We start from the raw sequence: 54,644 nt of genomic DNA, 5'->3' as shown, positions 1-54,644 counted from the left end.
GTCGGCGAGGACGGGATGCGCGGCGGTTGCCAGCTCGGCCGCACGGGAGCGTTCCAGCAGCACTGGGTGAGCAAACCTCTCGACCCGGGACACGTCGACCCCGGCGGCCTCGGCAATCTGCTCGACGGACGCGCCCGCACGAATCCTTGATTGAATCTCCTTGGGACGCAGCACGCTTGGAACCTCGGCATCAATTTGGGATTGGCTGAAGCCGGACTTGTCGCCGCCCACGGCGGCGCGCAACCGGTCGTCGGTGCGCAAGATGAACTTCTCGCTGGAGTCGTCGCTTTCGCAGATGATGCGTTTGCCATCGACGTCGAGTCCGACGACCTTGAGTTCTCGCATGGCGACCTCCTCCGGGCCCCGGCGCCGAGCCCGATTAGCAGGTCACCCTACTGCGTTATCGGCCCGTTATAACGGCGACACGCCTGGCGATGAGCCGCTTGCGCGAAGAGCATGTGCACTTCAGAGGCGTTCTACCACCCAGTCGACACATCGGGTGAGCGCGGTGACGTCGTCGGGGTCGACGGCGGTGAACATCGCCACCCGCAATTGGTTGCGGCCGAGTTTGCGGTACGGCTCGGTGTCGACGATGCCGTTGGCCCGTAGCACCATGGCGACCGCGGCGGCATCGACGTCGTCGGAGAAGTCGATCGTGCCGACGACCTGCGAGCGCAGTTCCGCGTCGGCGACGAACGGCGTGGCGAACTTCGACGCCTCCGCCCAGGAGTACAGCCGCTGCGAAGAGTCGGCGGTGCGTTTGACGGCCCAGTCCAGCCCACCGTTGCCCAGCAGCCAGTCCAGCTGCTCGGCGAGCAGGATCAGCGTCCCGATCGCGGGGGTGTTGTAGGTCTGGTTCTTCAGGCTGTTCTCGACGGCGATCGGCAGCGACAGGAAGTCGGGCATCCAGCGCCCGGATGCGGCGATCGACTCGATGCGGGACAGCGCGGCGGGGGACAGGATCGCCAACCACAGCCCACCATCTCCCGCGAAATTCTTCTGCGGCGCAAAGTAATACGCATCGGCGTCGGTGATGTCCACAGGCAGGCCGCCGGCGGCCGAGGTGGCGTCGATGATGACGAGCGCGTCGCCCGAGCCCTCGGGTCGCTGCACGGGCACGGCGACACCGGTCGAGGTCTCGTTGTGCGCCCAGGCGATAACGTCGACCGACGGATCCGACTGCGGCTTGGGGGCGCTGCCCGGATCGGCCTTGATGACGAGCGGGTCCCCGACGAACGGGTTCTTGGTCACCGCGGAGGCGAACTTCGAGCTGAACTCCCCGTAGGTCAGGTGTAGAGAGCGCTTGTCGATGAGCCCGAAGGCCGCCGCGTCCCAGAACGCGGTCGAGCCGCCGTTGCCGAGGATGACCTGGTAGCCGTCGGGCACCGAGAACAGCTGCCGCACTCCGTCGCGCACCCGGCCGACCAGGTTCTTGACCGGCGCCTGCCGGTGCGACGTGCCGAACAGATCACCCGCGGCGGCCAGCGCCTTCAGCTGCTCGGGCCGCACCTTCGACGGGCCGGAGCCGAAGCGTCCATCGCTGGGCTTGATGTCGGCGGGAATCGTCATGTCGGCCATGCCGTCAAGGTTAATGACCAAGCCTGGCCATCAGAATGCGGGCACCGTCGCGGGTGACCGCGGCTCCGGATGTGACCTCCGTCACAGAATCCTTCGAACGACGGGCTTGCGCACATCGGGCCGAACGGTCTGTTCAATACGCGATACCTACGGTACCGTCGGTGGACACCAAGCCGCTGTATGTAAACCTAATGGGAGGCTGCTAATGGCTCGGACCCGCATGGTCAGGCGCTGGCGTCGCAACATGGAAGTGAATGACGACGTCGAGTACGTCGACATGCTCACCACACTGTCTGAGGGGTCGGTGCGGCGCAACTTCAATCCGTACACCGACATCGACTGGGACTCGCCGGAATTCGCGGTGATCGACAACGACGAGCGCTGGATCCTGCCGGCCACCGATCCGCTGGGCCGCCACCCGTGGTACCGGGCGCAGCCCGTCGAGCGCCAGATCGAGATCGGCATGTGGCGCCAGGCCAACGTCGCCAAGGTCGGCCTGCACTTCGAGTCGATCCTGATCCGTGGCTTGATGGAGTACTCCTTCTGGACGCCAAACGGCTCGCCGGAATACCGGTACTGCCTGCACGAGGCCGTCGAAGAGTGCAACCACACCATGATGTTTCAGGAGATGGTGAACCGCATCGGCGCCGACGTGCCGGGTATGCCGCGGCTGCTGAAGTGGGTCCAGCCGCTGATCCCGCTGGTCGCCGGTCCGCTGCCGATCCCGTTCTGGTTCGGCATCCTCGCCGGCGAGGAACCCATCGACCACACCCAGAAGAACGTTCTGCGCGAGGGCAAGTCGTTGCACCCGATCATGGAGCGGGTTATGGCCATCCACGTGGCCGAGGAGGCCCGGCACATCTCGTTTGCCCACGAGTATCTGCGCAAGCGGCTGCCGCACCTGCCGCGGCGTAAGCGGTTCTGGTTGTCGCTGTACGTCCCGCTGACGATGCGGATCCTGTGTTCGGCCATCATCGTTCCGCCGCGCGCGTTCTGGAAGGAATTCGACATCCCCCGCTCGGTGCGCAAGGAAGTGTTCTTCCGCTCGCCGGAGTCCCGGCAGATGCTGCGCGACATGTTCGGTGACGTCCGGATGCTGTGCCATGACACCGGACTGATGAACCCGATCGCCAAGATCATCTGGCGGATCTGCAGGATCGACGGACGCCCGAGCCGCTACCGCAGCGAACCGCAGCGCCAGCACGTGGTGGCGGCCGCGTAAGGAGCTTCATCCCTCATGCCGCACGTCATCACCCAGTCGTGCTGTAGCGACGGGTCCTGCGTCTACGCCTGCCCGGTGAACTGTATCCATCCGTCGCCGGACGAGCCCGGCTTTGCCACCGCGGAGATGCTCTACATCGACCCGGCGGCCTGTGTGGACTGCGGGGCTTGCGTCAGCGCCTGTCCGGTCGGCGCGATCGCACCCGATAACCGGCTGGAGCCCGAACAGCTGCCGTTCATCGCGCTCAATGCGGCGTTCTACCCGGAGCTGGCACCCGATGAGAAGTTGCCGCCCACCGCCAAACTGGCGCCCGTCATCGACGCTCCGATGGTCCACCCGCGCGGCGCGGGCCCGCTGACGGTGGCGATCGTCGGCTCCGGACCGGCCGCGATGTATGCCGCCGACGAACTGCTGACCCAGCGCGGCGTCCAGGTGAACGTGTTCGAACGGCTGCCGACGCCGTACGGGTTGGTGCGGGCGGGGGTGGCGCCCGACCACCAGAGCACCAAGCTGGTCACCCGGCTGTTCGACAAGATCGCCCGGCGGCGAAGCTTCCGGTTCTACCTGAACGTCGAGGTGGGATCGGACCTCAGTCACGCCGAACTGCTGGCCCATCATCACGCCGTGCTCTACGCGGTCGGTGCGCCGAACGATCGCAGATTGGACATCGACGGCATGGGCCTGCCCGGCACCGGCACCGCGACCGAGATAGTTGCCTGGATCAATGGGCACCCCGAATTCACCGATCTGCCAGTCGATCTGGGACATGAGCGGGTGGTGATCGTTGGCAACGGCAACGTGGCCCTCGACGTGGCCCGCATTCTGACCGCCGATCCCGACGCGCTGGCCCGCACCGACATCTCAAACCACGCGCTGTCCGCGCTGCGGGAGTCGCGGGTGTCCGAAGTCGTGATCGCTGCGCGCCGTGGGCCTGCTGCCTCCGCGTTCACCCTGCCCGAACTGATCGGCCTGACGTCGACGTGCGACGTGGTGCTGGACGCCGCCGACATGGAGTTGGTGCAGGCCGATCTGGCCGCCGCCGCCGACGCGCTCACCCGCAACAAGCTCGAGATCTTGAGCAAACTCGGTGACGCGTCGGTGCCCGCGACGCGTCCGCGCATTCGGCTCGCCTACCGGCTTACGCCGCATCGCATCCTCGGCGACCCCCGCGCCGCGGGTATCGAGTTCACCGTCACCGGGACGAACGAAGCCCGTCAGCTCGACACCGGCCTAGTGCTGACGTCAATCGGCTACCGCGGCAGGCCGATTCGCGATCTGCCGTTCGACGAGGCCGCCGCGGTGGTGCCCAACGACGGTGGCCGGGTCATCGATCCGGAATCCGGGCGGCCGGTTCGCGGTAGCTATGTCGCGGGCTGGGTCAAGCGAGGACCGACCGGCTTCATCGGCACGAACAAATCGTGCGCCGCGCAGACGGTGCAGAACCTTGTCGACGACTACAACGCCGGCCTGCTGGCCGACCCGATCGCCAACCGGGCCGCCCTGGACAAGCTGGTGCACGGCCGGCAGCCGCACCTGGTCGACGGGGCCGGATGGAACGCCATCGACCGCGCCGAGATCGCCAGAGGCGAGACCGATGACCGGCCGCGCGACAAGTTCACCACCGTCGCCGACATGCTTGCCGCGGCGGCAACCGCGCAGGCGCCGCCCATCGGACGGCGCCTGCTGGCGGGGCTGCGGCGCTGAGGGGGTGACCCTCGAACGCTTGGCTACTGGTGCTGCTTTACCGCTTCCTCGATTTCCTCCGCGCTGACCTCGCGCATCGGCTGGCCCATTGACCACAGGAAACCGAACGGGTCGCGCAGCACGCCGTAACGGTCGCCCCAGAAAGCGTCCTCGAGCGGATGGACCACCGTGGCGCCCGCGTCCAGCGCTTGCTGGAACTTCTTGTCGACGTCGGCGACCGTGAGGTGGATGGTCACCGGTGTGCCGCCAAGCGCCTTCGGGGTCATCGACTTGCCCTCGGTCATCTCCGGGAAGTCGTCGTTGAGCATCACCATGGAGCCGTTGATCTGTAGGGCGGCGTGGATCAGCTTGCCGTCCGGCCCGGGAATACGGCCGTACTCGACGGCATCGAACGCCTGTACATAGAAATCGATCGCCGCGGCAGCGTTGTCGACCGTCAGGTGTGGGGACACTGCGGGCTGTACTTCGATTGCCATGCTGATCTCCTCGGTTGTAGTTACGTCACCCGGCAGGGCGCTGCGATATAGACCGCCCACCGGATCCGAATTCATCGCCACGTCATCGCGACACCGCCATACAACACCCGGGCACCGACAACCTGACGAACTCGCGGCCGATCAGCGGCGACACCCTAACCCTTGGCGACCTCGTCCCAACCGTCGACGGACTCCGGGCTACGCGGCCCGGGGCCGACATAGATCGCCGACGGCCGGACCAGCTTGCCGAGCCGTTTCTGTTCCAGGACGTGCGCACACCACCCGGCGGTGCGCCCGCAGGTGAACATCGCCGGCATCATGTTGGCCGGTACCTCGGCGTAGTCCAGGATCACCGCGGCCCAGAACTCGACGTTGGTTTCGATCGCGCGGTCCGGACGGCGCTCGCGCAGCTCGGCCAGCGCGGCCTGCTCCAGCGCGGCGGCGACCTCGTAGCGCGGCGCCTCGAGGCGCTTGGCCGTCGCCCGCAGCACTCGCGCCCGCGGGTCCTCGGCCCGGTAGACGCGGTGGCCGAAGCCCATCAGTTTTTCCTTCTGGTCCAAGATGCGCCTGACCACCGCCCGCGCGTCACCGGTCTGCTCGGTCTCTTCGATCATCGGGATCACCCTCGCAGGCGCACCGCCGTGCAGCGGGCCGCTCATGGCCCCGATGGCGCCGGACAGCGCCGCCGCGACGTCGGCGCCGGTGGACGCGATCACCCGCGCGGTGAAGGTGGAGGCATTCATGCCGTGCTCGGCGGTCGACACCCAGTAGGCGTCGATGGCCTCGACGTGCTTCGGATCGGGCTCACCCTGCCAGCGAGTCATGAAACGCGCTGTCACAGTGGGACATTCGTCGATCATGCGCTGCGGAACGGCGGGCTGATAGATGCCGCGCGCCGACTGTGCCACGTAGGACAGCGCCATCACCGACGCACGGGCCAGCTGGTCGCGGGCGGTCGCGTCGTCGATATCCAGGATCGGGGGGTATCCCCAGATGGGGGCGAGCATGGCCAGGCCGGCCTGCACGTCGACCCGCACATCGCCGCTGTGAATCGGCAGCGGGAACGGCTCGGCCGGCGGCAACCCGTGACCGAATCTGCCGTCCACCAGCAGGGCCCACACGTCACCGAAGGTGACCTGCCGGTTGACTAGATCTTCGATGTCGACGCCGCGGTACCGCAGCGCGCCGCCGTCTTTGTCGGGCTCGGCGATTTCGGTGGTGAAGGCGACGACGCCTTCCAGGCCCGCTACGAAGTCTTCGGGTACCACAGTCATGCGCAAATTCTCGCACCCGCGGTGAGGCGTAGCGTTGGCGCGGTGGCTACCCCGGAGAACGAGCGCCTGGCCGCGATGCGGGTGGAGTACGGATCGGCCGAGAAGGACGGCAGCCCGGACCTGGACACCGACTGGCTTGCCGACGGCTGGGTTGCCCTGCTGCGCAAGTGGTTAACGGATGCCGAACGCGCGGGCGTGGCCGAGCCGAACGCGATGGTGGTCGGGACCGTCGATGCGAGCGGAAGGCCGGTGACCCGCGCGGTGCTGTGCAAGAGCATCGACGAGACCGGTATCAGTTTCTTCACGAACTACGACTCCGCCAAGGGCGAGGAACTCGCCGCGGCGCCCTACGCGTCGGCGACCTTTCCGTGGTTCCTGCTGGGGCGTCAGGTCCATGTGCGTGGCCCGGTGACCAAGGTGTCCGCCGAGGTGACCGCCGACTACTGGACGAAGCGGCCGCGCGGTTCACAGCTGGGCGCCTGGGCGTCGCACCAGTCGAGGCCGATCGCCTCGCGGGCGGCGCTGATCGAACAGCTGACCGACGTCACCGAACGGTTCGCGAACCTCGACGAGGTGCCGGTGCCACCGAACTGGGGCGGATACTTGATCGCGCCCGAGGTCGTCGAGTTCTGGCAGGGCCGGGAGAACCGGGTGCACAACAGGATCCGGGTACAGGGCAATCGTATTGAACGTCTGCAACCGTAGTGGGGCGGTTCTAGGTGTTTCATGAAGAGTCGCGTTAGCATCCTCGGGTGCCTGGTGTCACGGGGGAGGCAGGGTCCGGTCTGCGCGAACGGAAGAAGCAGCGCACGCGTGCCACACTGATCGACGCGGCCATCGAGTTGTACGAGCGACAAGGTTTCGAGCGCACGACCGTCGACCAGATCGCCGCGATCGCCGACGTCTCGCCCCGCACGTTCAGCCGGTACTTCGCGACCAAGGAAGCCGTGTGCCTGGCGTTGGTCGACGACGCGGTCGAACTGGCCGCCGTCGAGCTGTCCCGCCAGCCGGCCGGTTTGCACCACCTGGTAGCGCTGTGCCGGAGCTACGTGGCGATGTATCGCAACACCCAGACCGCCCGCTTCGGGGAACTGACGGCCCCACGGCTGATCTGCATCATCCGGATCATCATGTCCTCGCCGACGTTGCGACAGGCCGCCACCGAATTTCGCCCTCATGCGGTCAACGTCGAGTTGGCTAAGCGGATGGGCGTCGGTCTGGGCGATCGTGAGCTGCGGCTGGTGGCCACGGTGTGGGTGTCGATCGTCAAGGCCGCCCTCGCCGATCTGGGTCCGGCCACCGACTGGCAGAGCATCGGCATCGATGATCTCGTCTCCCGCCTGGAAGCGACGTTCGCCCAGTTCACTAACCTGATTGCGGACGTCGCTGCGCCTGTGTGATGGTGTGTGCTGCCCCGGGCGGGCACGGCCGCTCCGATGGGACTACCTTTTGAGGGGCAGAGGTCGGTTCTGGTGCAGCGACGAAGGGATTCCCGTGGCCGATAAAGACGAGCACGCCACCCTGAAATACCCCGGTGGCGAGCTTGACCTGGAGATCGCGGGCGCCACCGATGGGGCCGACGGGATCGCCTTGGGATCGCTGCTGGCCAAGACGGGCTACACCACCTTCGATCCGGGGTTCGTCAACACCGCATCCACGACGAGCGCCATCACCTACATCGACGGCGACGCGGGCATCTTGCGTTACCGCGGCTACCCCATCGAACAGCTCGCCGAGAAGTCCACGTTCATCGAGGTCAGCTATCTGCTGATCTACGGCGAACTGCCGACAAAGGATCAGCTGGACAAGTTCACCACCCAGATTCAGCGGCACACCCTTCTGCACGAGGACCTGAAGCGGTTCTTCGACGGGTTCCCGCGCAACGCGCACCCGATGCCGGTGCTGTCCAGCGCCGCGAACGCGTTGAGCGCCTACTACCAGGATTCCTTGGACCCATTCGACGACGCGCAGGTGGAACTGTCGACGATCCGGCTGCTGGCCAAGATGCCCACCATCGCGGCCTACGCCTACAAGAAGTCGGTCGGTCAGCCGTTCCTCTATCCCGACAACTCGCTGACCCTGGTGGAGAACTTCCTGCGGATGACGTTCGGATTCCCGGCCGAGCCCTACGAGGTCGACCCCGAGGTGGTGCGGGCGCTGGACATGCTGCTGATCCTGCACGCCGACCACGAGCAGAATTGCTCGACGTCGACGGTGCGGCTGGTCGGCTCGTCGCAGGCCAACCTCTTCACGTCGATCTCCGGCGGCATCAACGCGCTGTGGGGCCCGCTGCACGGCGGCGCCAACCAGGCGGTGCTGGAGATGTTGGAGAAGATCCGGCAGGAGGGCGGCGACGTACAGGCCTTCGTCAAGAAGGTCAAGGACCGCGAAGACGGCGTCAAGCTGATGGGCTTCGGACACCGGGTTTACAAGAACTACGACCCGCGGGCGCGGATCGTGAAGGAGCAGGCCGACAAGATCCTCGGCAAGCTGGGCGGCGACGACGACCTGCTGGACATCGCCAAGGCGCTGGAGGAGGTCGCTCTGACCGACGACTTCTTCATCGAACGCAAGCTCTATCCGAACGTCGACTTCTACACCGGCGTGATCTACCGGGCCATGGGATTCCCGACGCGCATGTTCACCGTGCTGTTCGCGCTCGGCCGGCTTCCCGGCTGGATCGCGCACTGGCGCGAGATGCACGACGAGGAGGGCGGCAAGATCGGCCGGCCACGACAGATCTACACCGGCCACACCGAACGGGACTACGCCGAAGTCGACAAGCGCTAAGGCCGGCCTTTCCGCGAGCGTGCGCGTCTTGCGGCCGACACGCCGCTGAATGTTGGCAGTTTGCGCACGCTCGCTGTGGGACCGCGGCGATGCCCTAGCTCTCCAACACCGCCATCGCGGCGTTGTGCCCACCGATGCCCGATACTGCGCCGCCGCGGCGAGAACCGGACCCGCACAACATGATCCGCTCGTGGGCGGTAGCGACACCCCACCGCTGGGCCGGCGTGTTCAGCGGGTCGTCGTTCTCGGCGAACGGCCAGCTCAGCGCGCCGTGGAAGATGTTGCCCGCCGTCATGCCCAGCGTTCGTTCCAAATCCGCGGTGGTCTTGGTTTCGATGCAGTACCGCCCGACGGCATCCTGCATCACAACATCCTGAACCGGTTCGGCCAGAACGGAGTTCAGAGAGTCCAGCACGGCGGCGGTGAGCTCGTCGCGCGTTGCGGGCAGCTGGTGCGGGGTGTGCAGGCCGAACACCGTCAGCGTCTGCGCGCCGGATTCCCGCAACTCATCGGACAGGATGCCGGGGTCGGTCAGCGAGTGGCAGTAGATCTCGCAGGGCAGTGGGTCGGGGATGGCGCCGTCGGCCGCTTGCAGGTACGCGGCGTCGAGCTGACTGAAGGTCTCGTTGATGTGGAAGGTCCCGCCGAACGCCTGCGCGGGGGTCACGGTCTCGTCGCGCAGCCGCGGCAATCGCCGCAGCAGCAGGTTGACCTTCACCTGCGCACCCGGTGCCAGCGACGGCTCCGGGTCGCCGACCAGCTTCGCCAGCACGGCGGGAGTCACTCCGGCGAGCACGTGGTCGGCCCGTACTCGGCGCTCCTCGCCGTCGTGGCGGTAGCCCACTTCACCATCCGGGTCGATCTCGTAAACCTCTGCGCCGGTGACGATCTCGACGCCGTGGCCGGCCGCCGCGGCGGCCAGCGCTCCACTCACCGCGCCCATGCCGCCGATCGGCACGTCCCAATCGCCGGTGCCGCCGCCCAGCAGGTGATACAGGAAGCAGACGTTCTGCGGCAGCGACGGGTCGTCGGTGCGGGCGAATGTGCCGATCAGTGCGTCGGTGGCCATCACACCCCGGACCAGGTCGCTGTCGACGGCCTGGGTGATGGCGTGCCCGATCGGCCGACAGATCATCGACTGCCATGCGGACTCGGCGCCGGGATCACCGCCGGCGAGCACGTGCTTGAGCGCGTCGTCGCGGCTGTGAAGCGGCTCGGTCAGCGTCGGCCACAGCCGGGAAGTGACGATCCGGCACCGGCGGTAGAACTCGGCGAACGGTTCGGCGTCGCCGGCGGCACCGATGGCGGCGAACGTCGATTCCGGCCCGACCAGCAGGCCGGTCCGGCCGCCGGTCGACGGGTCGGGCGTGTAGGACGAGTATCGCCTCCGCGCCAGCCGAACGCGCACGCCGAGGTCGTCGACGATGCGCCGGGGCAGCAGGCTGACCAGATACGAATATCGGGACAGCCGTGCCTCGATGCCGTCGAAGGCGAACGCGGATACCGCCGCGCCGCCAACGTGGTCGAGCCGCTCCAGCACCCGCACCCGGCGCCCGGCGCGGGCCAAATAGGCGGCGGCGACCAACCCGTTGTGCCCGCCGCCGACAACGACAACGTCGGCCCGCGGATCCGTTGTCAACCGAGGTAGCCTTCGACCTCTTCGGCCGGGCGCAGTTTTGCCTCGCGCGCGTCGCCGCCGGTCTCTCGCAGCGCGCGGCGTTGCCGCAGTAGATCCCAGCACTGGTCCAGCTCGACCTCGACGGCACGCAGGCGCGCATGCTCCTCGTCTTCGCTGATCTCGTGCCGCTGTAGGCGGTCCCGCAATTGCCGCTCCTCTTCGACGAGTTCGCGGATGCGGGCCACGGGGTTTTGGTCGTGTGCCACCAAACCAGTGTGCCCGCTGCGCGGCCCGAGATAACCCGGTCGGGCGTAACGTTGCCCGCCGTGGCGACTAAACCCGAGGTTGAATTCCCCGACGGCCCCGCACCGACCGAGCTGGTCATCGAGGACATGGTGGTCGGCGACGGCGCGGAGGCGGTGCCCGGCGGCACGGTGGAGGTGCACTATGTCGGCGTCGAGTACGACACCGGCGAGGAGTTCGACAGTTCCTGGAATCGCGGCGAATCCATCCAGTTCCCGTTGCGCGGGCTCATCCAGGGCTGGCAGGACGGCATTCCCGGCATGCGGGTGGGCGGACGGCGTCGGCTGGTCATCCCGCCCGCGCAGGCCTATGGCGCTGCCGGTTCGGGACACCGGCTTTCGGGCAAGACTTTGATCTTCGTCATCGATTTACTTGATGTCGGCTGAAACCTGTCCACAAGATCATCGGTCGATTTAGGCTCGAATCGCACAAGATCAAACGACGTTCTGCTCTGCCGACGCCAGGAGTGTCCAATGACGGATCCCGAAGAATCTCGTACGATCACCGGCTGGCGAACAGCCTCCAAGTTCTACCGACGAACACCAGGTCTCGGCTGGTTGGTGGCGCTGATCGCAGTGCCCCTGCTACTCGGGCTTATCGGTTGGAGCGGCCTCGACAGATCGACGAAGGACGTCGATTTGACGCTGCCGGATGTCAGTCCAACTGCCACGCTAACAGCGCCCACGGTGAACGCGCCGAACGTCAATCTCCCGGAGTTGTCGTTTGCGCCGTTGACGATTACTCGGTCTGGCGGCGACATTTCGCTTACCGGTGACCTGCCGGATGCCGCGGCGAAGGCCTCGCTGCTCGACACGGTGCGGGGCGCGTTCGGTGCCGATGTCAACCTGCTCGACAACCTGAATATCAAGGCGGGCGCCAACACGCCGGAGTTCTCCATGCTCGGTTCGGTGTTGAAGGAAGGCGTCGACATTCCGGACTTCAACTTCGACCTCAACGGTGACACACTCACGCTCACCGGCACCGCACCCTCCGAAGACGTGAAGGCCGACGTCGAAGCCGCGGCAAAGGCTGCGTGGCCGAACATGAAGATCACCAACGACATCAAGGTGTCGGGTGCACCCGCGCCGACGGCACCGCCCGCAGCGGCGCCGCCGCCCGCACCAGCGCCTGGTGGTGGCCCGTGCGCCACGCTGCAGGCCGACATCACCGCCCTGCTCAGGACGCCGATCAACTTCCAGACCGACGGGTTCAGCCTGACGCCGGTATCACAACAGCAACTGACCCAGGTCGCTGACAAGTTGAAGGCCTGCCCGGACCCCAGGGTGTCGGTGGTCGGTCATACCGACAACACTGGCAATGACGCGATCAACATCCCGCTCAGTGGCAACCGCGCAAAAGCCGTTGCGGACTACGTGATTTCGCAGGGTGTGGCCGCAAACCGGGTCACCTCGCGAGGCGCCGGTTCGGCGGAGCCCATCGCCAGCAACGACACACCCGCCGGCAAGGCGCAGAACCGCCGCGTCGACATCACAGTCAGCTAAGGAGCATTCGACATGGACTTCGTCATCCAATGGTTGTGGTACCTGCTCGCCTTTGTGGTGGGCTCGGTGGTCGCCTGGCTGATAGCGCTTGTCACCATCAGGCGCACCAGCGAGGAAGAGGCCCTCGCCGATCTTCCCGGCTCACGTGAGATAGGAGCTTGATGATGAGTGACGTCAACTGGTGGTTGATGGCCCTGGCATTTGTGCTCGGGCTGGTGCTGACACTGGCGTTCACGATCCGCAGGGTCAAGCGCGAGGTGCCGGAGTACGCCGGAGGCGGGGGCGGTGGAGCTACCCAGGCACGCTCACTGACCGGTGCGGCAGACGTGGATGCGCCGGCCACCGCGAAAACCCCGACCGCAGGTGCTGGTGCGCCTGGAGGGGCAAGTGCTGCCGCCGGTGCGGTGGCGGCAACTGCCGCGGGCGGTGCGGCGGCGGCGAAGTCCACCGGCGACAAGCCGTACGGCGAGGGTTCGGTCCGGGTCGCGGCCACCGCCACCGCACCGAGCGGCTACACCGTCAAGGGCAACGAGGATTCGATGCTGTACCACACGCCCGAAAGTCCGTCCTACAAGCAGACCATCGCGGAAATCTGGTTCCGCGACGTGGAGACCGCCGAGGGAGCGGGGTTTGCACGCTGGGACAGCGGCAAGTCGCAGCGCGGACAGAGGTAGGCGCTAGCGCGGGCCGGGCAGCCGCAGCAGCAGCCGCGCGCCACCCAACGGGCTGGCATCCAATGACGCCGTGCCGCCGTGCAATTCGGCCTGCTGGGCCACCAGCGCCAGGCCAAGGCCCGAGCCGGAGTGCGAGGCGGTCGACCCGCGGGAGAAGCGGTCGAACACCACGCTGCGCTCCTCCTCCGGGATGCCGATGCCGTCGTCGTCGATGGCGATCTCCACGCCCGCGCGGGAACTGACCGCTGACAGCTGCACACGCGTAGCGCCGCCGTGCTTGACCGCATTGGCGATCGCGTTGTCGACCGCCAGCCGCAGCCCGGCCGGCAACCCGACGATGATCACGGTCGGCGCAGGCACCAGCGACACGTCCAGCTCGGGGTAGACGCGCATCGCGTCGTGCGCGGCACGGTCGAGCAGTTCGGTGATGTCGACCGGCACGTGATCATCGGAGGTGGACAGCTCGCCCTGAGCCAGCCGCTCCAGCGCGCCCAACGTGGCCTCGATGCGGGCCTGGGTTCGGATGACGTCGTTGATGACCTCTTTGCGCTGCTCGTCGGGCAGGTCCAGGGTGGCCAGCACCTCCAGATTGGTGCGCATCGCGGTCAGCGGCGTGCGCAGCTCGTGGGCGGACACCGCGGAGAAATCACGCGCCGACGCCAGCGCCGCCTTGGTGCGGTCCTGTTCCTTCCAGATGCGTTGCAGCATGCCCTTGACGGCGTCGGCGACCTCGACCGCTTCGGTGGCACCGCGCACTTCGACATCGGGGTGTTCGTCGCCGGCGTCGATCTGCCGGGTCTGCTGGGCCAACCGTTTGAGCGGCCGGACGGCGAACGCGGCCAGCAGCCAGCCCAGCACGGCCGCCGCGCCGATCGCGAAGCCGATGATGACCAGCACCCGGCGGTGCAGGTTGTTGGTGTCGGCGATGGTGGCGTCGTAGGTGGCGCCGACCGCCACCGACATCGGCTCGGGCACCGGAATGTCGACGGTGCGGACCCGATAGCGCACCCCGTTGACGTAGGTGTCCTCGTAACCGGCGGGCAGCTGGGGCAGCACGACGTCGGAGTTCGACGTCACCTGGTTGTTCTTGCGGACGGTGATGACCGCGTCCTGATCGTTGGGCGACTTCGGGATCTCGCCGGGGCCGCGAGGCAGGAACGGGATCGCGAAGCCGGCCGCCTCGTCGAGCCTGCGGTCCAAGCGCTCCTTGCGGTCGTTGGTGATGCCGATCCACACGATCGTGCCGACGATGACCAGCATGATGCCGGCGGCGACCGCGCTGGCGAACGCCACCCGAGTGCGCAATGACGGGGTGCGGCGGAAGATCCGCGAGAGCAGGCTCATCATTGAGTCCGTAACACGAACCCCACGCCGCGCACCGTGTGCAGCAGCCGCGGGGCACCGCCGGCCTCCAGCTTGCGGCGCAGGTATCCGATGAAGACGTCGACGACGTTGGTGTCGGCGGCGAAGTCATAGCCCCACACCAGCTCCAGCAGTTGGGCCCGCGACAACACCGCGGTCTTGTGTTCGGCCAGCACCGCCAGCAGATCGAACTCCCGCTTCGTCAGATCGACGTCGACACCGTTGACGCGGGCGCGCCGGCCCGGGATGTCGACCTCCAGCGGGCCGACCTGGATGGTCTCCGACGAGAACGTCGCCGTCGAGCCCCGGCGGCGCAGCAGCGCCTTCACCCTCGCCACCAGCTCGGCCAGCACGAACGGCTTGACCAGGTAGTCGTCGGCGCCGGCTTCCAGGCCGGCGACCCGGTCGTCGACCGAGCTGCGCGCCGACAGCACGCAGACCGGGACGTCGTTGTCCATCGCGCGCAGCGCGGTGACCACGCTGACGCCGTCGAGCACCGGCATGTTGATGTCCAGCACGATCGCGTCTGGCCGTGTCTCGGTGGCGCTGCGCAGCGCCTCGGCGCCGTCCTTGGCCGTCGATACGTCGAATCCGGACAGTCGCAGGCCGCGCTCGAGGGAGGCGAGCACGTCGTCGTCATCGTCGACGACGAGCACCCGGGGTGAGACCGCACCGCTGTCCATGCCTGCAATCTTGCCTGATCCGGCGCCGAGGGTGTGATAGGCGGCCCGGGAAGTCGTTGACCTCATCCTTTGTTGAGGTCTTACGGTGATTTCATGAGTATCGAAACGGTGGCGCGGCAATCTCTGTACCGGCAGGCGCACGCCCGCGGCGGCGACCTGCGGTCGTTGGCCGATCGCAGGCTGCTGGGCCGGATCTGGCGCTTCGCCGGACGACATCACCGCAGGTTGGGCGTGTTCGTCGCGGTCAGCGTGGTCAGTGCGCTGCTCGGGGTTGTCACCCCGCTGCTGGCGGGCAGGGTGGTGGACGAGATCGGGAACGGCGCGGCCGCCGTGGTCATTGGGCTGGCCGCCGTGATCGCTGCGGTCGCCATCGCCGAGGCCGGCGTATCGCTGATGACGCGGCGGCTGTCGTCGATCATCGGCGAGGGCTTGATCCTCGACCTGCGCACCGCCGTCTTCGACCACGTGCAGCGGATGCCGGTCGCGTTCTTCACCCGCACCCGCACCGGCGCACTGGTCAGCAGGCTCGGCAACGACGTGATGGGCGCGCAGCGCGCCTTCTCCGACACCTTCTCCGGCGTCATCACCAACATCGTCACCCTGACGCTGACGCTCGTCGTGATGCTCGGGATCTCCTGGCAGGTCACGTTGCTGTCGCTGGTGCTGATGCCGCTGTTCCTGCTGCCCGCCCGCTGGATCGGGCGAACCATGGCGCGGCTGTCGCGCGAGGCCGCCATTCACAACGCCACGATGAACACGCAGATGACCGAACGCTTTTCGGCGCCCGGTGCGACGTTGGTCAAGCTGTTCGGCAACCCGGCCACCGAATCGCGCGAGTTCGAGGTCCGGGCCGGTCGGGTGCGCGACATCGGGGTCCGCACCGCGATGTTGCAGTCGGTCTTCATGAATTCGCTGACGCTGATGTCGGCGCTGGCGCTGGCCCTGGTGTACGGGCTCGGCGGCGTGCTGGCGATCGGTGGGCACCTGCAGACGGGCGCAATCGTGTCACTGGCACTGCTGCTGACACGGCTGTACAGCCCGCTGACGGCACTGGCCAACGCGCACGTCGAGATCGCCAGCGCGCTGGTCAGCTTCGAGCGCGTCTTCGAGGTGCTCGACCTCGTCCCGCTGATCCGGGAACGGCCGGACGCGGCCCCGGTGCCGGACGGCCCGGTGGCTGTGCAGTTCGACGACGTGCGGTTCTCCTACCCCTCGGCCGACAAGGTATCGCTGGCCTCCCTCGAGGAGGTCGCGGTCCTCAGCGAGACTGATGTTCGCGGGGGAGACGAAGTGCTGCACGGCATTTCGTTCACAGCGCGGCCCGGCGAGATGGTGGCACTGGTTGGCTCCTCGGGCGCTGGAAAGTCGACGATCGCGTCGCTGGTGGCCCGGCTGTATGACGTCGACTCTGGCTCCGTGCGCCTCAGCGGCGTCGACGTGCGCGACCTCACGTTCGCGGCGCTGAAGGACACCGTTGGGATGGTCACCCAGGACGGGCACCTGTTCCACGAATCGATCAGGTCCAACCTGCAGCTCGCCGCGCCGAACGCGACCGACGACGAGCTATGGGAGGCGCTGCGGCGCGCCCGGCTCGCCGACGCGGTCGCCGAGATGCCCGACGGGCTGGACACCGTTGTCGGTGAGCGCGGTTACCGTCTGTCCGGCGGGCAGCGGCAGCGGCTGACGATCGCCCGCCTATTGCTGGGACAGTCGCGGGTGGTGGTGCTCGATGAGGCGACGGCGTCGCTGGACTCGTCGTCAGAGGCCGCCGTGCAGCAGGCGCTGGCCGAGGCGCTGGCGGAACGGACCGCACTGGTGATCGCCCACCGGCTTTCCACGGTGCGCGCCGCCGACCTGATCCTCGTCGTCGAGGACGGCCGCATCGTGGAGCGGGGCAGCCATGGGCAACTGCTCGCCCGCGGGGGGCGGTACGCCGAGCTGTACGAGACGCAGTTTGGAAACGAGCCCGGTGTGGCGGCATGACAGATGGGACCATGGAATCCGTCGTGAGTGAACCGAATTCGATTGGGTTGCGCCCGGCGCCGGCGATTGCGCCGCCGCGGGTGCGTCCCCATCGCGGCTCCGACCTGTTCCGGCTGCTGCCCTACCTGATGCCGTACCGGGTCCGCTGGGTTGCGATGGTCTTGGTCGCGATCACCAGCCTGGCCGCCACGGTCGCGATTCCGCTGATGACAAAGGCGGTGATCGACGGGCCGGTGCGCCATCAGGACCAACACGGACTGTGGTTGCTCGGGACCGCGGCGATGGGTGTCGGCGTCTCGGAGGCGGTGCTCTGGTTCATCCGGCGCTGGCTGGTCGCCCGCGCCACGATGGGCGTCGAGGCCGACATCCGCAAGGACGTCTACGCGCAGCTGCAGATCCTGCCGATGAGTTTTCACGGACGCTGGCAGTCCGGCCAGCTGCTGTCGCGAATCATGAACGACCTGAGCACAATTCGCCGCTTCATGTCGTTTGGCCTGGTGTTCCTGATTCTCAACGGACTGCAGATCGCCGTGGTCACCGCGATCCTGCTGGCGATGTACTGGCCGCTGGGCGTGGTCGTGCTGGTGTCGATCGTGCCGATCACCGCAACCGTGCTGCACTTCCAGCATCAGTACACCCGGCTGTCGCGGCTGGCCCAGGACCAGTCCGGCGACGTCGCCACGCATGTCGAGGAGGCCGCTCTGGGCGTGCGGGTGGTGAAGTCCTTCGGCCGCGAGGACTACTCCTACGACCGGTTCGACCAACAGCTCACCAACCTCTACGACACACAGGTGAGCAGGGTGTCGGTGTCGGCGAAGTTCTGGACCGTGCTGGAGGTCATTCCCAACCTGACGCTGATCGTCGTGCTGGGCTTCGGCGCCTACGCGGCCGGCCACGGTTACGTGACCATGGGCACGCTGGTCGCGTTCATCACGATGATGCTGTCGCTGGTCTGGCCGATCGCGTCGCTGGGCTTTCTGCTGTCGATGACGCAGGAGTCGTTCACCGCCGCCAATCGGATCGCCGAGATCTTCGACGCGCCACGCGAAATCACCGACGGACCGTTTGACGAACTACCACGCGGCGGGCGGCTGGAACTCGACGATGTCGGCTTCCGCTTCCCCGATGCCGCGCCCGACGATTGGGCACTGCGTCACGTCACGGTCGCCGTCGAGCCGGGGGAGACACTGGCGCTCGTCGGGTCGACCGGGTCGGGCAAGTCGGTGTTGGCCGCGCTGCTGTCCCGGCTGTACGACGTCACCGAGGGTGAAATTCGCATCGACGGCCAAGACATCCGGGAGCTGTCACTGCCCGCACTGCGGCAGGCGGTGGCCACCGCATTCGAGGACCCGACGCTGTTTTCGATGTCGGTGGCGGAGAACCTGCGGCTGGGCCGGCCGGACGCAACCGACGAGCAGCTGGCGCAGGCCATCGAGATCGCGGCGGCGCAGTTCGTCTACGACCTGCCGTTCGGGCTCGACACCCGAATCGGTGAACAAGGCATGAGCCTGTCCGGCGGACAGCGGCAGCGGCTGTCGCTGGCGCGAGCCATCCTCGCCAACCCCAAGATCCTGGTGCTGGACGACACCCTGTCCGCGCTCGACGTGCACACCGAGGCGGTGGTGGAGGAGGCGCTGCGCCGGGTGCTGCACTCGGTCACCGGCATCGTGGTGGCGCACCGCGCCTCCACCGTGGTGTTGGCCGACAAGGTGGCGCTACTGGAGAACGGCACGATCACCCACGTCGGCACGCACGCCGAGTTGCTGGCCGGGGTGCCGCAGTACCGTTATCTGCTGGCCGCCGACGACGAGCTGGACGACCGTGCCGAACGCAGCTGCGCCTGGCAAGTCGACGAGGATTGGGAGCGGTTGGACACCGCGCGCGAGGAGCAGGAAGCCACCGACGCGGCCTGCGGCACGGAGATCCGGCCGCGCCGGTTCGCGGCATCCGAGGGAGAGCGCCGATGACCGCGACCGACACCCCGGCCGACATCCGCGAAGACGACGACGACCGCGGCTGGCGCGGGCGGGTCAAGGACAGTCAGGACGACGACCTTCCCATCGACGAGACCCTGCCCCGCCGCCGGGAGGCGCGCGCGCTGCTCGGCTCGCTGCTGTTTCCCTACCGCACCACGGTCGCGCTGCTGGCGCTGGTCGTGGTGGTGGAAAACGCTGCGCGCCTTTCGGTTCCGCTGCTGATCCAGCGGGGCATCGACCACGGCATCCCACCGATCGTCGACGGTGGCCCGGCGCGTGAGCTCATGATCATCGTCGGCGCGCTGTGCGCGGTGGTGCTGATCCAGGCGACCAGCCGGATGTTCTTCCTGCGGCGGTCCGGCCGGATCGGCCAGAAGGTGCTGCTGGAGTTGCGGCGCCGGGTGTTCCGGCATTTCCAGCGGCTCGACATCGCGTTCCACGATCGCTACACCTCGGGCCGGGTGGTGAGCCGGTCCACCAATGACGTCGAAGCCATCCAGGACATGCTGGAGACCGGTTTCGACAGCCTCGTCACCGCTGTGCTCACCCTGTTCGGCACGGCGATCCTGCTTGTCGCGCTGGACGTCCGGCTGGGACTGATGTGTCTGGCCGCATTCCCGATTCTGGTGATGCTCGTCGGTTGGTTCCGCACCGAGTCGTCGAAGACCTACCGGAAGGTCCGGGAAAGCGCCGCACTGGTCATCGTGCAGTTCGTGGAGACGATGACCGGCATCAAGGCCGTGCAGGCGTATCGGCGCGAGCCGCGCAACCAGGAGATCTTCGAAGACGTCGCCGACCGGTACCGCGAGATCAACGAACGGACCTTCAAGCTGCTCGCCATCTTCATGCCCGGGGTGAAGCTGGTCGGCAACCTGACCACCGGCGTGGTGCTGCTCTACGGCGGGTGGCGAGTTCTGCAGGGAGACATGACGATCGGCACGCTGACGGCGTTCCTGCTCTACCTGCGGATGTTCTTCGAGCCGATGCAGGAGATCTCGCAGTTCTTCAACACTTTCCAGAGCGCATCGTCGGCATTGGAGAAGTTGGCCGGTGTGCTCGCCGAGCGGCCGGGCATCAAGGACCCGGCGCACCCGGTGCGGTTGACGTCCGTGCGGGGAGACCTCGGATTCCACGACGTGACGTTCTCCTACGTGCCGGACCGGCCGGTGCTGCCCGGGCTGACGTTGTCGGTGCCGGCCGGCCAGACCATCGCACTGGTCGGCACCACCGGGGCCGGCAAGACCACAATCGCCAAACTCATTGCGCGGTTCTACGACCCGACGTCCGGGTCGGTGACTCTGGATGGCATCGACCTGCGCGACCTGTCTCAAAGCGAACTGCGCCGGCACGTCGTGATGGTCACTCAGGAGAACTTCATGTTCGACGGCACGGTCGCCGACAACATCAGGTTCGGCCGACCCGACGCCACCGACGCGCAGGTGCGCGAGGCGGCGGCCGCCGTCGGCGCGGACCGGTTCATCGCCGAACTTCCGGACGGCTACGACACCGACGTCGCCAAGCGTGGTGGCCGGCTGTCGGCCGGCCAGCGGCAGCTGGTCGCGTTCGCGCGAGCCTTTCTGGCCGATCCGGCGGTGCTGATTCTCGACGAAGCGACGTCGTCGCTGGACATTCCCAGCGAACGGATGGTGCAGCGGGCGCTGGAAACGGTGCTGGCCGACCGGACCGCGCTGGTCATCGCGCACCGGCTGTCGACGGTCCAGGTCGCCGACCGGGTGCTGGTGCTGGAGGCCGGGCGCATCGTCGAAGACGGGCCACCCGCGGAACTCATCCGCGGTGACGGACGGTATGCGGCATTGCACCGCGCATGGGTCGAATCGCTGGCCTAGACGTATTGACCAGGTACTGCGCGACAGTATGACGTCACGGTGAGCCCCAGGGGAACACAGACATGTGAGGTCAAGGGCAGTTAGGAAGAGCGTCGGCGCTTGTATCGATTCTCTGCGTACTCGTCCACCCATTGCCGACTAGAGCGCCACTGCCCGTCAGGGCCCTTAGTGGCCTGGAGCGCACCGCGATTGGCCGCCACGCGCAGTGTCGTACTGCTGAACTTTCTGGTCGCGAGGGCGGCTAGGGGGACTAACCGAGCCGGTCCGGCGACCGCTGGCACGATGAATTTGTACAGGTTGTCAAGGATGGCTCGAGCAATGAACTCGCCCAGCGTGCCGCATTCTCCATTGTCAGCACGCTGCAGCGCCCGCAGGTACTTATCGCGGTCGTGCTTGTAGATGATCGCCGGCGGATACCCCATGCGCACAAGGATGAGATTCAGTACCAAGCGCCCGGTGCGTCCATTGCCGTCGAGGAACGGGTGGATCGCTTCGAAGTCGCAGTGAACCTTGGCGATCTGCTCAGGGAAGGTCGGCGATCGAGGAACGATGCTGTTTGCTTGGTCAAGCCAGGTCGCCATCTCCGCGTCGATTAGCGGCCAGCTCACAGGTTGAATTCCACCCGAGAATGCCTCAATCTCGTGTTGGCGGAATGACCCTGGTCCTTCCTGTGGCGATGCATCGGGGTGCGGATCGACGTCCCACACCAGGGCCATCACTTGCTGGTGGACATGGCGAACGTCCTGCATAGTGATGTGCCGCTCGGGGTCGTAGCTGGTGGGCTGAATGCCTTCGCGGTAGACCCAGTCAGCGGCGTTGGCGTAGCCCTTCACCTCCATGTACTCGCCGAGGCGTTTCGCGCCCACGGCACGGCCTTCGCTGAGTAGCTTCTCGACCTCCCGGATGACCAAGGTGTTGCCTTCGATGGCTGTCGAGTGATGTGCTTCGGCCGTCCAGATGTCTTTCCAGATCCCTTCGGCTTCCAACGGGCTTGGCAAGCCGCCGAGCCGGTTCCATAGCTCGGCGATCTGCGTGTCGAGTCGGTTATAGACCTCGGATCGTGGTGGCCGGCCTTTCCCAGCCAACTGGTTACCACCTTTCATGGATTGCAGTACCTTCGTACGCTGGAGCAAAATTAAGCGTACCGTACTAAAACTATTCTGCGAGCTGGGATAATACTCTTAATTCGTACTGTACACTTATTTTAGTATATGCGTACACATTTGCTATGGGTCGGCCATGACGACGACGCGCACCGCCGAACGGACTGCTCGGGTGGTGAGAATCGACGAAGATAGCGAGCTTGATCGACGGTCTTCGTGCTGGACGACGAACACCTCCCCATGACATTAATTCCGACGGCCGACTCGCTGCTGTGTACATACGGGCTTGCACGTCGTCCGATTCCTGCAACCCGCCGAACTCATCCGCGGTGACGGACGGTATGCGGCATTGCACCGCGCATGGGTGGAGTCGCTGGCCTAGACGGTCGTCAGAAGCTGCTCGAGTTTCTCGTTGGTGGCTTGCAGCCGGGACCGCAGCAGGCTGATGATCTTCTCCCTCGCGCGCTCGCTGACCGCGGCCGTCGCATGGCTGAGAATGTTGAGCCGGGCGGCGTCAAGCCAGGCCATCATCTCGGGGTCGGCGAACCATCGGAGTTGATTGCGGTTGTACGTCAGCATCATTCGCAGCCAGTCGGTCGGGACCTCGGGGATGGGCACCGGCAGACAAAACGCGTTCTTGATGTCGTCGTCGTCGTACGCCGCCTCCACGTGTGCGATGACGGCCGCACTGAACACCGGCTGGCAGGTACGGACGGTCTGCAGGGTGATGCGGCCGGGTTCGAACACGGTCGCCACACCCAGGCGGCCCAACCCCATCGCGGTGCAATCGATGAAGAGCGCCGAGTCGTCGACCGCAAGCGAACCGTCGTCGAGCACGACACGGCCCGGTTCGACCTCCTTGACGTGGCCCATGCGCACCACACCCTCGATTCGCCTCAACTGCTCGAGCTCGGCCTGCGACACGATGGCACAGCGGTACATCGTCGGTTCGATCGACTCGTCGATGCGCAGCAGACACCCGGCATCCGCGAGCCGGACGAACAGATCCTCGACCGATTCGGCGAGGTGGACCGACGTCAGCTGCGCGGAGACATCGGCGAGGACGTTCTTCGCGAACTGTGTCCCGGGCTGCACTGCGGCGCGGTTCAGCAGCCACGAGTCGCGGGGCTTGATCCATGTCAGTCGCTCCGCCGCGATGCCGTGGCACAGCAGCCACAAGCAGGTGTCCATCGCTGTCTTGCCCGCGCCCACGATCACATAAGAGTCGCGGGCAGCTTTGATGCTCGGTAGTTCGTTGGGCGGTATGCAGTCGACCCCGGGCGCAACGGCGTACGGCGGCGGCCGCATCGACGGCACGGTGACACCCACATAGGTCGTGTCGACGACCCGTCGACGCGCGGTGACGTGAATGTGGTCACCGCCGAGCGTGCCGATCCGGCCGTCGCCGAGGTATTCGCTCATCGGAAAGTACGTGACCCGCCCCGTCGGCAACAGCTGATGCTGCATGACCGCGTCGAAGTAGGCGCGGACCTCATCGCCGCCGGCCAGTTCGTAGAACCCCGCATTGAGCCCGCCCCGGTCGATCGTGTCCCTGCCGAGGGGGCGTGAGTTCACCCCGTAATAGGCCGACGGCTGGTGTAGGCGCACGAACGGGTAGGCCGCGTTCCAGTGCCCGCCGGGTTGATGGTTGCGGTCGACGACGACCACGCTTGCCGTCGTTTCGCTCACCAGCGTGTCGACGAACGCCATTCCGGTGGCGCCCGCGCCGATCACCAGGTAGTCGGTCTCGATCGTGCGCATGACGCACGGTAGCGAAGGATCGAGTCGCTGGCCTAGCCGACCGGGCCGCCGTCGACGAGGCCGCGGCGCTTCGGGGCATCTTCATCGAGATCTGCACCAGGGTCGTGATTTTGGCCCGCAGCACAGCCCTCGTGCAGATTTCGACGCAATTTTCACAGGCCAATGCGGCGGTAGCGGGTCAACCGTGCGTCCAACCGCTGCTGGTCGGGGATCGACCGCAGCCGGTGCAACTCGCCGGCGATGGTGGCCGACAGCCGTGTGGTGAACTCGATCGGCTCGTCGGCGGCGTCGGGATGTTCGGGCACGACGACGTCGACGATGCCGTCGCGCAGCAAGTCGGCCGACCGAATGCCCTGGGCGGCAGCCAATTCCGCGGCATGATCGACGTCGCGGTAGACGATCGCGCTCGCCCCCTCGGGCGGCAGCGGAGCCAGCCAGCCGTGCATGGCGGCCAGCACCCGATCCGCGGGCACCATCGCCAGGGCCGGGCCGCCGCTGCCCTGGCCGAGCAGCACCGACACCGTCGGTGTGTCCAGAATGACGAGCTCGGCCAGACACCGTGCGATCTCGCCGGCCAGTCCGCCCTGCTCCGCCTCGGCCGAAAGCGCTGGCCCGGCGGTGTCGATCACCAGCACCAGCGGCAGCTTCAGCCCGGCGGCCAGGGCCATGCCCCGGCGGGCTTCCCGCAGTGCCGCGGGCCCGACCGTGCCGCCGACCACGCGTTGCTGGCCGAGCACGACGGCCGGCTGGCCGCCGAACCGGGCCAGCGCCAGCAGCGTGGTGGCGGCCTCGCCCAAACCCGTGCCCGACAGCAGCACCCGTTCGGTGCTGCCATACCGCAGCAGATGCCCGACGCCCGGCCGGTCCGGACGCCGCGATGCTTGCACCGATTCCCACGCGGGCACATCGGGCAACGGCTCGTGCGGGGGTTCCGCGGGCGGCGCCTCTGGTGGATCGGCGACCACCTTCAGCGCGCGGTCCAGCGTGGTGCGCAGGTGCTCGAGCGGAATGACGGCGTCGATGACGCCGTGTCGCTGCAGGTTCTCCGCGGTCTGAATGCCGGCAGGGAACGGCTCGCCGTAGAGATGCTCGTAGACCCGCGGGCCAAGAAAACCGACGAGCGCTCCCGGTTCGGCGACGGTGATGTGCCCGAGCGACCCCCACGACGCGAAAACGCCGCCGGTGGTCGGATGACGCAGGTAGACCAGGTAGGGCAGATGCGCCCGCTTGTGCAGCGTGACAGCCGCGGCGATCTTCACCATCTGCAGAAACGCGACGGTGCCCTCCTGCATGCGGGTGCCGCCCGAGCTCGGCGAGGCCAGCAGCGGCAGCCCTTCGGCGGTGGCCCGCTGCACGGCGGCGGTGATCCGCTCGGCGGCGGCGACCCCGATCGAGCCGGCCAGAAAGTCGAACTCGCAGGCCAGCACCGCGACCCGTCGCCCGAATACCTCGCCCTCGCCGGTCACCACCGCTTCGTCCAGCCCGGTGGCGGCGGCCGCGTCGGCCAGTTCGCGCCGGTATTCGTCGCTTTCGGCAACCGCCAGCGGCGGGGCGTCCCAGCTGCGGAACGACCCTTCGTCGAGTACCGCGTCGCGCAGCTGCAGGGCGCCGATCCGGCTCACAGGAAGAGGCTAATAGGGTGGTCGCATGATTGGTGTGACCCGCGACGGCCACGTGATGACCCTGGAGATGCAGCGTGCCGAGCGCCGCAATGCGCTGAACGGCGAGCTCGTCGACGGCCTGCGCGAGGCGGTTGAGAAGGCCGCTACCGAAGACGTCCGGGTGATCGTGCTGACCGGCCAGGGTGCGGTGTTCAGCTCGGGTGCGGACCTCTCCGACGCCGCAGGAGTGGCCGAGCAGCTGCCCGATAAGGCCAAGGCGCTGAACATCGCGATCGACAAGGCGCCGGTCCCGGTCATCGGCGCGATCAACGGGCCCGCGATCGGGGCCGGCGTCATCCTGTCGATGATCTGCGATCTGCGCGTCGTCGCACCCGAGGCGTACTTCCAGTTCCCCGTCGCGAAATACGGTCTGGCGCTGGATAACTGGAGCATCCGCCGGCTGACCTCACTGGTTGGTGCCGGCCGGGCCAGAGGTATGCTGTTCGCCGCGGAACGGCTCACCGCCGACGTCGCGCTTCAGACCGGGATGGCCAACCGGATCGGGACGTTGTCCGATGCGCAAGACTGGGCCGCAGAGATCGCGGGGTTCGCGCCGCTGGCCCTGCAGCACGCGAAGCGCGTGCTCAACGACGACGGTGCCTACGAGGACCCGTGGCCCGAGCACCAGCAGATGTTCGACAAGGCGTGGAGCAGCCAGGACGTGATCGAGGCGCAGATGGCGCGAATCGAGAAACGGCCGCCGAACTTTCGGGGAGCCTGACCGCCGATGCTGGGAACGGCGCTGCGATTCGCGGTCGGGACGGCCACCGTCGCGGCCAGCGGCTGGGTGCTTCGATCGCTGCACGGGTCGCCCGCCGCGGTCGGGGCCGGACCCGCCGAAATCTGGCCGGTGGCGAAGCGGTCCCCGAACTATCAGGACGGCGTGTTCGTCAACATCGACCCGACGTCGTCCATCAGCCTCGACCGCGAGCAGCAGCGGCTACTGATCCGCGAACTGGTCGGCTCCCGCGATGTCGGGCGCCCGCGCGGTCCCATTCCGGTGGCCGTCCCGCCGAAGGCGGACACCGCACCCGCCGACCTGGCCGTCAGCTGGTACGGCCATTCCACGGCGCTGATCGAGGTCGACGGCTACCGGGTGCTGACCGACCCGGTGTGGAGCCGACGGTGTTCGCCGTCGCGGACGGTCGGGCCGCAGCGGATGCACGAGGTGCCGGTGCCGTTGGAGGCGCTGCCCGCGCTGGACGCGGTGCTGATCAGCCACGACCACTACGACCACCTCGACATCGACACCATCGTCGGGCTGGCCCGTACTCAGCGGGCGCCGTTCGTCGTGCCGCTTGGCGTGGGCGCACACCTGCGCAAGTGGGGGATCCCGGATAACCGGGTCGTCGAGCTGGACTGGTACGAGAGCCGTCAGATAGACGAGTTGACGCTGGTGTGCACACCGGCCCGGCACTTCTCCGGGCGACTTTTCACCCGAAACACCACACTGTGGGCGTCCTGGGTGTTGGCCGGCCCGCGACACCGGGCGTTCTTCGGCGGCGACACCGGCTACACCAAGAGCTTCGCCGAGACCGGCATGGATCACGGGCCGTTCCACCTGACGCTGTTGCCGATCGGGGCGTATCACCCGGCCTGGCCGGACATCCACATGAATCCCGAAGACGCGGTCCGTGCCCACCTCGATCTGGCAGAGGCCGAATCGGGCTTGCTGGTCCCGATCCATTGGGCGACGTTCCGGCTTGCCCCGCATCCGTGGGCAGAGCCGCCCGAGCGACTGCTCGCCGCGGCCGGCCCGGCCGGTATCCAGGCCATCGTTCCCAGGCCGGGTCAGCGTGTCGATCGCGCCGAGTCGCCCCAGTCGGCATCGACGTTCGACCCGTGGTGGCAGCTGTAACCGGATAGCGTGCTGGCTGTGATCAGAGCACGCACAACCATGTTTGCCCCCTTGCTCGCGCTTGGCGTCGCGATGACGCTTGTGGCGGGCTGCGATTCAGGCCCGGCGCAGGAGTCGAAGCCGCTCTCCGACGTGCCGCCGCCGCTGGTGCCGGCGATGGACCTGCCGGAGAACGCCGTCGAGAACGCGGTCGGCAAGCTGGACGGCCTCGCCGACGAGCTGATGCGGGCGTCGGGTATCCCCGGGATGGCTGTGGCGGTGGTGCATGGTGGGAAGACCGTCTACGCCAAGGGTTTTGGCGTGAAAGATGTAAAGACCGGCGAGCAGGTCGACCCGGACACGGTGTTTCAGCTGGCGTCGCTGTCCAAGCCCGTTGGTGCCACCGCGGTCGCGCACCAGGTCGGTGAGGACGCGATCGGCTGGGACACGCCGATCGTATCCAAGCTGCCGTGGTTCGCACTGTCCGATCCCGTCGTCACCCAGATGGTCACGGTTGGCGACATGTACTCGCATCGTTCCGGGCTGCCCGACCACGCCGGCGACATGCTCGAGGACCTCGGGTACGACCGCCGCTACGTTCTCGAGCGGCTGCGGCAGTTGCCACTGGACCCGTTCCGAATTTCATACGCGTACACCAACTTCGGGTTGACCGCCGCGGCCGAGGCGGTAGCGGTCGGCGCGGGAAAGTCGTGGGAGGACCTCAGCGAGGACGTGTTGTTGCGGCCGCTCGGAATGGCGTCGACGAGTTACCGGTTCGCAGACTACGAAGCCAGGCCGAACCGCGCCATCGGGCACATCCACGTTGACGGCAAGTACGAGCCGCTCTACCAGCGCGACCCGGACCCCGAGGCGCCTGCGGGCGGCGCCAGCTCGTCGGTCAACGACATGACGCACTGGCTGGCGATGGTGCTCGCAAACGGCAGTTACAACGGGAAGCAGATCGTCGATCCAGAGGCGCTGCTGCCTGCGGTCACGCCCCAGATCGTGTCCAGCCCGGCCTCTGAGCCGGCCATGCGGACCGGCTTCTACGGCTTCGGCTTCAACGTTGGCACGACGTCGGCCGCCAGGACCGCACTCAGCCACTCCGGGGCGTTCGAGCTGGGCGCCGGGACGAACTTCGTCATCCTGCCGTCCGCCGATGTGGCGATCATCGCGCTGACCAACGGCACGCCCTCCGGCGTGCCGGAAGCTCTCACCGCACAGTTCGCCGACCTCGTGCAGTTCGGTGAGGTCCGGGAGGACTGGTTCAAGCTGTACCAGGACCTGCTGTCCCCGGGGGAGCAGCCGGTTGGATCGCTGGTCGGCCAGCAACCGCCGCCGAACCCCGCGCCCGCCGCGCCGTTGTCGTCCTATGTCGGCACCTACAACAACGACTATTGGGGTCCGGCGCGGATCACCGAGAAGGACGGCAAGCTGCAGCTCGCGCTGGGCCAGAAGCTCAATGTGCCGCTCAGCCATTGGGACGGCAACGTCTTCACCTTCTCGTTTGTCACCGAAAACGCGCCTCCCGGGACAATTTCGAAAGCCACCTTCGACGGCGACAAGCTGAACCTCGAGTATTACGACGAGCTTGGCAAGGGAACCTTCACGCGATGACCACCCTGGTGGCCAGCGGCCTTTCCGATGCCGAGGTCGCGCAACGGGTCGCCGAAGGCAAGACCAACGACGTCCCGACCCGAGCGGCGCGCAGCGTATCCGAAATCGTCCGGGCCAACGTCTTCACCCGGATCAACGCCATCCTCGGTGTGCTGCTGATCATCGTGCTATCGACCGGCTCGGTCATCAACGGAGCATTCGGACTACTGATAATCGCCAACAGCGCGATCGGCATCATCCAGGAGCTACGGGCGAAGCAGACCCTGGACAAGCTGGCCATCGTGGGGCAGGCGAAACCGTTGGTGCGCAGGCAATCCGGTGCTGCGTCTGTTTCGAGGCCCATGGCCCCCAGCGAGGTGGTGCTGGACGACATCATCGAGCTCGGGCCCGGCGATCAGATTGTGGTCGACGGCGACATCATCGAGGAAACCAATCTCGAAGTCGACGAATCGCTGCTGACCGGCGAGGCCGACCCGATCGCCAAGGACGCCGGCGACAAGGTTATGTCGGGCAGTTTCGTCGTCGCGGGCAGCGGGGCCTACCGGGCCACCAAGGTCGGCCGGGAGGCCTACGCCGCCAAACTGGCCGAAGAGGCCAGCAAGTTCACCTTGGTGAAATCCGAACTGCGCAGCGGGATCAACAAGATCCTGCAATTCATCACCTACCTGCTGATCCCGGCCGGCCTGCTGATCATCTACACCCAGCTGTTCACCACCGGCGCAGGCTGGCGGGAATCGGTGCTGCGGATGGTCGGCGCGCTGGTGCCGATGGTGCCCGAGGGCCTGGTGCTGATGACGTCGATCGCGTTCGCCGTCGGGGTCATCCGGCTCGGCCGGCGGCAGTGTTTGGTCAACGAGCTGCCCGCGATCGAGGGCCTGGCCCGCGTCGACGTGGTGTGCGCCGACAAAACCGGCACACTGACCGAAAACGGTATGCGGGTATCCGATCTCAAGCGGTTGGACGAAGGCGATGTCGGCGATGTGCTGGCCCAACTGGCCGCCGACGACACCCGGCCAAACGCCAGCATGCAGGCCATCGCCGAGGCCTACAAGATGCCGCCGGGTTGGATCGCGACGGCGAACGCGCCGTTCAAGTCGGCGACCAAGTGGAGTGGAACCTCCTACGGCGAGAACGGCAATTGGGTGATCGGCGCCCCGGACGTGCTGCTCGACCCGGCTTCTCCGGCCGCCGAGTTGGCCGAGCGAATCGGCGCGCAGGGCCTGCGCGTACTACTGCTCGGCGCCAGCGATCTGCCCGTCGACCATCCCGATGCACCCGGACACGTAACGCCGGTCGCGCTGGTAGTACTCGAGCAGCGAATCCGTCCAGATGCCCGCGATACGCTGGATTACTTTGCGTCCCAGAAGGTTTCGATTAAGGTCATTTCCGGCGACAACGCGGTATCGGTAGGTGCGGTGGCGGGCACGCTGGGCCTGCAGGGCGAGACGATGGACGCCCGCAAGTTGCCCGACAAGCCCGACCGGCTGGCCGACACCCTCGAGGAGTACACCACCTTCGGCCGGGTGCGGCCGGATCAGAAGCGGGCAATGGTGCACGCGCTGCAATCACGGGGGCACACCGTTGCGATGACCGGCGACGGTGTCAATGACGTGCTGGCGCTCAAGGACGCCGACATCGGGGTGGCGATGGGCGCGGGCAGCGCGGCGTCGCGGGCGGTCGCTCAGATTGTGCTGCTGGACAACAAGTTCGCGACGCTGCCGCACGTCGTCGGCGAGGGCCGCCGGGTGATCGGCAACATCGAGCGGGTTTCCAACCTGTTCCTGACCAAGACCGTGTACTCGGTGCTGCTGGCGATCCTGGTCGGGTTGGCGGGTCTCGCGTCGGCGGTGTTCGGCTCCGATCCGCTGCTCTTCCCGTTCCAACCGATCCACGTCACGATCGCGGCCTGGTTCACCATCGGCATCCCGGCGTTCATCCTGTCGTTGGCACCAAACAACGAGCGAGCGTATCCCGGCTTCGTGCGCCGGGTGATGACCTCGGCGCTGCCGTCGGGCGTGGTGGTGGGCATCGCCACCTTCACGTCGTATCTGGTGGCGTATCAGGGCCGCGAGGCCACCGCGGTGCAGCAGACCCAGGCGTCGACGGCGGCTTTGATCACGTTGCTGGTGACCGCGGTGTGGGTGCTTGCGGTGGTGGCGCGGCCGTACGAGTGGTGGCGGGTCTTGTTGGTCACCGTGGGCGGTCTGGCCTACGTCGTGATCTTTTCCATTCCGCTGGCGCAGAAGACGTTCATGCTCGATTCGTCGAACATCGCGGTGACCTCGATGGCACTGGTCATCGGCATTGTCGGAGCCGTCATTATCGAGGTGTCGTGGTGGGTGCAGGGTGCGCTTTTAGGTGAAAGACGCCGGCTGTGGAAATAGCGGTAGGGTGGGCTTCATGGCATTCCTAGACAAGGTGAAGAATCTGCTCTCGAAGAACGCCGACAAGGTGGACACCGCGATCGACAAGGCCGGCGATATCGTCGACCAGAAGACGCAGGGCAAGTACGCCGACAAGGTGGACAAGGCCCAGGACGCCGCCAAGAAGGCCGTCGACAAGAGCAATCCGCAAACACCCTGACGCATGGCCAAACTGTCCGTCTCCGTCGACGTTCCACTGCCGCCGGAGCAGGCATGGGCGTGCGCTTCGGACCTCTCCCGCTACAAGGAGTGGTTGACCATCCACCGGGTGTGGCGGTCTAAGCTGCCGGAAACCCTGGAGAAGGGCACCCAGATCGACTCGATCGTCGAGGTCAAGGGCATGCCCAATCGGATCAAGTGGACCATCGTCCGCTACCAGCCACCCGAGGCCATGACCCTCGACGGCGACGGCAAGGGCGGCGTGAAGGTCAAGCTGATCGGAAAGGTCGAGCCGTCGGGTGACGGCTCGACGGTCACATTCGAGGTCCATCTCGGCGGCCCCGCGCTGTTCGGCCCGATCGGCATGGTGGTGGCCGCAGCGCTGCGGGGCGATATACGGGACTCGCTGAACAAGTTCAAGACGGTGTTCGCCGCAGCGTGACGGGCGAAAAATACCAGTACGGAATCGATTTCGACGCAATCGATGCGATCGATATCCACACTCACGTCGAGGCCGATGACCACGGGCATCAGGCATATGACGACGAACTGATCGCTGCGACCAAGCAGTACTTCAAGCTCTGCACCGAGTTGACCACGGTCGACGGCGTTGCGGAGCACTACCGGCAGCGCAATACCGCGGCGGTGGTCTTCACCATCGACTCGCAGACGGTCTCCGGGCGTCCACCCAACTCCGTTGAGAATTTGGTCGAAGGTGCAGCGCGCAACAACGACGTGCTGATTCCGTTCGGCACTGTCGACCCGTTGACCGGCGAACATGCCGTGCGCGGGGTGCACCAGCAGGTCGGAGAGTTCGGCGTCAAGGGTTTCAAGTTCCACCCGAGCCTGCAGGGCTTCGAGCCCAACGACCGCTCGTGCTACCCGATCTACGCGGCCATTGCCGAAGCCGGCGTGCCCGCGCTGTTCCACACCGGCCAGACCGGGATCGGGTCGGGGCTGCCCGGCGGATACGGGGTCAAACTGCGGTATTCCGATCCGATGCTGCTCGATGACGTGGCCGCCGACTTCCCGGACCTGACGATCGTGATGGCGCATCCGGCGGTGCCCTGGGTGGACGCGCAGATCTCCATCGCCACCCATAAGTCGAACGTCTATATCGATCTGTCCGGATGGTCGCCGAAATACTTTCCGCCACAGCTGGTCCGGGCGGCCAACCGGCAGCTGCGCACCAAGGTGCTGTTCGGGACGGACTACCCGTACATTCAGCTCGACCGGTGGCGCCGCGACTTCGAGACGCTCGACATGGACCCCGAAGTACTGCCGCTGATCTTCAAGGACAACGCGCTGCGGGTACTCGGGGTCACCTCCTAAGCGCGAGTCACCTCCTAACGCGAGCAGACGCAAAATCACCCCTAGAACCCAAGGGCATGTCGCGTGCGTGTGCGCGTCTGCTCGCGAGGAGAGGTGACCGCCCCACGGGCCTGAGCCTGTCTTGCTGGACTGACAAGATGAAGGGATGCCCGGCCCGAAGACCTATCTCAAGGCATGCATCAATGGCGCTCGCACCCCGGAGGTGCACCCCAATCTGCCGGTAACCCCCGAACAGCTGGCTGCCGAGGCCGTCGCCGCACACCGGGCCGGTGCCAAGGCGGTGCATCTGCATCCCAAGAACGCCGACGGGGTGGACTCGCTGCGGCGGGACATCGTGGACGAGGCGGTCTCGGCGGTTCGGCACGCCGCACCCGGCCTGCCACTGGGGGTGACGACCGGGTTGTGGGCGCTGCCGGACCCGGACGAGCGGCTGCGTGCGGTGGAAGCCTGGACAGTGCTTCCCGACTTCGCGTCGGTGAACTGGCACGAGCCCGGGGCCGAGCAGCTTGCCCTGCTGTTGTTGAGCCGCGGGCTGGGCGTGGAGGTCGGCATCTTTCATTCCGAGGCGGCAGCGTCGTGGGCTCGGTCGGAGATCGGGGCGCACTGCATGCGGGTGATGGTCGAACTTGGGCCCGACGGGGACGTCGCCACCGCTGATGACCTGCTCGGCGAAGTGCTCGCGGCCGGTTCGCCGGCACCCGTCCTGCTGCACGGCATGGACGAAAGTTGTTGGCCGCTGCTCGAACACGCCGTTGCGCGTGGGGTACAGGCACGAATCGGCATGGAGGATACCCTGCAGCTGCCGGATGGCTCCACCACGCCCGGCAACGCCGCGCTGGTGTCGGCGGCGGTGCAGTTGCTCAGTCGGTAGGGGCAGCGGCCAGTGCGAAGTCCGCGTAATCGAAACCCGGTACCACCACACAGCTGACCAGGGTGGGCTCGTCGTCACGTGGGCGGGCGCGCTGCCAGTCGCCGGATGGCACGACGAGTTGCGGCTGCTCCCCGGCGATGATGTCGCCGCCGAGCAGATGCGTTGCGGCAGTTGCCTGTTCGGGACCGAACTGCAGCAACAGCGGGCTGCCGCGATGGTAGAGCCACAGTTCGGCACTGCGTACGGTGTGCCATGCCGACTGCTGACCAGGCATGAGTAGGAAGAGGATCGCGGTTCCGGCGCTGCGCGGGCCGGTGTAGTCCTGGGGCAGGGCGGACTGGGGGACCGTCAGTCCGCTGCGCCAGGTTTCTCGGAACCAGCCGCCCTCGGGATGTGGGGACAGATCGAGCCGCCGAGCCCAGTCGGGAAGTTCGCTCATTGCATTACCGCCCCTTGATCGGTGTCGCAACTCCACACTAGAAGCGATGAACCCGGCCAAGACGCCTATTGTGCTGATTCACGGCTTGTGGATGACACCGCACAGCTGGCGCGGCTGGATCGACCGCTACCTCGCCGCCGGCCATATCGTGCACGCACCGGCCTGGCCCGGAGTTTCCGCGCTCGACGAGGTCCTCGACCGCACCAAGGCACCCGCCGACATCGGTTTGCTCGATGTCGCCGACCATTACGACGCCTTTGTCCGGGCACTGCCCGAGGCGCCCGTCATCATCGGTCACTCGTTCGGGGGCCTGGTGCGGCAGATCCTGCTCGACCGCGGGCTCGGCGCCTACCGACTTCAAGCTGTTCGCCGATCGCCCACATCTCACCGCGGTGCTCGACGGTTGGGAGGACGTCGCCGATTATGCGTTGACCTGGACAGCCCGGCATACCGGATAAGGTCATCGCATGTTGCGTCCGCGCCCCGGTTGGCTGGTGGCGCTTTGCGCCGCGATCCTGGCGGTCAGCGCGTGGCTGCCATGGCTGACCACCAGGGAAGACGGCGGCGGACATGCCAACGCCATCGGCGGGACGGTAGGCAACTTGATCCTGCCGACACGGTTCGGTGCTGGGCAACTCATCGTGCTGCTGGCGTCGACATTGATCGTCGCGGGCGCGATGGCCGCGCGCGGCCTGTCGGCGCGGTTGGCATCGTCTGCCGCACTGGCCATTTCGTTGCTCTTGGTGGCGCTGACAATTTGGTACCACCGAGTCAACGTCCACCCACCGGTGTCGGCAGGTTATGGGTTCTATGTCGGGATCGCCGTCGCCGTCGCCGCGGTGGCGTTTTCGGTGTGGGCACTGGTGGCGTCCGTGTCGGGTGCTGGGCGGTCGCCGTGAGCGGCTTTGTCGAGCCGGTAAGGTTGACCGGGCGACGCTGGGCGTCGCTGGAACCCTTGACGCGCGAACATGTTTCGGAGATCGCCACCGCGGCTGCGGACGGCGAGGTGGGTAGCCTATGGTTCACCGCGGCGCCGTCGCCGCAGACCGCCGAAGATTGGGTGGACCTGCGATTGGCCGCGCAGCAACCCGGCCAAGGGCTGACGTTCGTGGTACGCCGGCTTGACGGCATCTTGGTCGGGTCGTCGAGCTACTTGAACGTGGACGCGCCGAACCGGCGACTCGAGATCGGCAACACCTGGTATTCAGCCTCGGCCCGACGCAGTGGCGTCAACAGCGAGACCAAGTTACTGATGCTAGGTCACGCATTCGACGAATTAGGCTGTGTGGCAGTGGAATTCCGCACCCATTTCTTCAACTTCACCAGCCGGGCCGCCATCGAGCAGCTGGGTGGCAAGCTCGATGGCGTGCTCCGCAGTCACCAACTGCTGCCCGATGGATCGCGCCGTGACACCGTGGTGTATTCGATACTGGACGTCGAATGGCCCGCGGTCCGTAACAATCTCAAGTTCCGGTTGGACCGCAACAACTAGCCGGTGTGGATAACATTTCGCCATGGCCAAAGTTGAGCTCTCCCGCGAGTTGTCGCTGAGTCCGGAAGACGCCTGGGAACACGCGTCAAATCTGAACGAGTTGGGCGATTGGCTGGTCATGCATGAAGCGTGGCGCTCCGAAGTCCCGGCTGAATTGTCGGAGGGCACAACGCTGGTCGGTGTCGCGGGCGCCAAGGGGATGCGCAATCGAGTTACCTGGACGGTAGAGAAGATGAACCCGCCCCAATTGATCGAAGTCACGGGTAAGGGTGTTGGTGGCACCAAGTACGGGCTCAAGATGACGGTGAAACCGACCGCGTCGGGCTGCGCATTCACCGTCACCCTAAACCTCGGGGGTGCGCCGCTATTCGGTCCGATCGGAGCTGCGGCGGCCCGGGCGGTTAAGGGCGATATGGAGCGTTCGATCCGGCAATTCGAGAAGTTGTACGCCTGACCCGGCTAGACCGCGGAGACCTGTGTCCCGCGCAGCGGCCGGGTGCATTGGTCGCAGGTCAGAACGGCGCCAAAGCGCCGTCCGCAGCCCGTGTGGGTGAGCATCACCGCGGGCCCCTCGGGCGCGTGGAACCACCGCTGGGCCCACTGCAGAGCAGCTATCAGGACGGGAAAAAATGCCCGGCCCTTCTCGGTGAGGCGATAGCGGTTGTCCGCGGCGAACAACACCCCGTTGCTGGTAAGGATCGACAGCCGGTCCGCGATCGAACCCGGCGGCGCGCCAAGCTGGGTCTGAAAGTCGGTGAACCGGCTCACCCCGACGAAGGACGCGACCAGCAGCGCGAACGCCCACCTGTTGCCCAGCACGCTCATCGTCTGCGGGAACAGGCCTGCCTGGCCGTGCTGCGGGTCCGTCGCGGATCGCCGCCGGGTCGCGACCCCAGGCACCGACCGTGGCCAGGAGCCGCTCGGGCCCCACTGCGCGACAACGCCTTTCTCGCTGACCGTCTCGCCGCACGATCGGCAGGTCAGCTGCGGAGCGAAGTCGCCGCCGCAAGCGTTATGGCGCATGCTGGGCAATGTCTCGGCATGGTCGGGTACCCAGTGCCGTTCCCACTCCCATATCGAGACCAGCACCGGCCACAGCGACCGACTGCGGGCGGTGATCAGATACTCGGCACGCGGCGGATTCGTCCGGTAGGTCCGTCTGGTGAGCAGTCCGTCTTGCGTCATCGACTGCAGGCGACGCGACAGCACCGAGTTGGATATCGGGAGGCGCGCCCGGAACTCGCCGTAGCGGGTAGCACCCAGCAGCGCCTGCTGAATCACCAGCAGCGTCCATTCGTCTCCGAGCAGCCCGAGCATTCGGCCGACGGCATTCGTGCCGCCGATCGCCAATTCGGTTGGCCGGTCGCCGGACTCCACCTAAAGCCCGATCGCGGCGGCCGATGTGTCGGCACTGTGCCAGCCTCGCAACCGCGAACCCGCAGCCCAGGTCGAATGGGTGCCGCTGGAAATCCGCTCCGGCAGAGCCAGTTTGCACACCGGGCCGTCGGCCACCCTGGCGGCATCGAAGACTAGGCAGTACGACGCGTCGGCGTTCATATCCGTGGTGAGCGTGACCAGGTAGCCGTCGTCCTCACCCGTGCCGCCGACGCGCGGCGCCATCGCTGTCTCGCTGCCGTAGACGCCGTCTTCGAATACGAAGCGCTCCGCGGACCCGCTGCGCAGATCGTGCTTGACCAGTCCGTCGAAAAGGAACCAGCCTGGCTTGCCGGTTGCGGCATACGTGTAGCGGTAGTCGCGGCCGGCATAGCCGGCGTTGATCATGCCGAATTCGGTGATGCTGTCGGTGAGCTGCTCCTCGGTGGTGGCGCCGGTAACCAGGTTGAACCGCCAACGGCGCAGCCGGGTCTGCAACCGGTCGAGGGCCAGAAACCGGAATGCCGTCTGCCTGGGGGCACTCCCCTCGCAGGCTGGGGGCCCACCCGCTTGCGGGGGATTGTTACCCGTCAGGCTGTCTACCGGGGCGGGATCGCCCTCATAGAATCCGTCGAGCACGATCTCGTCGCCGTCTTCGTAGGCGTTGGTGAAGTGCAGCACGAACGTCGGATCGGCCTCGAACCAGCGAATGTCATCCGGCCCGCCGCGGCGCGGGATGACCGCAAACCGCGACGGCATCTCGGGGTGGAATCCGGGCAGGTGGATGTCCGCTTCCAGCAGCTTGGGATCCCAGAACAACGGAAAGTCGTTGAGAATGGCGTAATTCGGTGTGAACGCCATGTCGTGCGGCAGCCGCGGACCAGGCAGCGGGATATCGGTGATGTGCACCAGATCGTTATTGGCGTCGACCACGCCATAGCGCATGTACGGGGCTTGCTTGCTGTAGGTGAAGAACAGCAACTCGCCGGTGGCGTCGTCGACCTTCGGATGCGCCGACACGCCCCAATCGAATGGGAAGTGTCCGTTGAAGTCCTCCTTGCCCAGTGTCTCGGCGGTCAGCGGGTTGACGCGGTACAGATCCCCGCACTGGTAGAAACTGGTCAGCGCGGTGCCGCGATGCACGATGACGTCGGTACTCGACGCGTCCTTCATCAATGTCCGCGCGCCCCAGCCGTGGTCGCGCTTGGCGATCTGCACCGGTTCGGCCAGCCCCGGCCACAGCGGGCCGCCGGCTTCGTCTTCCGCCAGTAAACCGTCCGTGCGGATGAATCGATTGCGGTAGAACACTTTTCCGTCGCGAAAGCCGACGATATGAATCATGCCGTCGCCGTCGAACGGGTGGTAGAACTTGAGTGCGGGATGCAGCGGGTTCTCGGTGTTGCGCAGATACACCCCGTCCAGGTCGTGCGGGACTTCGCCGTCGACGACGGTCAGGCCGTCGGCATCCCATTCGGTGGTCTGTGGCCGCCACGGACCGGTCCGGTAGGGGTGGTCGTCGTCCTCTGGCAGCGTGGACAGGAACTTTCCGACGATCTCGACATCCATCTCAGGCCTCCGGTGCCGCGCCGACGACGAAGCTGACCGTGGTGGCGGTGCTGCCGCCGAAGTTCACTGTGCCGAATGTCTTTGCGCCCTCGACTTGGTAGCTGCCAGCAGTGTTGCTGACCTGTTTGGCGGCATCGACGAGCATCCGCACCCCGGACGCTCCGACCGGGTGGCCGCCGCCGATCAGGCCGCCGCTGGGGTTGATCGGCAACCGCCCGCCGATTTCGATCTCGCCGTTCTCGATGGCCTTCCACGACTCACCCGCCCCGGTGAGCCCGATGTGGTCGATGACGAGGTACTCGCTGGGTGTGAAGCAGTCGTGCACCTCGAGCCCGTCGACGTCGTCGAGCGTCACACGGGCGCGGTGCAGGGCGTCCAGCGCGGCGGCGCGGACATGCGGCAACACGTACGGCTCGCCGGCGGCGCGGTCGAGCTTCTGTTGCAGGCTCAGGCCGACGGTGCGGTGTCCCCACCCGTCGATCCGGCCGATCGGCCGCACATCGGGGTGGTCGCGCAGGTAGTCGTCGGTGGCGAGCACCACACCGGCCCCGCCGTCGGTCATCTGGCTGCAGTCAAAGCGGCGCAGCCTGCCCTCGACGACGGGGTTGATCTCGTCATCCACGTCCGAGCCAGCGGCCCCGCCCAGCAGGTCGGGCACGGTCCAGCCGCGGGTCTGCGCGTTGGCGTTCGAGCGGGCATTCGCAAAATTGAGCTGGGCGATCGCGCGCAGGTGGGTTTGGTCGAGGCCGTAGCGGCGGTCGTACTCGTCGGCGATCCGGGCGAACATGTTCGGCCACATGAACTTGGCGTCGGCGCCTTCATGGCCGATCCAGGCGGCCGCGCCGAGGTGCTCGGCGGCGGTGTCGCCCGGCACCGTCTTCTCCAGTTCGACGCCGACCACCAACGCCGTCCGATAGGCGCCCGATCGCAGGTCAGCGATGGCGGCCAGCGTCGCGACGCTGCCCGACGCGCACGCGGCCTCGTGACGTGCCGACGGGGTATTCCACAGCCCCTCGTGCACGCTGGCGGGCATCGCGCCGAGGTGGCCCTGACCGGCGAACATCTCGCCGAATGCATTGCCGACATGGACCACATCGATCGCGGCCGCGTCCAACTTCGCCGCGGCAAGCGTGGAATCGACCACTTCGGAGGTCAGGTCGGCAAAATCCAGACCCTCCCGGGTCAGGTTGCGGCTGAAGTCGCTCTGGTAGCCGCCGAGGATCCAGACGTTGGTCGTGCGTCCCATGACCGAACGGTACTACAACTAAAAGAGTGACTCCAGAGGAAGCGAACCGACGTGAGGGCGGCCCCGCCGGCTCGGGTCTGAACCGACGAGACCTCGGCAAGCGCGGAGGTCGACCGCCGCGCCCGCCTGTCCGCAGCATTGCCCATGCCGTCGTATGACAAACGTGCCAATCCCGGACGCATGCTTCTAGGCGTCAACGCCTGGTTAGCACGGCCTCGAGACAAAGAGGGACCAGCACGTCGTCGGCGGAGGAGGCGGCGGAGCATCTGCCAAAATGCCCGGATGAACATTGCCCTGCCCCCACGGGACTATGTAGTAGGTGTGGCAGACATTCCAATCCCAATTCGGTGAGTAGTGGACTACTCGATTCGTCGTTTTGGACCGCACCATATTCGATGAATAAACGATGGATTGGTGCGGGCTCGGAGCGAACATAGGGCCCGAAGTGCTCCTTCGCGAAGCGCTTTCAAGCCAAAACACTCCGTTCACGAAACTAATTCGCTTAGCTAAGAATAACCTATCGTATGAATCGCAAGCTGAGCCCAGCCGAACGAGCCCGGCTCGCGGAGCAGTATCGCAGCGGCACGTCGGCTCTGGAACTTGCGCGCCCGTTCAAGATGCACCGTCAGACGGTCGCCAGGCAGCTAAAGCGGGAAGGTGTTGCTCTCCGGCCCCAACTGAAGCGGACACCACAGCTGACCGAACAAGCCACCAGACCTTACGCAGACGGCTACACACTCGCTGAAGTCGCCACGCAGCTAGACGTACACGCGAGCACGATCGGCAGGGCGCTCAAGTGTGCCGGTGTGAGACCACTTCATGACGCTGCCGAGCATTTCAGCCAGTGAGAGCGCGCGCGTGGACGTCGAAAGTGGTGGACGCGCAGTCTTGTCCGGCATACCCTACATATGATCTGGATCACTCGCCTGACACCCGAGGAGGCGGACGATGGTCGCGACCACGACGCACTTCATGAAGCAAAAGGCACCCTGCGGGCGAATGGCAGATGGCGATCGCCATATCGAAAATGACGACGACGGCTTCTCGTACGACGACTTCAAGTACGCGTGCGGCTGCCGCGTGATCCGGCACGTGTACCACGACGGAACCACTCGCTTCCGGACGATCCGGCATGACGGCAAAGTGTTGAAGGACGAGCACTGCGGCGAGCACGAAGCGTTTGAGGTCTGAGCCACGCCGATGACCGCGTCGCACAACATAGTGGTGATCGGCGGCGGCGGCGCTGGCCTGCGCGCCGCAATAGCGATAGCCGAGACAAATCCGCGCCTGAGCGTGGCGATCGTCTCCAAGGTGTACCCGATGCGCAGCCACACCGTCTCGGCAGAGGGCGGCGCCGCGGCCGTAGCGGGCGAGGATGACAGCCTCGACGAGCACGCATACGACACGGTTTCCGGCAGCGACTGGCTGTGCGACCAAGACGCGGTCGAGGCCTTCGTCGCCGAAGCGCCGCGGGAGTTGTTGCAGCTGGAGCATTGGGGCTGTCCGTGGAGTCGTAAACCGGACGGGCACATTGCCGTTCGTGCATTCGGCGGAATGAAGAAGCTACGCACGTGGTTTGCCGCGGACAAGACCGGATTCCACATGCTGCACACGCTGTTTCAGCGCGCCCTCGCGTATCCGGACATCGTCCGTTACGACGAGTGGTTCGCGACGACCCTGCTCGTCGACGACGGCAGGGTGCGCGGTGTTGTCGCCATCGAGCTGGCGACCGGGCGCATCGAGACAATCCTTGCCGACGCGGTGATCGTGTGCACCGGCGGATGTGGGCGCGTGTTTCCGTTCACCACCAACGCGAACATCAAGACCGGAGACGGAATGGCCCTCGCGTTCAGGGCGGGGGCGCCGCTGAAGGACATGGAGTTCGTCCAGTACCACCCCACCGGACTGCCGTTCACCGGAATCTTGATCACCGAGGCGGCGCGAGCCGAGGGTGGCTGGTTGCTGAACAAAGACGGCTACCGCTACCTGCAGGATTACGACCTCGGCAAACCCACGGCCGAGCCAACGCTGCGCAGCATGGAGCTCGGACCCCGGGACCGGGTGTCCCAGGCGTTCGTGCACGAGCAGGAAAAGGGACGGACCGTTGACACAGAGTACGGACCGGTCGTCTACCTCGACCTGCGACACCTTGGCGCCGAGTTGATCGACACAAGGTTGCCGTTCGTGCGCGAGCTGTGCCGGAATTACCAGCACATCGACCCGGTTACCGAGCTAGTCCCCGTGCGACCGGTGGTGCACTACATGATGGGTGGTGTTCACACAGATATCCATGGCGCCACAACGCTTTCCGGGCTATATGCGGCAGGCGAAACGGCATGCGTCAGCATCAATGGCGCCAACAGGTTGGGGTCGAACTCGCTGCCGGAGCTGCTGGTGTTCGGAGCCCGGGCGGGCCACGCCGCAGCGGAGCACGTGACAACGGTTCGCGGTGCCTCGGCTGCAGTGGAGGCGCAGGCACGCACCGAGACGCATAGGCTCGAACGCGAACTCGCTCGCCACGCCGAGGGGAGCGATCGAATCGCTGACATTCGGACGGACATGCAGGCCACGCTGGAAGCCGCCGCCGGGATCTATCGTGACGGACCCACCCTGACCAAGGCGGTCGACCAGATCCGGGTGCTGCAGGAGCGATTCGCGAAGGCCGGCATCGACGATCACAGCCACACGTTCAACACCGAGCTGACGGCACTGCTCGAGTTGTCGGGGATGCTCGACGTCGCACAGACGATCATCGAATCTGCTTTGCGCCGAGAAGAATCCCGGGGCGCGCACCAGCGAACCGACTTCCCCAAGCGCGACGACGAGCAATACTTGGCGCACACATTGGTGCATCGAGAATCCGACGGATCAGCGCGGGTCGACCACCTCCCGGTGACGATCACGCGCTGGCCGCCGGGCGAACGCGTGTATGGGAGATAAGGGCGAGCGCTGGGGGTACCTCCCACCCGAAGGGTAGGGGGACGACGGGAGAGGTGGAGCGATGGCGGACCGAATCGTTATGGAGGTCTCGAGGTATCGACCCGAGATTGAGTCAGAGCCGGTCTTGCAGGCCTACGAAGTTCCCGTTACCCGTGAAACGGCGATTCTGGACGGTCTGAACTACATCAAGGATCACCTCGACGGGACGCTGAGTTTCCGATGGTCGTGCCGGATGGGCATATGTGGCAGCTGCGGTTACACGATCAACGGCGACCCGAAATTGGGGTGCGCGACGTTCCTTGCCGATTACCTGCCTGGGCCGGTGCGAGTCGAGCCGATGCGAAACTTCCCGGTCATCCGCGATCTGGTCGTCGACATCAGCGACTTCATGGCCAAACTGCCGCGAGTCAAGCCCTGGATCATCCGTGACGACGAGCTGTCTGTCGATGATGGCGAATACTTGCAGACCCCAGCGGAATTGGACGAATACGCGAAGTTCAGCATGTGCATCAACTGCATGCTGTGCTACTCGGCATGCCCGGTGTATGCGCTGGACCCGGACTTCCTCGGTCCAGCGGCGATCGCTCTGGGTCAGCGTTACAACCTGGACTCGCGCGATGAAGGTGCGGCGGATCGGCGGGACGTACTCGCCGCCGCCGACGGCGCTTGGGCGTGCACCTTCGTGGGCGAATGCTCGACGGCTTGTCCGAAGGGAGTTGACCCGGCGGGCGCGATACAGCTCTACAAGCTGACCGCGGCAACCCATTCGGTGAAAGATTTGCTGTTCCCCAGGGGCGCGCGATGACAACGCCCGTCCGCGCTTATTCACCGCCGATCGACCGGTATTGGTGGGTGAAGCGGCGGTCGTACCTGCTTTTCATGCTTCGCGAAATCAGTTGCGTCTTCGTGGCGTGGTTCGTTGTGTATCTGTTGATACTGGCTCATGCGATTGGCGCAGGGCCGGATTCATACGTTCGGGTCCTGGATTGGAGTTCCAATCCTGTCGTGGTAGCGGTGAACGTCGTCGCACTGGTTTTCCTTCTGCTGCATGCTGTTACTTGGCTCGGTTTGGCGCCACGTGCAATGGTGATTCACGTTCGGGGACGCCGTATTCCTGCCGGTGCGGTCCTAGCTGGGCACTATGCGGCCTGGTTCGTCGTCTCGGCGGTCGTGGCATGGGTGGTGATGTCATGAGCACATCGACGCCGCCTCGGCGGTCGGCTGAGCCCTTCCTCTGGCTGCTGTTCAGCGTCGGCGGCATGGCGGCCGCGCTTGTTCTGCCCGTCCTCTCGTTACTGTTCGGACTGGCGTTTCCGCTCGGGTGGCTCGAGGCTCCGGACCATGCGCACCTGCTGGCAGTCGTAGGGAATCCGCTGACCAAACTTGTGCTATTCGGGGTCTGCGCGCTGGCCCTGTTCCATTCGGCGCACCGCTTCCGGTTCACGCTCGAGCATGGGCTGCAACTGGGCCGGTTTGACCGGGTGATCGCTGTCTGCTGTTACGGCACAGCAGGTTTGGGATCCGCGGTGGCGGGTTGGGTACTGCTCACCGTGTAACGGTGCAAAACCGGGCCTTGTTCTTCGGAAACAACCTCTGAGCTGCAAATATGCGAAGTGCCCCCGGCAGGATTCGAACCTGCGACACCGGCTTTAGGAGAGCCGTGCTCTATCCCCTGAGCTACGAGGGCGGGACGCTGGGAGCTTACCGTTAACGGAGTTCGGCGATCACTTTAGAGAACGGCTCGGCGTGCTTGTCCTGAACGATCAGGTAGCTCACGCCGTAGGTGTCCCGATACCCGCGAATGGTGTCGGCGATCTCGCGCGTTGACCCGGACAGCACTGCGGGCGTCCGCAACAACTCCTCGTCGGACATCGACGGGAGGGCTCGACGGGTGATCGACAGGTCGGGCCGCCCGGACTCGTCCCTGGGCAGCGCCGTGATTGCGATATTCAGCTCGAGGTCGTCGAAACGGTCGTCCGCCGCGCGCCGGACGAAGTCGATCCGCTCGGCGAGTGGATCGGCCCCGTCGCCGGCTGGCGCACTCCCGGTCAGCCCGATGATGTTCGCCTGTTGCGCTGCGACCGTCAGCAGCCGGTCGCCGTTGCCCGCGATCAGGACCGGCACGTCCGGCAGATGTTCGCGCATGTACTCGGTCACGTGCGCCAGGTACTCGATGCGCTGACGGGCGCTGGGATACGGCAGCTCGGCCTCCTCGAACTCCTCTCGCACATAGCCCGCGCCCAGCCCGAGTTCGAATCGGCCATTCGACAGGTCGCGCAGTGCCCGCACGTCGCGGGCCAACAATGCGGGCTTGTAAAAGCAGGCGTTGAGCACGAATGTCCCTAGCCGCAGCGTCTTGGTGGCCGCGGCCGCCGCCATCAATGTCGGGAAGGGTGCCGGCGCCCCGATGTGATCGGGAAGGTGCAACACGTCGAAGCCGAGGTCCTCGGCTCGGCGCGCCGCCTCCTGCACCGACGACATCGACGTGGCGACCCGCAGGCCGACACCGAACCGGAATTTCTTGGCCATCCCACGATGGTAGGCAGCGCAGGCCCGGAGCCGTCCGCCATGTTTGAAGCCGGCGCCGTTTGGGCAATCCACACCCGCGGACTTCGCGACAGCGGAGTTCAACAGCAAGGGAGCCGCCGCTCGATCCGGCCCGTCGTGAGGTCACTCCGACGGGCCGGATCACTGTTCAGGTCAAGGGCAGCTCGGCGAAAACCGCGCCGGTCGGCTGGTCGGAACCGCTGCCCGGCTCGACGGTGAACGCCAGGGCCCTGGAGGTTCCGAGATCCGGAAGCACCGCAGTTGTCGATGGTGCGACCGCCTTGGCGTCCATCGTCCCCGCCGACTTCGGGGATCCTTCGCCGAGTAGCCACATCTGGTACACGGTGCCTGGTTCCGGCGGTGCGACGTTGTTCATCACCAGGACGCCCGCGTCCTTCTCATGGGAGAACACCAGTGTGGCGGTGCCACCGGTGGGGATGGGTCCCGACACGGTCCGCACGTCCGCTGCGGCGAACACCTGTTCGGCGGTCGACGGCGCGGCTGGTGGCCGCACTGCGAGGCCGACGCCGAGCGCGCCGAGCCCGATCGCCAGCACCGCAGCAGCCGCCAAAATCGTTGTGCGCCAGCGCATCGTGCCCTTCGATGGCAACTGGCGCACCGGGTCGTCGCTGACAGTGGCCAGCAGTCGGTCACGCAGTGGGGCGGGTGGCTCGACCGCGGTCGCAGCCGACACCACCGCCATCGTCTCGTGCACGGCGCGCACCTCTGCGGCGAATGCCGCCGCCACTTCCGGCGGGGCAGCGGCGATCCGCCGCTCGACGTCGGCGCGTTCGGACTCGGTGAGGGCGTGCAGCGCGTAGGGCGTTGCGAGCGCGGTCACGTCGGGATCCAGTGGTTCAGTCATCCGAGCCCCAGACACTTGCGCAATCCGCGGATGGCATCGCGCATCCGCGACTTGATGGTGGCGAGGTTGGCCGACAGCCGCTCCGATACCTGGGCGTAGGTCAGCCCCTCGTAGTAGGCCAGCTGGATGCACTCCCGCTGCACGTCGGTCAGCGACCCCAGGCAGTCGGCGACCTGGCGGCGCTCGTCGCGCAGGATCACCGAATCGGCGACCTGATCGGCGGGCGGGTCGATGTTGGCGGCCCCGTAGCGGGACTCGCGCTGGCTGGCCGCCTGCTCGGAACGGACTCGGTCCACCGCGCGCCGGTGCGCCACCGTGAGCAGCCATGCCAGCGGCGAGCCCGACGCGGGGTCGTAATTGGCAGCGGAGCGCCACACCTGAAGGTAAACGTCCTGGGTGGTTTCCTCGCCGTAGCCGGGGTCGCGGAGCACGCGGGTGACCAGACCGAACACCCGGGCCCGGGTGAGGTCGTAGAAGGTGGCGAATGCGTCGACATCGCGCTGTGCCACCTGGCGCAACAATGCGTCAAGGTCGGTGGTCACGAGCGGTAGCCTATCCGCATTCGCGAGGATCACAGCCGCTCAACCCTCTCACTTGCGGTGACAATTGGCCGCGGCGTCAACGGCACCCGGCGCAGCCACAGTGTGATTCCTTGAACCCGGATGCTTAACCTCTCCATCAGCGGGGCCAGCGGTGCGATCAACTGCAGCAGGATGATCTCGCCGACGCTGGCGCGTCGTCTGCTGCCGCGCAACGTCGCAACGAACGCCGGTTCGTTCTCGCGGTGCAGCGAGATCGTCACGTCGAGTTCCGCGTCCGGCCGTGGCGCCCGCACCAGGTAATAGCCGTCGACGCCGTTGAACGGCGAGGCGTACAACTGCTTCATCACCATCGCGGGCTGGCCACCATCGGGTGGCAGCAGGTACGCGTGGCGACCGCCGTAGGTGTTGTGCACCTCAGCGAGTACGTGGCGCAGCACCCCATCCGAGTCGTGACACCAATACAGGCTCAGCGGATTGAAGACATAGCCGAGCACCCTGGCCTGTAGCAGCGCGGTGATGGTGCCGCCCCGTAGATCGATGCCGCGGTCGGCCAGCAGGGCGTCGATGCGTTGCCGCAAGGTGTCGCTCGCGTCGCCATCGAAGTGATCACCGGCGGCGAAGCGAGCGAAGGGCCGCAGCCAGCGAGGCAGCCGAGGTAGGTCGTCGACGTCGACGTACCAGCTGTAGCTGCGGTGTTCGAAGTAGTGGTGAACTGGCGCCCGGCGCAGGTGGGTGATCCGGGTCCGATACAGCGCCGGTGTGATGGCGCGCGCGCTTGGGTGCGTGTGTTCCACATCGGTTATTCGGAGCCACCGAGTGCAGGGATGGGACTAAGCCGCCGGTAGTACCCAGCTATGCGCGGCCGCCACCAGCCCCTGGATCAATGCGGACGTCGTTGGCGACAGCCCGTCGTCCTCGGGCGGCGCGCTACGCGGGCTGATCCCGCGCACCCGCGGCGACAGTTCGAGCTGGGTGCCCCCGCCGCGCACCCGGTTGACCGGATTGTCCGGATGCAGGCCGCGCAGCTCGCGGGGGATTGCGTCGAGGTCGGTGACGACGTGGTAGCCGGGCACCGCGACGTGATGAGCCACGTGCGCCGCCAGCGCGCGGTTGCGGCCGCCGGCCAACAGTTGGGTACTGCGGCCGAGCCGGCCGTACCCGTGCAGCGACACCGCGACGTCTACGTGGTCGAGGAATTCCGCGAGCCGTTCGGACTCCTCCGCTCGATAGAGCGCCGAGGGCAAATGGTGCGGGTAGTTCTCCGGATGGCGCAGCAGATACACCGATGCATCGGCCGCGTCGGCGGCACGTTCGGCGATGACGTCGGTCATCTGCTCGAGTCCGCCGCCGTGGATGGCCAGGAAGCCAAACCGCGAGCGCAGCGTGCTGGACTCGAGCACACCCGGATCGGCGAGCAACTGCGAAAGGGAATGCGGGGCACCAGATTTCGAGCTTCTCTTGGGTAATGGCCAGTGCGACGGATCCCAGCGGCGGAGAAACTCGATCCACCGATGGGGCAAATCGTGGTGCAGCGCGCCGTCGATGATGCGCTCCAGATAGCCGGGACGCGGCGGCCCGGGATCGACGCGGTGGTCGATGTACACCCAGGCGTCGGCGGGTCCGTCGTCGGTGTGCACGGTGAGCCGGTCGCGGCGATACCGCACCGGAACTCCTTCGGCGCTGTCCAGCGTGGCCAGGTCATGATCGGAGAGCCGCCACACCACGCCGTGCACCTGGGAGCCGTCGAACGGCTCAACCGTGGCAACGCCACGCTCGTTGATCAGCCAGTCATGGTCGGCGAGCATCGCCGCGCGGGGATCGGTGGCGCCGGGGCACCGTCGCGCCATCTGCCTCGCGCACAGATTGGACCCGTACGCGAAGTACCTATGACGGCGTGCCAGCATTCAGCCGGTGACGGTCAGATAGATCAGCACCACGTTGAGCAGCGTAATCAACGCGGCGACGATCCAACCCAACGCGGTGGTCACCCGGTGGTTCGTGTCGTCACCCATCAGTGCGCGATCGCTGGTCAGCCGCACCAGCGGGATCAGCGCAAACGGGATCCCGAACGACAACACCACCTGCGATATCACCAGCGCACGGCTGGGATCGATACCGAACGCGAGGATCGCCAGCGCCGGGATCAGGGTAACCAGCCGGCGCAGCAGCAGCGGGTAGGACCGCCGCAGCAGGCCCTGCATGATCATCGCCCCGGCGTAGGCGCCGACCGAGGTGGACGCAAGGCCCGAGGCCAGCAGGCCGATCGCGAAGAGCAGCGCGACCGTCGGCCCCAGTGTGTCGCGCACCGCCGCATGCGCACCCTCGATGGAGTCGGTGTTATCGCGGCCCTGCAGGTTGGTGGCGGCGACCAGCAGCATCGACAGGTTCACCGCGCCGGCGACCAACATCGCCAGCCCGACGTCGATCTTGGTTACCCGCAGCAGCCAGTCTCGCTGCGGACCCGCCTCGGGATGGCCGTGCCGATCGCGGGCCAGGCCGGAATGCAGATAGACGGCGTGCGGCATCACGGTTGCGCCAAGCATCGCGGCGGCCAGCAGCACGCTTTCCGCGCCCTCGAATCGGGGCAGTAGGCCGGCTGCCACATCGCCGGGCGCCGGGGGCTGCACGAACAGGCTGGTGAGGAAGCCGATCGCGATGATCAGCAGCAGACCGCTGATCACCCGCTCGAACATCCGTTGGCCGCGGCGGTTCTGCACGGCGAGCAGCAGCAGCGACACGGCACCGGTGATCACACCGCCCACCAGCATCGGCAGGTCGAACAGCAGGTACAGCGCGATGGCGCCACCCACGACCTCGGCGAGATCGGTTGCCATGGCGACCAATTCGGCCTGCAGCCAGTAGGCGATCCGCGTCGGGGTGCGGGTGTGATCGGCGACCGCCTCGGGCAGGGTGCGCCCGCTGACCAGGCCCAGCTTGGCCGACAGATACTGCACCAGCACGGCCATGGCGTTGGCCAGGACGATGACCCACACCAGCAGGAAGCCGAACTGCGCCCCGGCACTGACGTTGGCCGCGACATTGCCCGGATCGACATAGGCGATGGCGGCGACGAATGCTGGGCCGAGCAGATACCAGCTGGGACGGAACCGCAGCTGAGTGTCCTGGATCAACTAACCCCACCTTCTATCCGGGTATACGAATAGAAAAGTTAGGTTAGACGAAACCTCCGCAGTTGGCTAATGCGGGTGCGGTGCGTTCACCACCCAATGCCGATGCCGTCGAAGCCGATGATCGGAAAGCCCCAATACGGGTAGTAATTGGTGGCCGGCGGTGACGTGACGATCTGGGTGCTGCCGTTGCTCTCGCACTGCGTCGTCGTCGGTCCGGTGTTCGTGCACTCGGGTGCGGCCGCGGCGACCGGTGCCGCCAGGACTGAAAGACATACGACTGCTACCGCCAAAAGCGGCGTCAGATATCGAATCGCTTTCCGCATCGTTGGCCTCCTCAGCGGCCACGAAAGGGTTGTCAACGGCCCGCGTGCTGGCCGCCGTCATCAAAAATCAGGGGAAGAAAAAGCCGGGGCCGCCGTACATGTCTCCCCACGGACCGTCAAACTCGGGCTCCGCCGGGGTGGCATCGATCGAAACGTTGCCGGGCGACACGCACTCTGTCGTCGAGCCGCCGAGGGCTTCCGAGCCTCCCGTGTCGGTGCATTGCGGCAGGGTGGGGTCGTTGGGCTGGGCGCCGGCTGCGGGAGCGGCGGCGATCGCCGCTGCCACACCAGCTGCGGCGATTAGCGGAGTGAGATAACGCAATGTGGTCTGCATAGGCAAGTCCCTCGTTTCAGTTCTACCCCGGTCCTATAGAGCAGCGTACAACCCTTTTCCGGTGATCAAAGGCAAGTCCAGCGTCGTCCTGATCCCGGGCGGTGCGTCCACCACCGCGGGGATGGCATTGACGACGCGCGCGGCCGTGGCGACCAGGCCGGCATGGTTGTGATCGCCGTTGCGACTGCTCAGGCAGATGTCCAAGCCATACGACGGCTCACCGGTGATCTCCACCCGGTACGAGCCACCCGGCTGGGCCGGTTGCGGCCAGTCCGGACGCAGGTCGTCGCGCAGTCGGGTGACGTGTTCGAGCACGACGGCGGGCTTGCCGCCAAGCATTCCCCGCACCTCGAACCGCAGCGCCGCCGCGCTGCCCTTCGGTATGTGGCCGGATGCGATGTCGAAATCCTCGGGCGCCGGCTCGCGAACGTAGGTCTCGGTCACCTCGTCGAGCGAGATGCCGAGACCCGCCGCGAGCTGACGGACCACCGATCCCCACGCCAGACTCAGCACACCCGGCTGCAGCAGGATCGGTATGTCGTCCAGCGGCTTGCCGAAGCCCATCACGTCGAACATCACGGTGGCGCTGTCGTAGGTGTCGTAGTTGATGATCTCCATGCACCGGATCTGCTCGATGCTCTGGCACGTTCCCGCCAGCGCAAGGGGTAGAAGGTCGTTGGCGAAACCGGGATCGATGCCGTTGACGAACACGCTCGACTTGCCTGCCTTCGCGGCGTCCTCGATCGCTGAGACCACTTCTTCGGGCATGACCTGCCATGGGTACTGCAGGAAGACGGCGCTGCTGCCGACGACGTTGACGCCGGCCGCGAGGATGCGCCGATAGTCCTCCAGTGCCTCGGGCAGCCGGTTGTCGGCCATCGCGGTGTAGACCGCACATACCGGCTCGGCCGCCAGCACGGCGTCGAGATCGGTGGTGGCGGTGATGCCGGTCGAATCGTCAAGTCCGGCAAGCTCTGCGGCATCCTTGCCGGCCTTGGCATCCGATGACACCCACACGCCGGTGAGCTCGAATTGCGGGTTGGTGATGAGTTGAGTCAGTGCGTGTCGACCGACGTTGCCGGTGCCGATCTGCGCTACGCGGAAGGCCATGGACATCTCCTCACAGATCAGGGATGGGAAGGTCGAGATTGGGGAAGGTCAGCCCGCCGTCGACTTCGAGCGTCTTGCCGGTCAGGAAACTGCCGGCGGGTGATGCGAGATACACCGCCGCGGCGGCGATGTCGACGGGATCGCCAAGCCGTCGCATCGGGGTCATTTTCTCCATCGGTTCGCGCAACTCGTCGTTGGAGGCCACCACATCGAGTGCGGAGGTGAGGATCGATCCGGGTGCGATCGCGTTGACCCGGATTTTGGGGCACAGGTCGAGTGCGGCCAGCCGGGTGTAGTGGGCGAGGGCGGCTTTGGCGGTGCCGTAGGCGGCGAACCCGCGGCCGGCCAGCCGTCCCATGGTCGAGGTGATGTTGATGATGCTGCCGCCCCCCGAGTGCTCGAGCATCAGCGGCACGGCCGCGCTGGTCAGCGCGTGGGCGGTCCCGACGTTGAACGTGAGGGCGTCCTTGAGGTCCTTTGTCGAGGTGTTCATCAGCATGTTCGGCATGGTTCCGCCGACGTTGTTGACGACGATGTCTAGTCGTCCGAACTCACCGACGGCCGCCCCGGCCAGCTCGGCGGTGTTCTCCGGGTGGGCCAGATCGCCGACCACCACGTGGGCCCGTCGCCCGGTTGCCTTGATTTGCTCGGCGACGGCGTCGAGCTCGGACTGCGTCCGCGAGGCAATCAGCACGTCCGCACCCGCTTCGGCGAAGGCCAGCGCCATCGCGGCTCCCAGCCCGCGACCGGCTCCGGTCACTACCGCGACTTGGTCATCCAGCCGAAATCTGTCGAGTATCACGTCAGCCTCTCTTCCCTCGCCGGGCGACACCGTAACAAGGCCGCGTCTTCGGCATGCCACTCCGCGAGTTCTGCGTGAGGGCTGTGGAGCCGCGCGAAATCACAACCCTGGTGCAGAAGTCGGTGTCGAGCCGGTGAAGCAGACCCGATTATCGCTACTTGTTTGCCGCTGCCTTCTTGGCCGTCTTCTTCGCCGCTGCCTTCTTGGCGGCCTTTTTAGCCGGTGTCTTCTTGGCGGCCTTCTTCGCGGATTTCTTCGCCGGTGACTTCTTGGCTGCCTGGCCGTCACCGGACGCGCCGCCGCGCCTTGCCTTCACGCTGGCCTCGAGTTTGGCCAACAGATCCGAGACGTCCTCGGTCTCATCCAGCTCTTTGGGCTCCTGCTCCTCGGCCCTAAACGCCTCTCCACCTTCGAGTTTCGCTTCCACCAACTCCTTGAGCTCCGCCTGATAGGTGTCCTCGAAACGTTCGGGATGGAAGTCGTCGGTCATCGACTCGACGACCTGGCCGGCCATCTTCAGCTCGGCCGGTTTGATCTCGACTTCCTTGTCCAGCACTGGGAAGTCGGGATCACGGACCTCGTCGGGCCACAGCAGGGTGTGAATGACCATGACGTCGCGCTTGCTGAAGTCCTTGACCCGCAACGCAGCAAGGCGGGTCTTGTTGCGCAGGGAGAAATGCACGATCGCGACTCGGTCGGTCTCCGACAACGTCTTGGCCAGCAGCACGTAGGACTTCGACGATTTGCCGTCCGGCTCGAGGAAATAACTCCGGTCGTACATCAACGGGTCGAGGTCGCTGGCCGGCACGAACTCGACCACCTCGATCTCGCGGCTGCGCTCCTCCGGCAATGTGGCGATGTCTTCGTCGGTGATCACCACCATGTGCCCGTCGTCGGATTCGAAGGCCCGCGAGATGTCGCGGTAGTCCACGACTTCGCCACACACCTCACACACCCGCTTGTACCGGATGCGACCGTTGTCTTTCGCGTGGACCTGGTGAAACTTCACGTCGTGGTCTTCGATCGCGCTGTAGACCTTGACGGGGACGTTCACCAGGCCGAAGGAGATCGAACCCTTCCAGATGGACCGCATAGGGCCAGTATGGCGCACGCGGTTAATGGGAACGGTTATCGGCTTCGCCTGGTGACCGCGACGTTGTATGCGTCCAGCACCTCGCGGGGGATCCGGCCGTACACCGCAACGCCGTACCGTTGTTGCGGGCCCACACCCTGATGGCTGTCCGGCGTTCGGCGGCAGCGGCGGCTTGCCCAGCTGCTTCGCTCGAACGGCGCAGGCGTCGCCGACCCCCGGTCCGGCGCGCGGCGTTGATCCACGGCTGCAAATCGCCGCGCAGCCGCATCGCGTTCTGTTTCGACAGGTCGATCTCGTACCTGGCGCCGTCGATCTCGAACTCCACCGTCTCATCGGCGGTCGACGAATCGTCGAAATCGTCGGTGAACACTACGTTCAGAGCCAATGCTTGCCGTCCTTTACGGTTCCCGTCCGGTTCGAGGCAGACGTCACCGACGATTGGCCCCCTCCCATTGGGGCGGGGAGGGGGCCAATCTTTTCGTTACAACGTTCCGAGTCGGCGAGGGGCGACGACCCGGACGCTGTCAGCTACCCTCGGCTTCCCCCGTGCTGGCGCCAGCCGGGCTACCGCCTGCATCAGCGCCGTCGTCATCGCCGCGACCACTCAGACCCTTGAGCGTCTTGTCGATCCCGTCACGAACGTCGTTGAAGGCCTTGTCGATTCGATCGGCAGTGCCCTCGAAGGCGGCCTGGAGACGCTGGCCGGGCTTGCTGGCCGCTGCACCATTGGAACCCGGCGTGAACTTGTTGCCGAGCTTGAGGATCTGAGGGCCGCGATTGCCGGCGTTGTTGCCGGTCTCGGTTTCCTTCGTCTCGGCGTTCAGTTCGTTGCCGGGTAGAACCTCGGTTCCGGCTCCCTCGGTGGCGCCAACGGTTGGCCCTGGCGGGGCCGGAGGATTGTTTTCGCCAGCCTGACCGCTGTCCAGTGCCAGCATCTGTCGGCCCTGGATGCCGGTCTCGTTGGCGGCAAGGAGGCTGAAGCCAGAGGTTGGCTGAGGCGGCTGGTTGAGGACGCCCGCGATCAGACTGCGTATTTGATTGATCGCACCGAAGGGCCCCGCGATGAAATTGGTGTCGGTGATGC

The 54,644-nt window shown here is 66.3% G+C and carries 55 protein-coding genes, 1 tRNA gene and 2 pseudogenes (1 of these 58 running past the window's edge); 29 read left to right on the top strand and 29 right to left on the bottom strand.

Going from position 1 to position 54,644, the window contains the following annotated elements; genetic code table 11:
* Window positions 1–345 carry the 5' end (the start) of a septation protein SepH gene (sepH, locus tag ACRDU5_RS12775; RefSeq protein WP_526614911.1) on the bottom strand. It extends 417 nt beyond the left edge of the window, so 345 of the gene's 762 nt are visible here — the first part of the coding sequence; its start codon is at window positions 343–345; its stop codon lies off the left edge, out of view.
* A 120-nt stretch (window positions 346–465) separates the two neighbouring features.
* The gene (gene serC, locus ACRDU5_RS12770; protein ID WP_526614910.1) at window positions 466–1,578 is read right to left on the bottom strand and encodes a phosphoserine transaminase; all 1,113 of its coding nucleotides are present in this window, start codon (window positions 1,576–1,578) and stop codon (window positions 466–468) included.
* A gap of 205 nt (window positions 1,579–1,783) precedes the next feature.
* Between serC and ACRDU5_RS12765 the strand changes: the two genes are divergently transcribed.
* Together ACRDU5_RS12765 and ACRDU5_RS12760 are read left to right on the top strand one after the other, a co-directional pair.
* Window positions 1,784–2,800 carry a diiron oxygenase gene (locus ACRDU5_RS12765; protein WP_526614909.1) on the top strand — a complete coding sequence of 339 codons (1,017 nt, stop codon included), beginning with the start codon at window positions 1,784–1,786 and terminating at the stop codon, window positions 2,798–2,800.
* A gap of 15 nt (window positions 2,801–2,815) precedes the next feature.
* Window positions 2,816–4,504, top strand: a complete 1,689-nt coding sequence (locus tag ACRDU5_RS12760; protein ID WP_526614908.1) for a 4Fe-4S binding protein — start codon at window positions 2,816–2,818, stop codon at window positions 4,502–4,504.
* 23 nt (window positions 4,505–4,527) lie between these two features.
* Here ACRDU5_RS12760 and ACRDU5_RS12755 read toward each other — a convergent pair whose 3' ends face one another.
* Both ACRDU5_RS12755 and ACRDU5_RS12750 read right to left on the bottom strand, forming a co-directional pair.
* Entirely contained in the window at window positions 4,528–4,980 is a 453-nt protein-coding gene (locus ACRDU5_RS12755; protein WP_526614907.1) for a VOC family protein, read from the bottom strand.
* Window positions 4,981–5,135: 155 nt separating this feature from the next.
* A complete protein-coding gene (locus tag ACRDU5_RS12750; protein WP_526614906.1) occupies window positions 5,136–6,254 on the bottom strand; it encodes a citrate synthase in 1,119 nt (372 codons plus the stop codon).
* Between the two features lie 75 nt (window positions 6,255–6,329).
* On the opposite strand from ACRDU5_RS12750, the gene pdxH reads away from it, so the two are divergent.
* The 3 genes from pdxH to ACRDU5_RS12735 all read left to right on the top strand — a co-directional run bounded on the left by pdxH (window position 6,330) and on the right by ACRDU5_RS12735 (window position 9,044).
* Window positions 6,330–6,959 (top strand): pyridoxamine 5'-phosphate oxidase, encoded by a 630-nt coding sequence (gene pdxH / locus ACRDU5_RS12745; protein ID WP_526614932.1) that lies wholly within the window; start codon window positions 6,330–6,332, stop codon window positions 6,957–6,959.
* A 47-nt stretch (window positions 6,960–7,006) separates the two neighbouring features.
* Window positions 7,007–7,654, top strand: a complete 648-nt coding sequence (locus tag ACRDU5_RS12740; protein ID WP_526614905.1) for a TetR/AcrR family transcriptional regulator — start codon at window positions 7,007–7,009, stop codon at window positions 7,652–7,654.
* 94 nt (window positions 7,655–7,748) lie between these two features.
* Window positions 7,749–9,044 (top strand): citrate synthase, encoded by a 1,296-nt coding sequence (locus ACRDU5_RS12735; protein ID WP_526614904.1) that lies wholly within the window; start codon window positions 7,749–7,751, stop codon window positions 9,042–9,044.
* A gap of 94 nt (window positions 9,045–9,138) precedes the next feature.
* On the opposite strand, the gene ACRDU5_RS12730 is transcribed toward ACRDU5_RS12735, so the two are convergent.
* Window positions 9,139–10,683, bottom strand: coding sequence for a phytoene desaturase family protein (locus tag ACRDU5_RS12730; protein WP_526614903.1), 1,545 nt, complete (start codon window positions 10,681–10,683; stop codon window positions 9,139–9,141).
* Window positions 10,680–10,928: a DUF2630 family protein gene (locus ACRDU5_RS12725; RefSeq protein WP_526614902.1), complete on the bottom strand. Its 249-nt coding sequence runs from the start codon at window positions 10,926–10,928 to the stop codon at window positions 10,680–10,682. Before ACRDU5_RS12725 ends, ACRDU5_RS12730 begins: the two co-directional genes overlap by 4 nt.
* A 60-nt stretch (window positions 10,929–10,988) precedes the next feature.
* On the opposite strand from ACRDU5_RS12725, the gene ACRDU5_RS12720 reads away from it, so the two are divergent.
* The 4 genes from ACRDU5_RS12720 to arfC all read left to right on the top strand — a co-directional run bounded on the left by ACRDU5_RS12720 (window position 10,989) and on the right by arfC (window position 13,141).
* Entirely contained in the window at window positions 10,989–11,351 is a 363-nt protein-coding gene (locus ACRDU5_RS12720) for an FKBP-type peptidyl-prolyl cis-trans isomerase (RefSeq protein ID WP_526614901.1), read from the top strand.
* Between the two features lie 87 nt (window positions 11,352–11,438).
* Window positions 11,439–12,467, top strand: coding sequence for a channel-forming protein ArfA/OmpATb (gene arfA, locus ACRDU5_RS12715; protein ID WP_526614900.1), 1,029 nt, complete (start codon window positions 11,439–11,441; stop codon window positions 12,465–12,467).
* Between the two features lie 12 nt (window positions 12,468–12,479).
* Window positions 12,480–12,629 carry a channel accessory protein ArfB gene (gene arfB / locus ACRDU5_RS12710; protein ID WP_526614899.1) on the top strand — a complete coding sequence of 50 codons (150 nt, stop codon included), beginning with the start codon at window positions 12,480–12,482 and terminating at the stop codon, window positions 12,627–12,629.
* Window positions 12,630–12,631: 2 nt separating this feature from the next.
* Entirely contained in the window at window positions 12,632–13,141 is a 510-nt protein-coding gene (arfC, locus tag ACRDU5_RS12705; protein ID WP_526614898.1) for a channel accessory protein ArfC, sunset domain variant, read from the top strand.
* 3 nt (window positions 13,142–13,144) lie between these two features.
* Here the strand turns inward: arfC and ACRDU5_RS12700 are convergent, their stop codons facing one another.
* Both ACRDU5_RS12700 and prrA read right to left on the bottom strand, forming a co-directional pair.
* Window positions 13,145–14,485: a sensor histidine kinase gene (locus tag ACRDU5_RS12700; RefSeq protein WP_526614897.1), complete on the bottom strand. Its 1,341-nt coding sequence runs from the start codon at window positions 14,483–14,485 to the stop codon at window positions 13,145–13,147.
* The gene (gene prrA / locus ACRDU5_RS12695; protein WP_526614931.1) at window positions 14,485–15,195 is read right to left on the bottom strand and encodes a two-component system response regulator PrrA; all 711 of its coding nucleotides are present in this window, start codon (window positions 15,193–15,195) and stop codon (window positions 14,485–14,487) included. The genes ACRDU5_RS12700 and prrA overlap by 1 nt, the downstream gene beginning before the upstream one ends.
* A gap of 84 nt (window positions 15,196–15,279) precedes the next feature.
* Between prrA and ACRDU5_RS12690 the strand changes: the two genes are divergently transcribed.
* The 3 genes from ACRDU5_RS12690 to ACRDU5_RS12680 are packed head-to-tail and all read left to right on the top strand — an operon-like array spanning window position 15,280 to window position 20,992.
* Complete coding sequence (locus ACRDU5_RS12690) at window positions 15,280–17,169, top strand: ABC transporter ATP-binding protein (protein ID WP_526614896.1); 1,890 nt, start codon at window positions 15,280–15,282, stop codon at window positions 17,167–17,169.
* A 23-nt stretch (window positions 17,170–17,192) separates the two neighbouring features.
* Window positions 17,193–19,136, top strand: coding sequence for an ABC transporter ATP-binding protein (locus ACRDU5_RS12685; RefSeq protein ID WP_526614895.1), 1,944 nt, complete (start codon window positions 17,193–17,195; stop codon window positions 19,134–19,136).
* Complete coding sequence (locus ACRDU5_RS12680; protein ID WP_526614894.1) at window positions 19,133–20,992, top strand: ABC transporter ATP-binding protein; 1,860 nt, start codon at window positions 19,133–19,135, stop codon at window positions 20,990–20,992. Before ACRDU5_RS12685 ends, ACRDU5_RS12680 begins: the two co-directional genes overlap by 4 nt.
* An 80-nt stretch (window positions 20,993–21,072) precedes the next feature.
* Here ACRDU5_RS12680 and ACRDU5_RS12675 read toward each other — a convergent pair whose 3' ends face one another.
* The 3 genes from ACRDU5_RS12675 to ACRDU5_RS12665 all read right to left on the bottom strand — a co-directional run bounded on the left by ACRDU5_RS12675 (window position 21,073) and on the right by ACRDU5_RS12665 (window position 25,478).
* Window positions 21,073–22,095, bottom strand: a complete 1,023-nt coding sequence (locus ACRDU5_RS12675) for a Fic family protein (protein ID WP_526614893.1) — start codon at window positions 22,093–22,095, stop codon at window positions 21,073–21,075.
* Window positions 22,096–22,473: 378 nt separating this feature from the next.
* Window positions 22,474–23,856: an NAD(P)-binding protein gene (locus ACRDU5_RS12670; RefSeq protein WP_526614892.1), complete on the bottom strand. Its 1,383-nt coding sequence runs from the start codon at window positions 23,854–23,856 to the stop codon at window positions 22,474–22,476.
* 152 nt (window positions 23,857–24,008) lie between these two features.
* The gene (locus ACRDU5_RS12665) at window positions 24,009–25,478 is read right to left on the bottom strand and encodes a carboxyl transferase domain-containing protein (protein WP_526614891.1); all 1,470 of its coding nucleotides are present in this window, start codon (window positions 25,476–25,478) and stop codon (window positions 24,009–24,011) included.
* Window positions 25,479–25,503: 25 nt separating this feature from the next.
* On the opposite strand from ACRDU5_RS12665, the gene ACRDU5_RS12660 reads away from it, so the two are divergent.
* The 8 genes from ACRDU5_RS12660 to ACRDU5_RS12625 all read left to right on the top strand — a co-directional run bounded on the left by ACRDU5_RS12660 (window position 25,504) and on the right by ACRDU5_RS12625 (window position 33,756).
* The gene (locus ACRDU5_RS12660) at window positions 25,504–26,238 is read left to right on the top strand and encodes an enoyl-CoA hydratase (RefSeq protein ID WP_526614890.1); all 735 of its coding nucleotides are present in this window, start codon (window positions 25,504–25,506) and stop codon (window positions 26,236–26,238) included.
* Window positions 26,239–26,244: 6 nt separating this feature from the next.
* Window positions 26,245–27,375, top strand: coding sequence for an MBL fold metallo-hydrolase (locus ACRDU5_RS12655; protein ID WP_526614889.1), 1,131 nt, complete (start codon window positions 26,245–26,247; stop codon window positions 27,373–27,375).
* 39 nt (window positions 27,376–27,414) lie between these two features.
* Window positions 27,415–28,971: a serine hydrolase domain-containing protein gene (locus tag ACRDU5_RS12650; RefSeq protein WP_526614888.1), complete on the top strand. Its 1,557-nt coding sequence runs from the start codon at window positions 27,415–27,417 to the stop codon at window positions 28,969–28,971.
* Window positions 28,968–31,355, top strand: coding sequence for a cation-translocating P-type ATPase (locus ACRDU5_RS12645; protein ID WP_526614886.1), 2,388 nt, complete (start codon window positions 28,968–28,970; stop codon window positions 31,353–31,355). The genes ACRDU5_RS12650 and ACRDU5_RS12645 overlap by 4 nt, the downstream gene beginning before the upstream one ends.
* Window positions 31,356–31,371: 16 nt before the next feature.
* Window positions 31,372–31,554, top strand: coding sequence for an Rv0909 family putative TA system antitoxin (locus ACRDU5_RS12640; RefSeq protein WP_526614885.1), 183 nt, complete (start codon window positions 31,372–31,374; stop codon window positions 31,552–31,554).
* A 3-nt stretch (window positions 31,555–31,557) separates the two neighbouring features.
* Window positions 31,558–31,995, top strand: a complete 438-nt coding sequence (locus tag ACRDU5_RS12635) for a type II toxin-antitoxin system Rv0910 family toxin (protein WP_526614884.1) — start codon at window positions 31,558–31,560, stop codon at window positions 31,993–31,995.
* Window positions 31,992–32,885: an amidohydrolase family protein gene (locus tag ACRDU5_RS12630; protein WP_526614883.1), complete on the top strand. Its 894-nt coding sequence runs from the start codon at window positions 31,992–31,994 to the stop codon at window positions 32,883–32,885. The genes ACRDU5_RS12635 and ACRDU5_RS12630 overlap by 4 nt, the downstream gene beginning before the upstream one ends.
* Window positions 32,886–33,030: 145 nt before the next feature.
* Window positions 33,031–33,756 (top strand): 3-keto-5-aminohexanoate cleavage protein, encoded by a 726-nt coding sequence (locus tag ACRDU5_RS12625; protein ID WP_526614882.1) that lies wholly within the window; start codon window positions 33,031–33,033, stop codon window positions 33,754–33,756.
* On the opposite strand, the gene ACRDU5_RS12620 is transcribed toward ACRDU5_RS12625, so the two are convergent.
* The gene (locus ACRDU5_RS12620; protein ID WP_526614881.1) at window positions 33,746–34,195 is read right to left on the bottom strand and encodes a cupin domain-containing protein; all 450 of its coding nucleotides are present in this window, start codon (window positions 34,193–34,195) and stop codon (window positions 33,746–33,748) included. The two genes, ACRDU5_RS12625 and ACRDU5_RS12620, sit on opposite strands and share 11 nt — an antisense overlap.
* A gap of 46 nt (window positions 34,196–34,241) precedes the next feature.
* On the opposite strand from ACRDU5_RS12620, the pseudogene ACRDU5_RS12615 reads away from it, so the two are divergent.
* The 3 genes and pseudogenes from ACRDU5_RS12615 to ACRDU5_RS12605 all read left to right on the top strand — a co-directional run.
* Window positions 34,242–34,877: pseudogene (locus tag ACRDU5_RS12615) on the top strand (esterase/lipase family protein); the annotation flags it as partial.
* 213 nt (window positions 34,878–35,090) lie between these two features.
* Window positions 35,091–35,687 (top strand): GNAT family N-acetyltransferase, encoded by a 597-nt coding sequence (locus tag ACRDU5_RS12610; RefSeq protein ID WP_526614930.1) that lies wholly within the window; start codon window positions 35,091–35,093, stop codon window positions 35,685–35,687.
* Window positions 35,688–35,709: 22 nt separating this feature from the next.
* Window positions 35,710–36,141: a type II toxin-antitoxin system Rv0910 family toxin gene (locus tag ACRDU5_RS12605; RefSeq protein WP_526614880.1), complete on the top strand. Its 432-nt coding sequence runs from the start codon at window positions 35,710–35,712 to the stop codon at window positions 36,139–36,141.
* A gap of 5 nt (window positions 36,142–36,146) precedes the next feature.
* Here ACRDU5_RS12605 and ACRDU5_RS12600 read toward each other — a convergent pair whose 3' ends face one another.
* From ACRDU5_RS12600 to ACRDU5_RS12590, 3 genes are read right to left on the bottom strand one after another with little or no spacing between them, the layout of a single operon-like run.
* Window positions 36,147–37,004, bottom strand: coding sequence for a winged helix-turn-helix transcriptional regulator (locus ACRDU5_RS12600; protein ID WP_526614929.1), 858 nt, complete (start codon window positions 37,002–37,004; stop codon window positions 36,147–36,149).
* A gap of 60 nt (window positions 37,005–37,064) precedes the next feature.
* Window positions 37,065–38,627 (bottom strand): carotenoid oxygenase family protein, encoded by a 1,563-nt coding sequence (locus ACRDU5_RS12595; RefSeq protein WP_526614878.1) that lies wholly within the window; start codon window positions 38,625–38,627, stop codon window positions 37,065–37,067.
* Window position 38,628: 1 nt separating this feature from the next.
* Window positions 38,629–39,873 (bottom strand): acetyl-CoA acetyltransferase, encoded by a 1,245-nt coding sequence (locus ACRDU5_RS12590; RefSeq protein ID WP_526614877.1) that lies wholly within the window; start codon window positions 39,871–39,873, stop codon window positions 38,629–38,631.
* A gap of 524 nt (window positions 39,874–40,397) precedes the next feature.
* On the opposite strand from ACRDU5_RS12590, the gene ACRDU5_RS12585 reads away from it, so the two are divergent.
* The 6 genes from ACRDU5_RS12585 (at window position 40,398) to frdD (ending at window position 44,369) form a co-directional block, all read left to right on the top strand.
* A complete protein-coding gene (locus tag ACRDU5_RS12585) occupies window positions 40,398–40,721 on the top strand; it encodes a hypothetical protein (RefSeq protein WP_526614876.1) in 324 nt (107 codons plus the stop codon).
* 100 nt (window positions 40,722–40,821) lie between these two features.
* Complete coding sequence (locus ACRDU5_RS12580; protein ID WP_526614875.1) at window positions 40,822–41,064, top strand: hypothetical protein; 243 nt, start codon at window positions 40,822–40,824, stop codon at window positions 41,062–41,064.
* 9 nt (window positions 41,065–41,073) lie between these two features.
* Window positions 41,074–42,813 (top strand): fumarate reductase (quinol) flavoprotein subunit, encoded by a 1,740-nt coding sequence (gene frdA, locus ACRDU5_RS12575; protein WP_526614874.1) that lies wholly within the window; start codon window positions 41,074–41,076, stop codon window positions 42,811–42,813.
* 61 nt (window positions 42,814–42,874) lie between these two features.
* A complete protein-coding gene (locus ACRDU5_RS12570) occupies window positions 42,875–43,618 on the top strand; it encodes a succinate dehydrogenase/fumarate reductase iron-sulfur subunit (RefSeq protein ID WP_526614873.1) in 744 nt (247 codons plus the stop codon).
* A complete protein-coding gene (locus tag ACRDU5_RS12565; RefSeq protein ID WP_526614872.1) occupies window positions 43,615–44,007 on the top strand; it encodes a fumarate reductase subunit C in 393 nt (130 codons plus the stop codon). The genes ACRDU5_RS12570 and ACRDU5_RS12565 overlap by 4 nt, the downstream gene beginning before the upstream one ends.
* Window positions 44,004–44,369, top strand: a complete 366-nt coding sequence (gene frdD, locus ACRDU5_RS12560) for a fumarate reductase subunit FrdD (protein ID WP_526614871.1) — start codon at window positions 44,004–44,006, stop codon at window positions 44,367–44,369. The genes ACRDU5_RS12565 and frdD overlap by 4 nt, the downstream gene beginning before the upstream one ends.
* Before the next feature lie 58 nt (window positions 44,370–44,427).
* Here frdD and ACRDU5_RS12555 read toward each other — a convergent pair.
* The 14 genes and pseudogenes from ACRDU5_RS12555 to ACRDU5_RS12490 form a co-directional block, all read right to left on the bottom strand.
* Window positions 44,428–44,500 (bottom strand) — tRNA-Arg (locus ACRDU5_RS12555).
* Between the two features lie 20 nt (window positions 44,501–44,520).
* Window positions 44,521–45,342 (bottom strand): LLM class F420-dependent oxidoreductase, encoded by an 822-nt coding sequence (locus ACRDU5_RS12550; RefSeq protein WP_526614870.1) that lies wholly within the window; start codon window positions 45,340–45,342, stop codon window positions 44,521–44,523.
* Between the two features lie 166 nt (window positions 45,343–45,508).
* On the bottom strand, window positions 45,509–46,225 hold the full coding sequence (locus ACRDU5_RS12545; RefSeq protein WP_526614868.1) for an anti-sigma factor: 717 nt from the start codon (window positions 46,223–46,225) through the stop codon (window positions 45,509–45,511).
* Complete coding sequence (locus tag ACRDU5_RS12540; RefSeq protein WP_526614867.1) at window positions 46,222–46,800, bottom strand: RNA polymerase sigma factor; 579 nt, start codon at window positions 46,798–46,800, stop codon at window positions 46,222–46,224. Before ACRDU5_RS12540 ends, ACRDU5_RS12545 begins: the two co-directional genes overlap by 4 nt.
* Complete coding sequence (locus tag ACRDU5_RS12535) at window positions 46,797–47,561, bottom strand: DUF1365 domain-containing protein (RefSeq protein ID WP_526614866.1); 765 nt, start codon at window positions 47,559–47,561, stop codon at window positions 46,797–46,799. The genes ACRDU5_RS12540 and ACRDU5_RS12535 overlap by 4 nt, the downstream gene beginning before the upstream one ends.
* Before the next feature lie 36 nt (window positions 47,562–47,597).
* Window positions 47,598–48,671, bottom strand: coding sequence for a poly-gamma-glutamate hydrolase family protein (locus ACRDU5_RS12530; RefSeq protein WP_526614865.1), 1,074 nt, complete (start codon window positions 48,669–48,671; stop codon window positions 47,598–47,600).
* Complete coding sequence (locus ACRDU5_RS12525; RefSeq protein WP_526614864.1) at window positions 48,672–49,898, bottom strand: Nramp family divalent metal transporter; 1,227 nt, start codon at window positions 49,896–49,898, stop codon at window positions 48,672–48,674.
* A gap of 86 nt (window positions 49,899–49,984) precedes the next feature.
* Window positions 49,985–50,221 carry a hypothetical protein gene (locus tag ACRDU5_RS12520; protein ID WP_526614863.1) on the bottom strand — a complete coding sequence of 79 codons (237 nt, stop codon included), beginning with the start codon at window positions 50,219–50,221 and terminating at the stop codon, window positions 49,985–49,987.
* Between the two features lie 67 nt (window positions 50,222–50,288).
* Window positions 50,289–50,555, bottom strand: a complete 267-nt coding sequence (locus ACRDU5_RS12515; protein WP_526614862.1) for a hypothetical protein — start codon at window positions 50,553–50,555, stop codon at window positions 50,289–50,291.
* A gap of 33 nt (window positions 50,556–50,588) precedes the next feature.
* Window positions 50,589–51,665, bottom strand: coding sequence for an NAD(P)H-dependent amine dehydrogenase family protein (locus ACRDU5_RS12510; RefSeq protein ID WP_526614860.1), 1,077 nt, complete (start codon window positions 51,663–51,665; stop codon window positions 50,589–50,591).
* Between the two features lie 10 nt (window positions 51,666–51,675).
* Window positions 51,676–52,467, bottom strand: coding sequence for an SDR family oxidoreductase (locus ACRDU5_RS12505; RefSeq protein ID WP_526614859.1), 792 nt, complete (start codon window positions 52,465–52,467; stop codon window positions 51,676–51,678).
* Between the two features lie 154 nt (window positions 52,468–52,621).
* Entirely contained in the window at window positions 52,622–53,560 is a 939-nt protein-coding gene (gene ku / locus ACRDU5_RS12500) for a non-homologous end joining protein Ku (RefSeq protein ID WP_526614857.1), read from the bottom strand.
* A 22-nt stretch (window positions 53,561–53,582) separates the two neighbouring features.
* Complete coding sequence (locus ACRDU5_RS12495) at window positions 53,583–53,945, bottom strand: Lsr2 dimerization domain-containing protein (protein ID WP_526614856.1); 363 nt, start codon at window positions 53,943–53,945, stop codon at window positions 53,583–53,585.
* 139 nt (window positions 53,946–54,084) lie between these two features.
* Window positions 54,085–54,644: pseudogene (locus ACRDU5_RS12490) on the bottom strand (hypothetical protein); the annotation flags it as partial.

It is taken from the genome of Mycobacterium sp. (assembly GCF_050701515.1).
GTDB lineage: Bacteria > Actinomycetota > Actinomycetes > Mycobacteriales > Mycobacteriaceae > Mycobacterium.
Note: the sequence above shows the minus strand (reverse complement) of the source record. Positions and strands in the feature narration are given on the sequence as shown.

What these genes read in the sequence shown, in the direction of transcription:
- ACRDU5_RS12605 (WP_526614880.1), top strand. Translation starts at nt 35,710, where the DNA reads ATGGCCAAAGTTGAGCTCTCCCGCGAGTTGTCGCTGAGTCCGGAAGAC.
- arfB (WP_526614899.1), top strand. Translation starts at nt 12,480, where the DNA reads ATGGACTTCGTCATCCAATGGTTGTGGTACCTGCTCGCCTTTGTGGTG.
- ACRDU5_RS12620 (WP_526614881.1), bottom strand. Translation starts at nt 34,195, where the DNA reads ATGAGCGAACTTCCCGACTGGGCTCGGCGGCTCGATCTGTCCCCACAT.
- ku (WP_526614857.1), bottom strand. Translation starts at nt 53,560, where the DNA reads ATGCGGTCCATCTGGAAGGGTTCGATCTCCTTCGGCCTGGTGAACGTC.
- ACRDU5_RS12750 (WP_526614906.1), bottom strand. Translation starts at nt 6,254, where the DNA reads ATGACTGTGGTACCCGAAGACTTCGTAGCGGGCCTGGAAGGCGTCGTC.
- ACRDU5_RS12680 (WP_526614894.1), top strand. Translation starts at nt 19,133, where the DNA reads ATGACCGCGACCGACACCCCGGCCGACATCCGCGAAGACGACGACGAC.
- ACRDU5_RS12650 (WP_526614888.1), top strand. Translation starts at nt 27,415, where the DNA reads ATGTTTGCCCCCTTGCTCGCGCTTGGCGTCGCGATGACGCTTGTGGCG.
- ACRDU5_RS12690 (WP_526614896.1), top strand. Translation starts at nt 15,280, where the DNA reads ATGAGTATCGAAACGGTGGCGCGGCAATCTCTGTACCGGCAGGCGCAC.
- ACRDU5_RS12655 (WP_526614889.1), top strand. Translation starts at nt 26,245, where the DNA reads ATGCTGGGAACGGCGCTGCGATTCGCGGTCGGGACGGCCACCGTCGCG.
- ACRDU5_RS12520 (WP_526614863.1), bottom strand. Translation starts at nt 50,221, where the DNA reads ATGCGGAAAGCGATTCGATATCTGACGCCGCTTTTGGCGGTAGCAGTC.
- ACRDU5_RS12675 (WP_526614893.1), bottom strand. Translation starts at nt 22,095, where the DNA reads ATGAAAGGTGGTAACCAGTTGGCTGGGAAAGGCCGGCCACCACGATCC.
- ACRDU5_RS12760 (WP_526614908.1), top strand. Translation starts at nt 2,816, where the DNA reads ATGCCGCACGTCATCACCCAGTCGTGCTGTAGCGACGGGTCCTGCGTC.
- ACRDU5_RS12600 (WP_526614929.1), bottom strand. Translation starts at nt 37,004, where the DNA reads ATGCTCGGGCTGCTCGGAGACGAATGGACGCTGCTGGTGATTCAGCAG.
- ACRDU5_RS12635 (WP_526614884.1), top strand. Translation starts at nt 31,558, where the DNA reads ATGGCCAAACTGTCCGTCTCCGTCGACGTTCCACTGCCGCCGGAGCAG.
- ACRDU5_RS12565 (WP_526614872.1), top strand. Translation starts at nt 43,615, where the DNA reads ATGACAACGCCCGTCCGCGCTTATTCACCGCCGATCGACCGGTATTGG.
- ACRDU5_RS12585 (WP_526614876.1), top strand. Translation starts at nt 40,398, where the DNA reads ATGAATCGCAAGCTGAGCCCAGCCGAACGAGCCCGGCTCGCGGAGCAG.
- frdA (WP_526614874.1), top strand. Translation starts at nt 41,074, where the DNA reads ATGACCGCGTCGCACAACATAGTGGTGATCGGCGGCGGCGGCGCTGGC.
- ACRDU5_RS12595 (WP_526614878.1), bottom strand. Translation starts at nt 38,627, where the DNA reads ATGGATGTCGAGATCGTCGGAAAGTTCCTGTCCACGCTGCCAGAGGAC.
- ACRDU5_RS12660 (WP_526614890.1), top strand. Translation starts at nt 25,504, where the DNA reads ATGATTGGTGTGACCCGCGACGGCCACGTGATGACCCTGGAGATGCAG.
- ACRDU5_RS12545 (WP_526614868.1), bottom strand. Translation starts at nt 46,225, where the DNA reads ATGACTGAACCACTGGATCCCGACGTGACCGCGCTCGCAACGCCCTAC.
- ACRDU5_RS12515 (WP_526614862.1), bottom strand. Translation starts at nt 50,555, where the DNA reads ATGCAGACCACATTGCGTTATCTCACTCCGCTAATCGCCGCAGCTGGT.
- frdD (WP_526614871.1), top strand. Translation starts at nt 44,004, where the DNA reads ATGAGCACATCGACGCCGCCTCGGCGGTCGGCTGAGCCCTTCCTCTGG.
- arfA (WP_526614900.1), top strand. Translation starts at nt 11,439, where the DNA reads ATGACGGATCCCGAAGAATCTCGTACGATCACCGGCTGGCGAACAGCC.
- ACRDU5_RS12755 (WP_526614907.1), bottom strand. Translation starts at nt 4,980, where the DNA reads ATGGCAATCGAAGTACAGCCCGCAGTGTCCCCACACCTGACGGTCGAC.
- arfC (WP_526614898.1), top strand. Translation starts at nt 12,632, where the DNA reads ATGAGTGACGTCAACTGGTGGTTGATGGCCCTGGCATTTGTGCTCGGG.
- ACRDU5_RS12530 (WP_526614865.1), bottom strand. Translation starts at nt 48,671, where the DNA reads ATGCTGGCACGCCGTCATAGGTACTTCGCGTACGGGTCCAATCTGTGC.
- ACRDU5_RS12625 (WP_526614882.1), top strand. Translation starts at nt 33,031, where the DNA reads ATGCCCGGCCCGAAGACCTATCTCAAGGCATGCATCAATGGCGCTCGC.
- ACRDU5_RS12570 (WP_526614873.1), top strand. Translation starts at nt 42,875, where the DNA reads ATGGCGGACCGAATCGTTATGGAGGTCTCGAGGTATCGACCCGAGATT.
- ACRDU5_RS12670 (WP_526614892.1), bottom strand. Translation starts at nt 23,856, where the DNA reads ATGCGCACGATCGAGACCGACTACCTGGTGATCGGCGCGGGCGCCACC.
- pdxH (WP_526614932.1), top strand. Translation starts at nt 6,330, where the DNA reads ATGCGGGTGGAGTACGGATCGGCCGAGAAGGACGGCAGCCCGGACCTG.
- ACRDU5_RS12640 (WP_526614885.1), top strand. Translation starts at nt 31,372, where the DNA reads ATGGCATTCCTAGACAAGGTGAAGAATCTGCTCTCGAAGAACGCCGAC.
- ACRDU5_RS12700 (WP_526614897.1), bottom strand. Translation starts at nt 14,485, where the DNA reads ATGAGCCTGCTCTCGCGGATCTTCCGCCGCACCCCGTCATTGCGCACT.
- ACRDU5_RS12590 (WP_526614877.1), bottom strand. Translation starts at nt 39,873, where the DNA reads ATGGGACGCACGACCAACGTCTGGATCCTCGGCGGCTACCAGAGCGAC.
- ACRDU5_RS12765 (WP_526614909.1), top strand. Translation starts at nt 1,784, where the DNA reads ATGGCTCGGACCCGCATGGTCAGGCGCTGGCGTCGCAACATGGAAGTG.
- ACRDU5_RS12550 (WP_526614870.1), bottom strand. Translation starts at nt 45,342, where the DNA reads ATGGCCAAGAAATTCCGGTTCGGTGTCGGCCTGCGGGTCGCCACGTCG.
- ACRDU5_RS12510 (WP_526614860.1), bottom strand. Translation starts at nt 51,665, where the DNA reads ATGGCCTTCCGCGTAGCGCAGATCGGCACCGGCAACGTCGGTCGACAC.
- ACRDU5_RS12580 (WP_526614875.1), top strand. Translation starts at nt 40,822, where the DNA reads ATGGTCGCGACCACGACGCACTTCATGAAGCAAAAGGCACCCTGCGGG.
- serC (WP_526614910.1), bottom strand. Translation starts at nt 1,578, where the DNA reads ATGGCCGACATGACGATTCCCGCCGACATCAAGCCCAGCGATGGACGC.
- ACRDU5_RS12645 (WP_526614886.1), top strand. Translation starts at nt 28,968, where the DNA reads ATGACCACCCTGGTGGCCAGCGGCCTTTCCGATGCCGAGGTCGCGCAA.